This window comes from Endozoicomonas sp., assembly GCF_031844845.1.
Classification (GTDB): domain Bacteria; phylum Pseudomonadota; class Gammaproteobacteria; order Pseudomonadales; family Endozoicomonadaceae; genus Endozoicomonas.
Genome location: NZ_JAVRMB020000227.1, coordinates 1 through 52,085 on the forward strand (window position 1 = coordinate 1; position 52,085 = coordinate 52,085).

Below are 52,085 nucleotides of genomic sequence, written 5' to 3' on the forward strand. Positions count from 1 at the left end.
AAAAGCTGGATTTACCCTCAAGAGTATTGTCTGCATCACTTGGATTCAGGGATGGTTAATACTGATGATGATTGATTTGTCAGTTTTTATAGCCAATCAGGGTTTATTGGATTTTAATATTATGGCTGTCCTATTTCTTTAATTTCTTTATCAGAGTTTATTGGATTTTAATATTATGGCTGTCCTATTTCTTGATTTTAATATTATGGCTGTCCTATTTCTTAGATTTTAATATTATGGCTGTCCTATTTCTTGCTATTTCTTGGATTGCTATTTCTTGATTTTAATATTATGGCTGTCCTATTTCTTTAATTTCTTGATTTTAATATTATGGCTGTCCTATTTCTTACTATTTCTTATTATTGCGTCTGGAAGATCAGCGCGAGAAAGATCAAAGCGCACTCCGCCTCATCGCAGGCATCGTCGGTTAACCGGCACCCAGCCTCTACCACTCGGTAGGGGCTTTTTTTCGTGTGGATGGCTACAGGCAAGTAGTGGTCTCTGTGGTTTACAGGGTTAAAGCCTGTTTTAACGGATGACTAATGGCTGATTATCGCTGACTTTTCACCACCCCAAAATCCGCCAGAATCGCGTAGGCGGCCGGGATTACAAACAACACCATCAGCGTCGAAGCAAATATTCCAAATACGATAGAGATCACCAGCGGCTGAACTACCTGAGCCTGCAGGCTGCGTTCCAGCAACAGTGGCAACAGGCCAACGGCCGTGGTCACTGATGTCAGGAATACCGCTCTGAAACGATCCCGGCTGGCCATAACCACCGACTGATGAATGCTTTCTCCTGCATCAATATGGTGTCGTATATATTGCACCAGCAGGATGGAGTCGTTGACCACAATCCCGGCCAGGGAAACAAAGCCCATGATACTGGGCATGCTCAGAGAATATCCCAGCAGGAAGTGCCCCCAGATCACACCAATCAACGCCAGCGGTATGGCCAGCATCACCACAAACGGTTCAAAGTAGTTGCGGAACTGGAAGCTCAGGATGGCAAAGATGCCAAATAATCCGAGCATAAATCCTTTGGTCATGGAGTTGCTGGTTTTGGCGTTCTCCTTGACCTCGCCCTCAAAACCAAAGCGAATGCCCGGGTACGATGCCTTCAGGGTTGGCAGCAATTCCCGACGCAGTTTGTCGTTTATCTGGCGGGCACTGGCTTTATTCTGATCAACGTCCCCGGTAATGGTCAGGGTGCGCAGGCCATTGATTCGCTGGATACGAACAAAGTTGCGCTGATATTCCAGAATAGCAATGGTGGCCAGTGGCGCCTGGCTGCCATCGGAGAGAATCACCGGTAAATTCGTCAGGTTATCCAGACTGCTGATATCCCGGCTGTCCATTTGCACCTGTATTTTCAGATTTTCCGGGCCCACCTGGATTTCATCGGCGGTCTGGCCAAAATAAGTGCCCCGTAACTGGCTGGCGATCAGCTGGCCATCAACACCGAAACTCTCTGCTCCCGGACGCAGGCTGATCACTACTTCCTCCTTACCCCGGCGCATATCATCCATCAGGTTACTGACGCCATCGAAGGTGCCAAGGAACGACTGAATATCCAGAGAGGCGGCTTTCAGGGTTTCCAGGTTCTGATGCTGAACCCGGACTTCAATGGCTCGTCCGGAAGGGCCAAAGGAACCCTCGGTAAACACCAGGGCGATAAGCTCGGGCAACTCACCCACCTCTTTGCGCCAGGCATTGAGAAAATCGTCCAGTAACGTGTTACGTAATTCGGCGGAGCGAAGATCCACTTTGACGGTGGCGATATGGGGGCCGCTTTCGCTGGCGTCCGGGTTAAAGTTGTATCGCTCGGCTATGTTTTCTATCAGTGGTTGACCATCTTCGTTGTTTGCAGAAAACTGCTGATTCAGCTTTTCTGCGCTGGCCACCACTTTATTGACGACGAATGTTGTTTGATTCAGTGTCGAACCCGGGGGGAGGATAATTCTTACTTCCGCCTGGTCGCCATCCACTTCCGGAAAACCGATAAAATAAACAGCGCCGCTGACAATCAGGGCAATAGAGGCTAATAGCAGTGACAGTACACTGCCAATAAACAGGTAGCGCCATTCAATGACCTTGCTAACGGCGTTAACCAGAGTGCCATTTCTGAACCGCTCGAATCGGTCAAGGAATTGCTGTTTAAAGGCCAGTGGCTGCCGGTCACTGGCCTTTTTTTTATGAAGCGAGTGAGCAAGATGGTGAGGCAGGATCAGAAAGGCTTCCATCAGGCTCAGGGTTAATACCAGAATCAGTACCTGGGGAATAACTTTCAGCACGGCTCCCATCTGGCCTTCCAGAAACAACAGGCTGCCAAAAATGCAGACGGTGGTCAGGTAAGAGGATACGACGCCGGGTAACACTTTTTTCACACCGGCCAGCACGGCATCATCGATTTCCATGCCTCGGTCAATATGGGCGGCGATGGATTCTGAAATAACAATGGCATCATCCATCATAATCCCGATGGCCATCAGCAATGCCACCAGAGAGATAATATTGATGGATATTCCCAGCTGGGACATCAGCATTATGCTACCCAGAAACGCCACCGGCAGACCTGCCGCTACCCAGAAGGAATAGCGGAGGGAGAAAAACAGCCACATAACACCAAATACCAGCAGGATACCCTGTCCGCCATTACGTGCCATCATGGTCAGTCGATCCCAGAGTACCGATGACAAATCACTGGTCATGGTCAGGGTAATGCCATCAGGGGCGCGGGCCTGTTCCTCTTTAACAAAGGTTTCTACCAGGCTTTTAATCCGTAATGCGTCATCTGCCTTGTTTTTACTGATGGTCAGAATTGCTGCCGGTTGTTGATTAAACCGGATTCGGTTCTCATCCAGCTCGAAGCGATCGGTTATGGTGGCAATATCCGCCAGCCGGATCATCCCTCCGGTTGACGACGATGCAATAATAGTTTTGCCCAGGGTTGCCGGCGTCACTTTCCGCTCATCAAAGCGAATCAGCAGGTTTTTATCTTGAGTTTCAATATTACCACTGGGCAGTTTGATGTTCTGGCGAGCCAGTTTGCTGGCGATGTCTGAAACGGTCAGTCCCAGCTGGCGCAGGCTGGATTCCCTGAGTTCGACCCGAAGCTGATGGTCTGAGAAGTTGTTGAGGGAAACCAGGGGTAGCCCGGCATCCACCTTCATCCGTTTCTTCACATCTTCGGCATAGGCTTTCAGGTGGGGCAGACTGGTATTAGCGGTAATGGCGACATCCACTACCCGTTCAGCCCAGTCCAGTTCCTGCACGATCGGCGATTCAATTTCACCGGGGAAGTCATTGATGGCGTTGATCCGGGTCTGGACATCCACCAGCATTTTGCCCATGTCAGCCTGTTTGTCGAGCTTGATGCTCATGGACCCTGAGCCTTCCTGGGCCTGACATTTTGCTTCCTCAATCTGGCCTAAACCATCGATGGCATCTTCCATGCGCAGGCAGAGACTTTCTTCGACTTCTTCGGGGGTAGCGCCGGGGTAAACGACGGTGGCCGATATATAGCGGGGGCTGAACTCAGGGAAGGTTTCCCGTTTGATGTCCGGTAGCGATAGAATGCCGGCAATCAGCAGTGCGGCCATCAACAGGTTGGCTGCCGTGGGGTGTTTCAGAAAGTAGCGGATCACGGGGTAGCCCCCGTTTCTTTTGTGAATGGTTCTGTGACCAGTTTCAGTTGCATACCTTCAATGGCCGGTACCACATCGGTGGTGATCACCATTCTTCCCGGCTGAATGTCGGCATCAATGGCACTCTCAATAACACTCCCAATAACACTCTCAATAACACTCTCAATAACAGCAATGCCATCCCGTCGGAACAGGACGTTAACAGAGGTCGTTTGCAGTTTGTTCTGGTCATCCAGCAAATAAAGGGTATTACCGTGCAGAGCTGCTTCAGGAACCAATAGTTGCGGGTGTGGTAATCCTTCGATGATGGCTTCCACAAACAGACCATTAGCCAGTGGAACCTGATGGCGGTTCAGCATGTTTTTCACATCCTGTTCTATCTCCAGAATCACTCCGACGGTGCCCTGGTTTGGATCGATGGTTTCACTGATTCTGACGACGCGGGCTGCCCGTTCTGCCCGGTAGTTACCACTGCTGAAAATGATATGGGCGTTCAGGTTGAATTGTTCCGGGCTTAGTTGTGAGTAGTCGTTTTGACGGGCGGCAGAAAAAGTGATGCTGTTCAGCAGTGTTTTTATTTCGTGCAGGGGAACCTGGGCTTCAACCTCCATGGTGCTGATGCCATGAAGCATCGCCAGCTGTTGTTGTTGGTTGACGGCTTCACCCACCTCAAAGTCGACACTGGCCACTCGGGCGGTGAAAGGCAAAGTGATGGTGGTTTTACTGAGTAGTCTTTGCGCTTCTGCAACGGTTGACTGATTAACCTTAACCTGAGCTTCACTGGCACTGCGGTTATCCGGAACCAGGTTCAGCTGGTTTTTCAGGTTTAACACCTGGCTTTGCTGGGCAAGAAAACTAAGGCGTTGCTGGTCAATATCGGATTGGGACAGGACGTTTTTATTCAGCAGTTGCTCTTTGCGGGTCAGTTCCTTCTCAACCAGTGTTAATCGTTGCTCTTCTATTTTAAGCGACGCTTGCAGGTTCTTCTCTTCCAGATTGAGTTTTGCCAGTTGCGCTTTGCTGGCATTCAGCTCGGCCCGGGCTCGGGCCAGTTGCAGTTGATAGTCCTGGGGGTCAATGTTGAGCAGGGTTTCTCCGGCCTTGAGAATTCGGCCTTTTTCAAGATCGGGATGGCGATAAATAACCTTGCCACTGGTCTCTGCCACGGCTTTCCATTCTATCTTGGGCTGAACCCGGCCAAAGCCTGAAATCAGTGGGGCAATGGCTTTCCTTTCTAAAGCGGTTGCCCTGACAGGTACCGCTCGATCGGTGGCCGGATTAAGGGGGGGCGATTGCCGGTTAAGTACCGCCAGAACGAAAATCAGTACCCCAGCCCCAAGGGCAAAGAAAAAAAGCCTTTTCTGTGGTGCCTGCACCCTATATTTCCTTTGTGAGTTTGATCGCCGTCCAGGGCTTTTTTATCACAGAATGGCCAGGCAGTGCAGCATACTCTATTTCTTAATTTCCTGAACGTGAGATGGGGGGAGGGAATAAGTCATAGACGGCGACGGCTCCATCTTGTTTTTTCAGAAGGTAAGCCTTTCCATCAGCAGAACAGTCCCATAACGCCTCATCCCAGACCGAAAAGTCCTTTAAATTTTCAGTTCCAGAGGGGGGGGGCAGTGAACCGATAGGTGACAGTGGTAGAGGCTTCTCTGGATTCAGCCTGAACCTGTCAGTGCCATTGCTTAATGGGTTATCCGGTGGTTGCCGATCTGAAAGATCCCAGGTATTAACGGTTCCATTGGTGCTGGTGGTAACAATCAGCTCATTGGATAACTGGCGAAGATCATAAAATCCGCTGGTTCGTTCTTTCAATTCAGCCAGGCAGGGGTATGTCGGGTCTTTCAAATCCCAGATCAACACTTCGTTGTGAGAAAGGCTGGCAAATAAACCATTGGCCAGCTCAATGAGCCTGAAGGCATAGGATGTATGACCACGCAGAATACGCGGTGAATCTGACATGGAACTGCCATTCCACAGGTATATTTTATTATCGCTAATGACTGCTATATGGTCAGTTTCCGACATATTCAAAGCCATCTTAAAGGAGGATTGACGAGTTGGAATAGTATCGTGGTATTTTAGTTCTGCATGATCATTGGTTAAGCCATAGATCTCAAGACAAACGAAAATTAAAGGCATTGAATTATGTTTCGTCAGGTCTGATGTAACGTTATTAATATGTAATGTTTTTATTGTGGCAGCGTCTCCATTGCGCAATGTCAGTATTGTTTTGATAGCGAAATTGTTTTTATTGTTGTTGATGATTTCTATGGCTCCGTTATCGGAGCATTTGAACCATTGTTTTACCAGTGTAATAAGTTCCCGGTCCAGTTTGTTGCCTTGTTGTTCCCAGTTTTCTTTATCAAGAAAAGAGGGGAAAACTTTTGTCTTTGTTTCAGTCAACCGTTCACCTTCGGATCCTTCTTCCAGGTTAAGGCATTGAATAACCCCATCAGTGACGAAAGTTATACGGTTCTGTGAAATTTTAGTGAAGCTGGAATGGTTAGAATCTTTGGTATAGAGAGGGGTGTGTATGGTTTTCAGGAGATGGGGTGAGGATGATTGCATATCCCAGACCCTCACTCTCCTTTCTGAAACAGTGACTAAACGGTGGCCTGATAGTTCTTTAATTTGTTGCACGTCCCCCACAGACGCTTCGTTCCGAATGCCATCATCATAATGTTTAAGGGAGATTGGGGGCGGGTTGTCAGCATTGTTGATATTCCAGATAAGGACTTGCCCCCTGCTATAACCAATGGCTACCCGTTGATCAGATAAACACTTGACGGTTGTTACCCTGCCAATAGTTTCTGAAGGTTTCAGGCTTTCCAAAAAAACAGGGGTTGGTAATATTTTTTCAGGGGCAGGTTGTTCCGGTATTTTTTTATGTTCGGGACTGCTGCTGTCTACCCTGGAAGCGTCTGCCTGTGGATGTATAGTCGTTACAGGCATTGCTAATGCTGCCAGTTGGCAAGTCTGATGTACTGTTAAATTATCACTGTCCGGGCTGGTTACCTGCACTGTGATATGATGGATACCCGATTGATCCGTTATATTTTCTATTGAAATTCTGCTACCAGCCTGACAGGTCACATGCACGGTCGAGGTATGGAAATCTGTTTGGCAGATTACCTGTATGTCCTCTGAAGCAGTGGCACCCAAAGCCTGTTTAATAAGATCTGGAATGCGGTTTATTCCCAGTTTTTCAGCCAGTTTTTCAGCCAGTTTTGTCAGGTTGAGCTGGTGAAAAGTGTTTCTTGATACGTGAGGTAGTTTCTCGATTTTCTGGTGTTTTAGTTCAGTTTTTAAATTTTTTTCAATCGATAGAGCTTGATTCACAAGGCAAGTTTCATGATTGGTTTCAACCCGAACACGCTTGCCCATTAATTTAGTATTTCGTACCAGGTCACCTGATAAAGTCGGTAGTACCCCATTGGCTGATGACTGAAATGAACTATCTGTGCTTCCCGTGGGGATAATGCCATTACCCATACTAATAACCTGAGTTGAATAGAGGGATCTTGGGCTGAATGTCTTTTACATTATTGCCTGTACATAAAGACAATGGCAGGTTGATAAAGTTTCGTAAAGTTAAAAATTACATACAGATTTTGGTCCTTTCCGGAGTGAAATGGCACTGCATCAGTACCATTTCGCCCACTTGAAATTGAAAAGAATCAATTTTCTGCTGTTCTTGCCACGGGCCTTGCCACGGGCGTGATTCTCGAAAAAACTATTGGTAAAGTAACCGTTTACACCTGTCCAAGTATGACCGGTTGTTCATCCTGAAACTGCAATTTATGAAGCCTGGCGTAATGCTCACCTTTTGCCAGTAGTTCTGTATGAGTGCCTCTCTCAATAATTCGACCCTGCTCCATTACCAGAATACAGTCGGCGTTTTCGATGGTCGAGAGACGATGGGCGATAACCAGCGTGGTGCGGTCTTTCATGATGTTATTCAGGGCTGCCTGAATATGGCGTTCGGATTCGGTATCCAGCGCAGAGGTGGCTTCGTCAAGAATAAGGATGGGCGCATCTTTCAGAACCGCCCGGGCAATGGCCAGACGCTGGCGCTGACCACCGGAAAGGAGAACGCCGTCTTCACCGACCATGGTGTGGATACCATTTGACATACCCTTGATAAACTCTGAGGCGTGAGCCGCATCGGCAGCCAGACGGATATCTTCTTCATCTTTGCTATCAGCCAGTGCCCCGTAGGCGATATTTCTGGCAACGGTGTCATTAAACAGCGTGATGTTTTGGCTGACCAGTGCAATATGACTGCGAAGGTTTCTGAGTTCAAAGGTGTCCAGAGGAACGCCGTCGATCAGGATGTCACCTTCTGTGAGATTGTAAAACCGGGGGATCAGAGCTGCCAGGGTACTTTTACCGGAGCCGGAACGTCCTACCAGTGCATAAGTCTGACCCGGCTCTATGGTGAAATTGATGTCAGCCAATGCCGGTGATTGAGAACTCGCATAGGTAAAGCCAACCTGTTTAAATTCCACCAGACCGGTTACCCGGCTGACCTGATGCTGACCATTATTGGTTTCCGGTGTTTCGTCCACCATCGCGAAAATACTTTCTGCAGCGGCGATACCTTTCTGGATATTGGAATTAACCTCACTGAGCTGTCGGATCGGTTTTGGCAGCAGGGCAGCGGCAGTGACATAACCCACCAGGGCAGCGGTAGACGCATCACCTTTGATCCACAGCACCATAAATAGCAGCAGTGCCAGGGCAATAGAGACAATGAACTGCAATACCGGCGTATGAACAGAATCCGCTTTTGCCAGTTTCAGGTTTTGCCGGGTGTTTGCCGCACTGGCTGAGTTGAAGCGATGGCATTCATAGCCTTCACCACCAAAGCTCCTGACCTCCTGATAGCCATTAATGCTTTCGGAGGTGACATGGGTCAGGTCCCCCATGGAATCTTGAATATTTCTGCTGATTCTGCGGAATCGATTGCTGGCGTAAGAGACCACCAGGGCAATAAATGGAAACGCCGCAATAAAAATCAGGGTCATTTTCCAGTTGGTGTAAAACAGGAAACCCAGTAGAAAAATAACAGAAAGACCTTCCCGGGCAGCGACTTTTATAGCGCTGGTGGCGGCGGATGTTACGAGGCTGACGTTGTAGGTAATGCGGGCAATCAGATGGCCGGAGTTGTTGTTGTCGAAGAACGTGTTTGGCAAATTGATCATCCGTTCGAACATCAGGGTTCGAAGGTCGTGAATGACAGAGGTTGCGACTTTGGAAATATAGTAGTTGCCCAGATAGGAACCGATACCACGGACAATGGCGATCAGAATCATTAAACCGGGAATTAGCCATTGTGGTGAAATCTCGAGCTGCGCAAACCAGCTCCAGTTTTGCAGGATGTTAACTTCCTCGCCTTCCAGGGCCTGAACAAAGTATTCAAGCAGCTTTGCGAAGGCGGGCTGAGTCAGGGCGAATACTCCCAGACCCAAAAGGCTCAGGGCAAAATACCCTGAATAGGGTTTTACATAACTCAGCAGCCGAAGATAGATCTGCAGACTGCCAGCACTGCCAGAGCGAGCAGTAGGGCGTATGTGTTCTGACATGATATAGGATCTTTGTCCGGTTTATGGCCGAAGCAGCCATGAGCAGAAAGTGCCGTTTCCTGTAACGCTTCCCGTAACAGTATGTAGTCGTGAGGAAGTCAGTCTTGGTCGGCATTTCCATAAAAAAATAAAAATGAACCGGCGAGGATAGCAGTGAAACCGGCCATGTAAAAAGCCTTTTTACGCAGTGATTTCCAGTTCTTGTCAGGACAGCCTTCACAAAAAATAGCAGCTCTGCTTATCAGGCTGCGGAAACTCAGGGAAAAAAAATGTTCAATTAGTACATTCTGGCGTAGGGGTTTTGGTCGGTATAGGTTAAGATTGCGCCCCTTTTTGATAGAACATAGCAATTAGCCATAGCGTCAATCATCTCCCCGAAACATTGAGCTATAGGCTAGTCTGTTGGAAAATTGCTGAAAAACACGCCACATAAATAGATAGATCCCCCTGGATTTCTGGCAAGGTATTTACAAAAACGGTGTTCGTTTTTGTCGCAGGAGGATGAATTGAGAGAATGATACAGTGATCGAAAAACTGCGGAACATCGCCATTATTGCCCACGTTGACCATGGTAAGACCACTCTGGTGGACAAGCTGTTGCAACAGTCTGGAACTTTAGGCCGGAAAGATCAGGGTGCTGAGCGCATCATGGATTCCAACGATCAGGAAAGAGAGCGCGGGATTACCATCCTGGCCAAGAACACGGCCATCGAGTGGCGCGACTTCCACATTAATATAGTGGATACCCCGGGACACGCTGATTTCGGTGGTGAAGTTGAACGTGTGCTTTCCATGGTTGACTCGGTTCTGCTGCTGGTGGATGCCGTTGACGGTCCTATGCCACAAACCCGTTTTGTTACCCAGAAGGCTTTTGAACAGGGTTTGAACCCGATTCTGGTGATCAACAAGGTGGATCGTCCCGGCGCTCGTCCTGACTGGGTTATGGATCAGGTGTTTGATCTGTTCGATCGTCTGGGTGCTACGGATGAACAGCTGGACTTCCCGGTTATTTATGCGTCAGCCCTTAATGGTGTTGCAGGCCTTGATCCTGATGATCTGGCAGACGATATGACGCCGCTGTTTGAAATGATCACCGAGCGTGTTCCTGCACCCGTGGTTGATGTGGACGGTCCTTTCCAGATGCAGATCAGTGCCCTGGATTACAACAGCTATGTGGGTGTTATCGGTGTTGGTCGTATTTCCCGGGGCAGGCTGAAGCCGGGCCAGCAGATCGTGCTGGTGGATATGCACAACAAACAGCGCAAGACCAAAGTTCAGAAGGTCATGGGCCATCTGGGTCTGGAGCGTATTGAGGTTGAAGAAGCCCGTGCTGGCGACATTGTCTGCATCACCGGTATCGATAAACTGAACATTTCCGACACGCTGTGTGATCCTGAACGTCCTGAAATGCTACCTCCCCTGATGGTGGATGAACCAACGGTGAGCATGACCTTCCAGGTGAATGATTCTCCGTTCGCTGGTCAAGACGGTAAGTTCGTTACTTCCCGTAATATCCGCGAGCGTCTTGAGCGTGAGTTGATCCACAACGTTGCACTGCGTGTTGAGCCCGGTGAAGATGGGGATAAGTTCAAGGTTTCCGGTCGGGGTGAATTGCACCTGTCGGTGCTGATTGAATCCATGCGTCGTGAAGGTTTTGAGCTGGCCGTTTCCCGCCCTCAGGTGGTGGTGAAGGAAATTGATGGCGTTAAGCAGGAGCCCTTCGAACACGTCGTGGTGGATGTTGAAGAACAGCACCAGGGGGCGCTGATGGAAGCACTTGGCCTGCGTCGTGCTGAGCTGCAAAATATGGTGCCGGATGGTAAAGGTCGTGTGCGTCTGGACTTTGTTATGCCTGCCCGTGGCCTTATTGGTTTTCGTTCGCAGTTCCTGACCATGACGTCAGGTGGCGGTATTATGACCTCGATCTTTGATCATTATGGCGAAGTGAAAGGTGGTGACGTCGGCCAACGCAATAATGGCGTTATGATCTCCATGGCCAATGGTAAGGTGCTGGGTTACTCCCTGTTTACTTTGCAGGAGCGTGGCCGGTTGTTTGTCAATCCTAACGTCGATGTTTATGAAGGTCAGGTTATTGGGCTGCACAGCCGTGATAACGATCTGACGGTCAACCCGACCAAGGCCAAGCAGCTGACCAACGTGCGGGCAGCGGGTACCGATGAGAACATCATTCTGACGCCGCCGGTTCGCCACTCTCTGGAGCAGGCTCTGGAGTTCATTGATGATGATGAACTGGTGGAAGTGACGCCGCATAATATCCGTATTCGCAAAAAGTTCCTGAAGGAACACGAGCGTAAGCGTGCCAGCCGTTCCAAGTAATTCTTAGTACTTAGTGTTGAAAATTTGCCCCATCCGGTTTTCGGGTGGGGCATTTTTTTTACAGAAAAGGATTTGCCGGGTAAGGGAAGTAGGCAACGAAAAGAGTGACCGCTATACCAGCGACCGTCCACGCAGCAATAGAGTATCCCGGGGATTTAATCCAGGGCTCAATCCAGGACACGGGCCAGTACGGGGGTTCTGACTTCAAAAATGTTGTGTGATTACCTTTCTTCGATTTGCGGGGTACGTTCCTTTTTGGAGTAGATTTATTAATTTTATTGGCCCTGGTGTTCTTAATGGATGGTGGGGAGCCGATCTTTTGTGAGGTATGTCTGGTTTTTTTTACCAGTGGCGCAATAAAGCCTTTTTCTAATGGTGAGGTCAGTAAAATAACCGGCTTTATCTGAGGGTCATTGAAAACGTCCAGTATTTCTGTGAAATGATGTTCACTGTCTTCCATGGTGGTTGGTGATGGTAAAAATTTATCAGGGCTTATTGGCTGTGGACCGAATATTCTTGAAGAGGTTACCCTGTTTGGACTGATATCAATATCAGCAATGTTCACGTTTACGGCTTGAACTATGCATTGGAGAATGGCTCGCCGTTTTTCTTTTATACCATTAATGTGCTCAAGCATGGATATTTCAGAGCAATTCTGAATACTGCTGGTAACCTCTGTGGTTAATAGCTGGAATAAGTCTGAATAAAATCTTTCATCACGGCCAAGAAGTCTTTTCATTTCCATATAACGATTTAACCAATCGCCCAAATCAATTTCATTCTTTTCTATGATGAATGTTTCGAAGACATGATTCTGGGTTGTATTTAAATCAAATTTTGATTTAAGAAGGTGGGTCAGTTCCGAGTCGCTTAACTGCGATCTAATGATGAGCCGGGCAAGGTAGCGATAAAACTGTTCGGGGCGAGACTCATGCAGGGCTTGTAAGGTGAACAGGGTATCAGGCGGTAAGTCATGAAGGGAAGGCTTCTGGTTAACGGCTGAGTAGGTTGTAAAATCAGCCTGATTTATCCATTGCTGAATAGTGGCTTGATCTTCTGAAGAAAAATATTGGTAAGCAAAAGCCTGTACTGCGATTAAACTGGTGAGTACAAACGATACTGCCTTATTTGCTCTTGTTAAAAAATGATTCATATTGTCTTTGTCTTCATGGTCTTTTTGGTGCTGGGTAGCCGGTGTCAGGGAGCCTCACGGCTTAGGAACCGTCCTTAAATAACTTGGCCATTTCAACGAACGCTGCCCGCCGTCCGAAAAATCCAGAGCCACTTGTGCTTTTGCGGGCAGCGGCCTTAACAAATGGAACTTATTTCGGGACAATTCCTTAGCTGGTTAGCTCATATCGTTCAGGCAGGGATTTCGTCCGATAATGCTGAGACCTGCGGTTTGTGCATTGGTTCCAATGGTGGCTCTCTAAAGTACGGATAAGCACTTTGCTGCAGTAACGGTTTAAGGTTAAGGTAAGGGCATTGTTCTGGTGTTTTCCTGAAAGGATTGTCCATGCGCACTCTGTATCCCGCCATCAAACCCTACCGTTCTCAATTCCTGAAAGTCGATGATGTTCATGAGATTTATGTTGAGGAATGCGGCACGCAGGATGGTATACCTGTCCTGTTTGTGCATGGCGGCCCTGGTGCAGGTTGTACAGAGCGGGACCGTTGTTTCTTTGACCCGGAAAAGTATCGAATTATTCTTTTTGACCAGCGAGGTTGTGGTCGATCCAGGCCTCATGCAGAGCTGGAGCAGAATAATACCGGGCTGCTTGTTGAAGACATTGAGCTGATTCGCAAGACGCTGGGTGTGGATCAATGGCTGGTATTTGGCGGCTCATGGGGCTCAACGCTGTCTCTGCTTTATGCTCAGGCTCATCCAAAACAAGTGTCTGGTCTGGTTGTCAGAGGTATTTTTCTTTCCCGGCAACAAGATCTTGACTGGCTTTATAAAGAGGGCGCCTGCAGGGTGTTTCCCGATCACTGGGCGCACTTTTTAGAGCCGATTGCTGAAGATGAGCGAGGCGATTTGCTGGAAGCTTATTATCAGCAATTGTTTGGTGAGAATGAGCTGGCAAGGATGAATGCTGCCAAGCACTGGTCCCTGTGGGAAGGAAATGTTGCTACCCTCAGGCCAAATCATGAGTTGGTGGATCACTTTGCGGACCCTCACCTGGCATTATCCCTGTCCCGTATAGAGTGTCACTATTTCAGGCATGCATCGTTTATTAAGCCCAATCAGATTATTGAGAAAATGAATCTTATTGCCATGATTCCCGGCGTGATTGTGCATGGACGCTATGACATGATCTGCCCACTGGATAATGCACAGGCTCTGGCGGACCATTGGCCGGAAGCGGATCTGCAGATTATTCGTGATGCCGGACATGCCTCCTGTGAGCCCGGGATTGTGGATGCCCTGGTCAGAGCAACTGATGAATTTGCCCGCCGATTGGCACCATAATTTATTCGAGATATATAGATGAAAGGCCTGATTCAGCGTGTAAAGCATGCCAGCGTTGTGGTGGATGGGGAAACCGTTGGTGAAATTGGCCCGGGCATTCTTTTGCTGCTGGGTGTGGAAAAAAAGGATGATTCAGTCCTGGCGGATAAACTTCTGGATAAAGTGCTGAAATATCGAATTTTCAGTGATGAGCAGGGCAAGATGAATCTTGGGCTGAAAGAGGTGGGTGGTGGATTGTTGGTGGTTTCCCAGTTCACCCTGGTGGCCGATACCCGTAAAGGGCTGCGGCCCGGCTTCAGCTCCGGGGCCTCTCCCGCTCAGGGGGAAAGGCTTTATAACTACTTCGTTGAAAGGGCCCGAGGGTTGCATCAGGAGGTAGCTACAGGCCGGTTTGGAGCGGATATGAAAGTCTCTCTGCTTAATGATGGCCCGGTTACTTTTATGTTGGATGTTTGACAATTATTTCTGGTTATTTCAACTGTCTTAAGTAGGAGGAACTTTGCTTTCGGATAAACTGACTGTACGTACAGTTATGTTTATTTGATTAACCGATTATCTCCAGCTATACCAAGGCGTAGCGACAGGATCGCTGCTATTTAAAAAATGGGTGATTGTTTGCGTTTCAACATTTATTGCTGAAAAACTCGGGAATACCTCGACGGTTGATGTATTGGTTATAAAAGAGTTTGAACTTATTTATTAGCCAATGGTCAAAATATTCAATAGAAAAGGGTCACCTACTTAATTCAATAGAAATGGCAGTATTGTTCAATATAAGTACATAGTTATTTGCTGTTCAGGCAACTGCCAAACCCTGTACGGGCCATAATTGAGAAAATATATGATGTCATTTTAACGTAAGTGCTCAAAAACCACTGGTGAAAATGAAAAACAATAGTACATCATCCTTGATATGACAGAGCCTTAGGGATATTGCACTATAGTTTGCCAGTACTTTTTGAGCAGTTACATTTTAACATTTTGACATTTTGACATGTAGTTAATTGAATCTTTATGAATTCCCTTTGTCTCTTTGTCTAAGAGTTAAATAGAAATCAGAAAATAAGAAAAAACAATTATTTGATTAAATTTTGAATTCAGGGAGTGTTGATTATGTATAGTACAGCTCATGCGGGAGGAAATTCTCCCTGGAAGTTATCACAAGATATAACAATAGGCAAAGTTCTGGGTCAGGGATCAGTTGCTCTTGTTTGTTTTGGAGCCCGGCAGGTGGTTAATAGTCCACCTGAGGAAGTTGCCGTTAAGTTTTACAGAGGCGCTGTGAATGAAAGATTACCTTATGAAGTTCACGCCTTAAAAACACTGGAACACAGGAATATTGTTAGATATATCTTCAGGGGAAGGGTTGATGAACAGTGTCAAAGAAATCTCGATAAAATTGGTATTACTGACTACCTGGTAATGGCTTATTGTAATGGGGGTACCCTTGGACAGAAACTGGAAAAACCTGAAAATTATTTTGGCCTTTCTCAAAGAGACTGTCTGAAAGTTTTTGAGGGGGTTTCCAGTGCGATGATTTATATGCATGAGCAAAATTTTTATCATCGTGATATCAAACCGGCAAATATCCTTATAGATATTAACAATCAGGAAGAGATTTATAAATTAGCTGATTTTGATGCGGCCAAAAAGATTAAATTGACCGATGAAACAAAAGATGTGTGTACCAGTATCAAAGGTACAGAAATCTACTTGTCCCCGGTGTGTTTGGGGCGGATTGATGAATTGAGAGGCTCAAATAAGCCTCTGAACGAATCGACGCTTCAGGTGGAACTGTCTCCTGACAAGTTTGATCTTTACAGTCTTGGGTGTGTGATGTATCAATGTGCGACAGGAAAACTTCGCTTTTATTCAGAAAATAAAAATATCGTTGATGCGGCGCGGTTTGCCACAAACGCACCGGAAGGTGCTTTGTCAGGCTTTGAAACCACATCTGGGGATATTATTTATGATTCTCATTTACCGGCTTCCACTCCCCTTTCCACTCCTTACCGTAAAAATCTGGAAGCTATCCTTCGTGGGATTTTGCATAAGGATAAAACGAAAATGTGGGTGACGGATAAATTTAAACTGGAAGCGGAGAAGTTTAATAATGCTCGTTCCTTCACGTTTCTGCACCTGGGAAGCGCTAAATACCGGACAATTTTATTGTCTGGAGAAAATTCGCGTCAGGATGCGCCCGGAGCTGACGGCAGAGTTTCTGTTTATGTGCCTCTGCAAAATGGACCGACGGTCAGCAATACTGAAAATGCACAGGAAATATCCGTAAAATCCCTTTTAGAATGGAGTGGATTCAACCATGGTAAAACGAAGCTTTATTTTAAAGGGAAGCCGTTAGAGGCAGATCAGGATCTTAGTAAATTACAGAATATATCCCGGGATAATCCGATTATTATTGCAGATTACCAGAGGTTGAGTCCGAATACATTGAAACTGAAGGATGTTCAACCCCGCCCAAAATTTGGCTGTGGAGATGTTCAGGCATTCAAAGATCGAGTGCAGCTGCTCCGTGAACAAATCGACCAGGATTGTGGTATTGCCTGTTTTCTTGTAGGAGAGACTCAAAGTTGTGGTCAGCGCGCTGATTTGATTCATGAGCATTACGAGAAGCGAGTGAGAAAATTAACAGAAAATGTTGATGAGGTTCGTAAACATTTAACGGGTTTTATGTCTTCTGGTAATGACTCAATTAGTAGGGATGTGTCTGAATTAGTCGGGAAGCTTGAAGTCGTTGAAAAGGATTTATCGCTGAAACATACATTCAAATCAGATATTGGCAGGGAGCTTAAGAAGGTTTATGCGGAGATAGCGAGCATTAAACAACGATTTCCTCATGGGTTTATTGATAAGAAGAGAAAATCTTTGAATCTGGAATCGGTGAAGCAAAATCTGGCTGAAAAAAATAATCAGGCACGAAGTCTATATAAAAAATATGAGCAGGCATTCAATGCTTATGTTCAGACAATGAACGGTTTTGGTGAACAGCTTGATCAAAAAACAAAGAGTTTGCGGATGGCTAAAAAATTGAAAGATAAGCTTTATCATGAAATTCAGGGGGAGCATAAAAAGATAAAAAGCCTGATTGATCAAGGCAGTGCTTTGATGGATACAATGGATAATGAGGTTAAGACGCTGCAAAGTATGTTCGCAAAAAAACTGCTTGGTAATTGATCCAGCCCTGTCACTCAGGTGAAAGGGCCGGAGAATTTCCAATATCAAACATCTACATCTGCTCGACGGTTTCTATACCCAACAGGCCCAGACCCAGTTTCAGAGTTCTGGCGGTCAGGGCGCAGATTTGAAGGCGGCTGTTGCGGATTTCTTCAGCAACCCCTTCCTTGTTAACCGGGCAGGCCTCGTAGAACTTCATAAAGGCGCCTGAGATTTCATACAGATAAGCACACAATTGATGTGGCAGGCCTTCTCTGGCAACGGAATCAATGGTCTCGCTGAAGCGACATAGCTGCAAAGCCAGTTCCCGCTCGGCATCATTCTCGATGATGATATCGCCAGTAAGATCAGACTCGCTGATGCCTGCCTTACGGAAGATGCTCATAATCCGTGTGTAGGCATAGAGCAGATAAGGTGCAGTATTGCCTTCAAAGGCCAGCATATTATCCCAGTCAAAGACATAGTCGCTGGTACGGTTCTTGGACAGATCGGCGTATTTTACTGAACCAATGGCGACAGAACGGATTACGTTGACCTTCTGTTCTTCAGAGAGATCGCCGGACTTACTGGCAATAACCGCCGCAGCACGCTCTTCCGCTTCATCCAGCAGATCCGCCAGTTTGATGGTAGTGCCAGCACGGGTTTTAAAGGGCTTGCCATCTTTGCCCAGCATCATCCCGAAAGCGTGGTGTTCCAGAGAGACATGATCAGACGCAAAGCCAGCCTTGCGGGCAATGCTAAATACCTGCTCAAAATGCTGTCCCTGACGGGCATCCACGTAATAGAGAACGCGATCTGCGTTCAGGGTGTGGCAGCGGTGACGAATGGCGGCCAGATCGGTGGTGGTATAAAGGAAGCCGCCGCCGGATTTCTCGACAATGACACCCATCGGGTCGCCATTTTTGTTTTTGAACTCATCCAGAAAGACAACTTTGGCACCGTTGTCTTCGCTCAGGAGCCCTTTCTCATCCAGCCGTTTAATGATGACCGGGAGGCTGTCGTTGTATGCGCTCTCACCCATAACATCCGCTTCAGTCAGGGATACATTCAGGCGACCATAAGTGTCATGGTTGTGTGACAGCGTGATATCTACCAGTTTTTTCCACAGTTTCAGGCAGTATTCATCCCCCGCCTGAAGCCGAACCACATAGCTTCTGGCCCGTGTCGCGAAGTCCGGGTTGTCATCAAAATGTTTTTTGGCTTCCCGGTAGAATGTTTCCAGGTCGGAGAGCTCCATGCTCATGGCTTCCTGGCTCTCTTTTTCCAGCTCTTCCAGGTGGGTGATCAGCATGCCGAACTGGGTGCCCCAGTCGCCAAGGTGGTTCTGGCGAATCACTTTATGTCCAAGAAATTCCAGCGTTCTGGCGGTGGCGTCTCCGATAATCGTTGAACGGAGATGCCCGACGTGCATCTCCTTGGCCACATTAGGAGCGGAGTAATCCACGATAACCGTTTGCTTTTCGAGGGTTTCTGCGACACCGGCACGGGGATCTTTTACCACGGACTGCACAGTGCCAGCCAGCCATTGAGGATCAAGGTAAATATTGATAAAGCCCGGTCCGGCGATCTCTGTCTTGCTGGCAATTCCTGCAAGATCCAGCTGGTCGATCACTTTCTGCGCCAGCTCTCGTGGGTTCATGCCCATTTTTTTCGCAGCAGCCATTACGGCGTTGCACTGATAATCACCAAAATTGGCTCGTGCACCGGGGCGAACCATGGCCGGGGTGCCTTCTGGTGCACCCGCAGCAATAAGCGCTTTGATGACTTTGTCTTCAAGCAGCTTGAGAATATTCATTCATGATTCCTTGGTTTGACACTCGCTGTATTACAGCTCAGAACTCTGGTGAAAGGCCAAGAGGCAGTGTGGATTATTTCAGCTGAGTCCGGGCGGGCACGCTCTTGTTATGAACAGTTGTTATGAACAGTTGTTCTGAGCAATAAAATAAATGGTGGGAATGCTATCGAAAAAGACCTGTGTGCTCAATAGAAGGTCTCTGATATTGGCGGTTATCTGATTTATTTTTGATCGGTTGGGTCGAATGGAGTGAGCCCCAACAATTTTACCGATGATTGCAGATAGCTTGTTGGGGCTCGCATTCGCTCGACCCAACCTACGTCATCTGTCAATTTTTAAGGTTCAGGGCTTTAAAAAAATAAACGCAAGGGTAACCAGGGCCAGGATCATCGGATAAAAGCTATACATTGAAACGGACAATGGCGACACCGATAAGCTGGCACTCAGTAGTAATATTTGCACGCCCCAGGGGATTGTCCCCTGGATAACGCAGGAAAAAATATCCAGTAAACTGGCACTTCGTCTGGCCGGAATGTTGTTTGTTGTGGCAATCCCACGGGCGGCCTGTCCTGACAGGATGATGGCGGTGGTATTGTTGGCGGTGGCGATATTACTCATGATGACCAGTGATGAGATGGATAGCTCGGCTTTTAATCTTTTCGCTTTGGAGTGTGAGCCTTTGATGATACGGGTAAATAGAGTATTGAACTTTTGTCTTATGTACAGCACTCCGCCCTGACTCTCCATGACTGCTCCCAGACCGCCGATTAACAGAGTCAGCACGGTGATGTCTCTCATACCCCAGGCACCCTGTTGAATATTATCTGCCAGTGTTGCCAGGTGGTAGTGGTTCAGGGTGATGACACCAATAGTCCCGGCACTGACTAAACCACAGATCAGGACCACAAAAACATTAACCCCGCAAACGGCTAAAACAAAAATGAGTAAATAGGGCAGGACTTTAATGATCTCCATTTCTGGCGCGATGGTTAACGGGTTATAAGGTGTCAGCCAGTAAAATATCAGGGTGGTGATCAGTGCTGCGGGTAAGGCAATGATCAGGTTTTCCCGAAGCTTATCCCTGGGCCTGCAGTCTTGTGTTCTTGTAGCGGCAATCGTGGTATCGGAAATAATCGACAGGTTGTCACCAAACATGGCGCCGGAAATCACCGCCCCGGCTACCAGGAGGGGGTTGATATTTATTGTGTCAAAAATACCTATGATTATGGGCGATATGGTGGCAATGGTTCCTACCGAGGAGCCCATAGCCGTTGCCACAAGCGCGGCGATAATGAACATTCCGGGTAATAAAAAACCATCCGGGATAAGCTGAAGGCCAATATTGACGGCCGCTTCCACGGCGCCGGTGGATTTTGCCACCAATGAAAAAGCACCGGTCAGTAGAAAAATCAGACACATGGACAGCAGGTTTATATGCAGCATGCCGGAAAAGAATATTTTCACAAATTGATAGATATCTGATTTTGATAGCCAGGCGGCAACGAGGATAGCAGGGAGTGTGGCGTAGGCGGGCGGCAATGAATAGAAACCAAAGTTATCTCCGGATAAATAAAAAGAAAGTCCAGTCCCCAGGTAAGAAATCAGAAAACAAAGTAAAGGTAATAGAGAACGGCCGTTTGATGGAGGAGTCGGTTTGTTCATAAAAGCATGATTCCCAGTTTGCAAATACGGTATAAACGGCTTGGTTAAGAATCTATCCTCCATTTTCAGGGCTACAGATAGAGCCACAGAGAGCACAAAGGAAAAACGCTTCTTCGTGTTATTTGTGGCCTTATGGTTATAAAGAAAATTCCTGCGGCACGTACAAAACAACCAATGTCGCTCAACTGCAAGAGGCTGGCAGAGAGTTCAGCCAGCTCGACCCCCCGGTAACATCAGGGTGATTTATGTTTCTGATAATTGGCATTCAAGTGCCTTTCGTGAACGTCGAGATGAATGGTTTTTATCAATTTTTCCACCTCGTTTTCGGTCATGAAAGCATCAGAAAAACCCTTTACCACAGGGTCAATATGCAGCATTGCAGCGGCGGTGAACTGATTGATCAAATCCCTGGGGTTTTCATCACCCATGGCGATTCGAATGGTGGTCAGGTGAATGTCAGCTTTGGCCTGTGCCTGTTGATCCATTTCAGAATGAGAGGTCAGGGCTGGGCAGAGTACCAGGGTATTGCTTTGACCAAGGCTTACCATATGGCCAAAAACTGGTTCCAGGGCATCAAAAAAGCGGACAAAAGCATCCCTTGGCACATTGGCCTCCTGCATATCGATAGTGAACAGAGGGCTTGGTAGCCCAAGGTATAACAGCTTTTGACACAACTCATGGTTGGGATGATCCTTTAACCCATGGCTGTTGACATGAATCAGTGGGTGGTGATTCAGACAATGGGTGAAAATCAATGTGTTGATGCATTTGGTCAGCATCCGGTTTTCCAGAGTTTTAATGCCCTGGATGACTTCTATGGCCTTATCTGCATCCAGAAAAGCCCCTTTAATGTAATAGACATCCCAGAACAGTGTTTGATCCCAGTTTACCTTTTCGTTTTGAGAGTCATGCTTCGAGCCTTTGGGCAGAAACATCCGGAATGACTCGCCGATAATGCCGCCGGCAGTGGTGGAGCCACCACCGGAGAGATCTTTGGTATAGCTGTGAATAACCCAGTCAGGACGGCAGGTTTTGTCCGGATGGTGCAGTGGGCGGCTCAGAAATGGGGTGGCCAGGGTTGAGTCCAGCATGACCAGATGACCCTGTTGATGAGCAGACCTGCAGATTTCAGGTACATCCACCACATAGCCGTGCGGGTTGCAGGGTGATTCCAGGTAGACAAATAGCCGTCGGCCGTCTTGTAATCGTTGCTGGTGATCTTTGTGAACGGCTTTAAGGCGGGCGTCGAACTCTTCTCCGGTATAGCCGTCAAACCACTCCAGCTGAATATCCAGCCGATCCGGACGAGCATAAAAGTCATGCATTAACTGGAAGGAGCCACCATAGACATTCCGTGATGTCAGCAAAATATCACCATGACGCAGCTGATTGCTGAGCAGGGAGTCAATGGCCGCCATACCACTGTTAAAGTTCCAGGCCATATAGTCAGCGGCATACCTGCCCGCTTCCAGGGAAACGATGGTGTTCGACAGTGAAATAGACGTCGGGTTCAGTAACCGGGAGTAGACAGGATGAGTGCTTTCTTTACCTTGAAAGGCATCTTCCACCCATTCGGTACAAGCGTATAAATATGTTGCTGTGCGGACAATGGCCGGGGTGGCGGAAAACAGAGCGCCTACATTGGCAAATAATGGATAGTCGCCTTTGACCGCCCGGCTGCTGACATCCATATCCAGAGCCTGATAGCTGTTCCTTAACGACGGTTGCAGCATATCTATCAGTTTGGCCAGTTGAAAGCACAGGAATTTTTTGGCGTTGAAGTAACTGATCTGGTCGGTTTTTGGCAAACGCTTCAGGCTGTCATTCAGGATGGCTATCTGGTGCAGTTCATTACCGGTCTGATAGAGGTGGGTGGTTACCTGCAGCAGTGCCTGTCCGTAGACCGATTCCGGGTCAATGCCAAAATGTTGCAGTTGTTCTCTGGCGAGTTCGGGAGCTTCATTGAGTGTGGTTGAGTTTCTGACGGGCGACAGCTGCCGCATGATAGAGGCGTGCTTTGTCATAATGGTCTCGTTTTAGTTTGTCATTGCATTGAATAACTGCCGCTCTTCAGGAGAGTGAATTAAGTTCCAGTCGATTGGTTTTCAAGTGAAGTGAAGAACATTCTGTCAGCGCAACAATAGTAGACAGTGTTGTTTTGTGTGCAGAATATTTTCTGAACGATTGAGGGTTATTCCTGTTCAGATTTCATTGTTAAAAAAAGTCGAAGATTGCGTATTCATGGATAAACTTATGGGCGTCCTGAAAATGTCCTGAGAAGGAGTCTAATCATGACTAAGCGTATTCTCGTCGTTGGTGGCGGGATTGGTGGAACCATGACAGCCAACAGTCTGGTCTCCAAGTTTTATCCGGAAATACTCGATGGTGAGGTAGAAATAGCGATGCTCACCAATTCACCCTGGCATGAGTATAAGCCGGCCAATATGTACGTCGCTTTTAACCTGTATCACTCGCACGAGCTAAGGCGTAAGCAGCGTTCACTGTTGCGTCCTGAAATTGATTTTCGCGTCGACGAAGTAGAGGCTTTTGAGTTCAGCCAGAATCGTGTGCTTTGCAAGAGTGGCAAGCGTTACGACTATGAATATCTGGTTATCTCCACGGGTTGTGTCCCTTCTCCCGAACGTGTTGAGGGATTAAAAGAAGCCGGTGATCATTTCTATCAGACTGAACCGGCGATGAAGTTAGCCAGGAAACTGCGCACCATTGAGGAAGGGCGTATTTTTGTGACCGTTAACTTCCCCAAGACACCGAATGTGCCGCACCAGTGTGGTATTGCTCCGGTAGAAACGACGTTGATGCTGGATGATTACTTGCGTAAGCGTGGCGTACGCGATCGTGTGGAAATTATTTACAGTTACCCAACGGTGTCACAAATGCTGCGTAACTGCCTGTTTCTGCAAAAACCGACCTGTGATGTGCTGCCGACAATATTTGAGAGCCGTGATATCAAATATCAGCGCAGCTTCACCCTGGATAAGGTTGATCCGGAAGCCAAGGTAGCCTATTCCGAGGAGGGGGCATCCCAGGAGTTTGATATTTTAATGGGCACCCCGCCGATTCGTGCGGTGGATGCCGTACTTAACTCTGGCATGTCCGAGGCGCCCAATAACGAAGGCTGGCTGCCTACCGATCATGAAACCATGAAAATGTATGGCATGGACAATGTTTACCTGTTGGGCGACACCGTCGACCTGCCGGTGAGCAAGGCTGGTGGCAGCTGTCACAACCAGTCGCCGGTGGTGGTTGAAAATATTGCTTCTGAAATACGTCGTGGCTACACCTCCGCCATCTATGATGGCAAGGTGCAGGCAGTTGCCCAGATGGGGCTCGAAGAGGGGATGCCGCTTTGGTATGACTATCGCAGTGATGTGCAGGTTTCGCCGCCCACCAAGCTGGGGGGGTTAATGCGTAAAACCTTTAATCGGGGTATCTACTGGGCTGTTGCGCGTGGCCTGGTTTGACTGACTGACCTGGGAGGATTACTTATGTCCACCAAAGAGCTATCTGAAGATGTCGCCGGCATCGTCACTGAGCAACCGGCTGCCGATCCAGCGTTGTTCGACCCGGCTGCTTTCTCCGGATTGAAGGCACTGGCTGATAAAGTCACGCCCCTTGTGCAGGGGGGGCGTTTCGATAATATCGTGGATCTGCTGGCGGTGATTTCCGATAACATTGAGTTTCTTGATGAAGCCATGTTAGAAAAACTTGCCGGAGCCGGTGAAGATTTGCTGTCCATGGGCTGGACCACCGGCAATGCCATGCGCATGGCCTCTGCCCAGACTGAGAAACTGGAAAAGTTACCGGGACTGTTTCAGTTATTGCGGTCGATGAATGATCCGGATGTACGGCGCTCGTTGCATTTCTTTATCGGGTTTATGCGTACTATCGGGGGGCAATTGAAGCCAGACTGATGTAAGTGAACGCTGCCCGCGGCCCGCAAAAGCACAAGCGACCCTGGCTTTTTCGGGTAGCGGTCCGCAGTCTTTTACCGTTGATTGTTATAAGCCGCTGGTAGTAAATAGCTCATCACCGTTTGTTTTCCGGAGACGATATTGATATCCACCGTCATGCCCTGCATTAATGGTTTGTCCGGGCCAAAGCCATTGCTGTCAGAGGTAATGGTTACTTTATAATAATTTTCCCGGGTGTGGTCATCGGGGTAGGTGTCTGCGCTGATCTTCCTGATGGTGCCGGTCAGGGTTCCGTGGATGCTGTAATCATAGGCAGATACCCGGATGTTGACTTTCTGTTCAGCCCAGATTCTGGCCCGGTCCCGGGGGTGGATTTGGGCTTCGATGTGCAGGGGCTCATTATCCGGCACGATTTCGGCCATGACTGTACCCGGAGATACCACTTCCCCGGGGGTCGAGGTGGCTAAACGATGTAAGGTGCCATTGACCGGAGAGCGTACTTCGCTGCGGAGTTTCCGTTGCCCGGAGGCTTTTATTTGCGCTTCAAGCAGGGCGATGGCGATGGTTTCCTGATTGTATTCCGCCTGCACCTGTTCTTTGAAGCTGACATCCAGCTGTTTTTTTTCCAGGCTGAGGGCTTGCAGTTCTGTTTCTATTACCTGCAGCTTGCTGTGCGACTGGTTAATCCGGGTCTGGATTTTCAGGGTGTCCATGCGTTTTTCCAGCAGGTTGACTTTGGAGCCTGCCCGTCCGCTGATCAGGGTTTCAAGAATGTCATTTTGCTCCCGGGCGATGGACCGTTCGTTGTTGAGGTCGGCAATGGTTTGCAGAACTTCCCGGGAGCGGGCCTGTGTGCGGGTGATTTTCTGGTCAAACAGGGCCTTTTGTTCGGTCAGGCTTGCCTGGCGGCGTTGATAGAGATGCCATTCATTGCGTAAGTAGTTCTGCGGCCCGGCATCAACAGTAAGGTCCGGGGCTTTCATTTCAGCGCCTTCCATTTCTGCGTAGAGCCGTTTTATCCGAGCCTTTTTTTCCAGCAACTCTTCCTTGAGCAGTTCGGTTATTTCCAGCAGTTTCGGATTTTCCACGGTGAACAGCAGTGAGCCTTCTTTTATTTTCTGGCCTTCGCTGACGTGGAGTTTGCGTAAAATGCCGCCTTCCAGGTGTTCAACAATTTTATGGTCACTGGCGGAGGTGACTTTTCCGGTTCCCTGAACAAAGGTATCAATCCGGGTTGTCCGGGCCCACAGTCCGAAGGCCAGTAGTGAGCACAAGACCAGGGAGGTGATGCCATGGCGGGAGAACAGGCGCTGGCAAAACAGATAGACGGCGTTTGATGGTTTTTTATTCAGTCTTGTATTCATAGCGCTCTAATTCAGGATTTGAATCAGGATGTGATTGTCATCAGCCATTACCTTATCGCTGATACGGATGGTAATCCGGGCTGTGGGTATCCCCTGTTTGACCAGCTCATCGCGAATCAGCATTAAACGGCTGAATGATACGAAGGATGAAGTAGACCGGGATAAACCCTTTTGTCCGAGAAAGGCGCTGACCTGAATGTTGCTGGTTAACAGTAATGCTTTATGTTGTTTGATCCAGTTGCCGATATTTTTCCGGTTTTCTTCGGTTAGTATCGCATCAAGGTTGCTGTAGATGAGGGTGAATTGAAATTCCTCGCCCAGGGTTTTCGGCAGTGATTTCTGGTTGGAGGTTTCTGATGCTGTCGCCGGCTGGTTGGCGATGGTTTCCAGTTTTCCGGTGACTTTCTGATCGATTTTTAAACTGATGCCCGCCATGACAATCAGCTGGATAATCACCAGAAAAACAAACACCAGCAGAGTTGAAGACATAACGTCCACAAAGCCTGGCCATGGGTTTTCCTGATCGTCATTAAACATAATGCAGTGTCATTGATGAAGTTTCTGGCATTAGTTAGCTATCGGCGCTGGCCCCGAGCTTTTGATCTTCCCGGTGTTTTCATTTTTATCCGGGGCAGTCGATAAAGTCAGAATTGATATCGCTCTGTTTAATGGCCAAGTACACCCTCACTATGAAGCTGAAAGGTTGTTTTTTGCTGGTTTTTTTCATCAAAACATCGACGGTTTTTGCGGTGACACTGGGAGAGTCGGTTGATCTGGCAATACAGTCAAATCCCATTGTTAATATTCTTCAGTCCGATGTGAATACCAGTGCTGCCCGGCTGAAACAGGCCCGGAGCAGCTTCTATCCCAGGATGACCCTGACCATTGAAAACGGTGCTTCAGAGGTTTCCGGTGGAAAGTGGCAGAGTCTGACCCGTTCCCGGGTGCAGATACAGCAGTTGCTCTATGATTTTCGCAAAACATCCTTTCAGGTTAACTCTGCCGAGCAGCTGCACAAAAACAAAGAGCTGCAATTGCTGGCGGGTCGTCAGCGGCTGGCTCTGCTGGTCAGCAGGGCTTATCTGGAGTTATTGAAGCTGGACACCATTTTATTGCTGGTGGATCAGAACATTGAAGCCTATGAAGAATTCCTGGCCATTATGCGCAAACGGGAAGTGGCTGGTGTCTCTACCTTTTCTGATGTGCAGCGGGTGAAGGGGTTATTACAGGGCGCCAAAAAAGACCAGATCACTTATTTGTCCGATAAGAAATTTGCCGAGCAAGCCTTTACCCTGATTGTCGGTCAGGCGCCGGTCAATCGGGTGGTTCCCGATCTTGACAAACTGTTGTTGCCCTGGGGTGAAGCCGAGCTGCTGGGACAGGTGAAAAACCATTATTATGGGGTGAAGGCCAAGGTCTACGAGGTTGATTCCGCACGTTCTCTGCTGCGTAGCAGCCGTCGGGCGCTTTATCCGGAGGTGAGTTTACAGGCCAGCATAAGCAATGAGCAGTCCATTGGCACCGACAATGAATGGGAAGCGGAAAACCAGCTGAAAGTCGTGGTCAGTTATGATTTGCTCGATGGTTTTCTGGCCCGCAATAAAGTGAATGAGCGACAGTCTTTATTTATGCGGTCTCAATATCAGCTGGATGATTACCTGAGAACTCTGGAAAAAGAGGTGCGTGAAGCCTTCAGCACCTGGCAGAGAATGGCACAGGAAAAAACAGCCAACAGTGAGTTATTGGCCGTGAATCGTGAAATTGTTGTGTTGTACCGGCAAGAGTTTGAGCTGGGGCAGAAAAGCCTGTTGGATGTTACTACGGTCCAGCGTGACTATTATCAGGCGGCGGTGGATGGCACCTATTATCACTTTGAATATTACATCAGCCTGTTAGGGGTGTTGTTCTATCTAAACAAAGTGACGGACCAGGTTCGGCAGTTATAGCCAGTGCATCAAGTTGATTTTCAGGGGGCAAGGGACATGACCGCAGCGATGCCGTCGAACCGGGTGTACGGACCCGAGCTTATCAAGGTCTATTATTTACGCGTGCTGGTTGTCCTGGCGGCGGCGGCGGCTTCTCTGGTGGTGGCACAGGATGTGTTTTTTTCAGTTATCACCACCAACTGGGCATTAAACGGCATTATTATTTCGGTTTTTCTGGCGGGAATTTTTATTTGTTTCAAATACTTGTATTTCCTGCAATGCGATCTGGCGGCTTTGTCCGACATTGACTATCTGCTGTTTGATGATCAGGACGTGGAAAAATTATTAGGCTACAACCGACGAGCCTATATTATTAAGGATTTAATTCAGAGCCTGAAAAACAGTGCAGAACAAGCAGGCCAGACCAGTCAACTTCGACCATCCATTGTCCGCAGTCTGTTTAATATGGCCAACACGGACCTGGCAGGCCGTCGTTCCAGAATGAGTTATTTCGTTAACTTGCTGATTCATCTGGGTCTGTTGGGAACGTTTATTGGTCTTGCGGCCACGGTGGGTTCCATCTCTGGTCTGATCAGTAATATTGCCGCTGGCCTGTCAGGTGAGCAGGACCTGACGGATATGCTGGTGATCATGATACAACGGCTGGAAGACCCACTTGCCGGTATGGGAATGGCATTTGGCACCTCGCTGATGGGGTTGTCCTGTTCAGTGGTGCTGGGTGCTGTGGCCACCAGTGTGAATAAGGCGGATATGCTGTTTAGCAATGCCTTTTCCCACTGGTTGTTTGAGTTTGCCATGGAGTCAGATGGCTTCAGGTCTGGCAGTTCAGACGATTCAGACGATTCCCGTTCCGATAGTTCAGATGGTTATGGTTCGAAGGCAGCGGGCACTCAAGGGAATTCGGGGTTATTGCAGCAGCATCAGGCCATGCTGAAAACGATGGATGCGCATCTACAAAAGCAATCAGCGTATTTTGACCAGCAGTTGCAGGTTATGCACCGTCTGGATGCGCATTTGCAGGCGCTGACCGCAAGCCAGGGCCGGCAGCAATCCACATTGGCCGCTATGTCTGATCAGCAGCAGGGACAAACTGAGGTATTGCAGGCTATTCAGCAAGGATTGCAGCCGCTGGATATGAGCCGCCATCTCGAAGCATTGAACGGCCGGGGAGCGCAATTGATGGCTGCCGCAGAGGCGATGGCCAGTGAGCTGACCGGGTTGCAAATACTGCAGAAAGAACAGATGGCCCAGCGGGAATCCCATGGGGAACAGGCATTTTTGCAGCGGGATCAGCTGATCAAAGGGCAGGAAAGCAGCCATGACCAGCTTGACCGGATTGACCAGTCTCTTGAGCGGATTAATAAAACGGCAGGCAATATACCGGGAAAAATTACGGGGGTGACCGAAGAACAAATTACCCTGGCGGTCAATCGGCTGGATGCCTCTCTGGTGCAGCAACTGAAAGAGAGTCTGAAAAAACAGTTGGTTTCCCTTCGGCAGTTCATTGGCATTGATCAAAAGCAACAGGTTGAGACGTTGCAGGAATCTATCCTTGCCGCCCAGCGCGAACAGGGTGACCGGGTGGTCAATACCATAGAAGTGGAACAGAAAAAGTTCAGCGCGTTGTTGAGGAAATTCTTTCGGTCAAGCCACCGGTTGTACCGTTTGCTGTTTCGCCATCGGGATTGATGATTTGAGTTGGCCGGGTTATCGCTTTCTATGGGCGCTGCGCCTGGTCAGACACCTGATGGTTTTGTTGTTTTACCCCGTTCATTCTGGCGAGTACTTCCTCTCTCGGGCCATCCGCAACAATGGCTCCTTCCGCAAGGACAATAATCCGGTCCACCAGTGCTAACAGGCTGGCACGATGGGTAATCAACAGCAGCGTTTGTTGTGTGTTGATAAATTCCGGAAAGCGCTGGCAAAACAGCGATTCACTGAGATTATCAAAGGCGCTGGTGGGTTCATCCAGCATCAGGACCTGACCACCGTGCAGCAGGGTGCGGGCCAGACACAGGGCCTGTTGCTGGCCACCGGACAGATTCATGCCCCGGTCATTGACCGGATGGTCATAGCCTTCGCGGCAACTGCGAATAAAACGGTCCAGCCCGACGATATGACATACCCGGTCTAATTCGATCCGGGTGGCGGCTTCATTGCCCATCAGCAAGTTACTGCGCAGGGTGCCGGAAAAAACCATGGGGCGTTGTTGGGCGATGGTCAGGTAGTGTCGGTAATCATTCCGGTTTATGCCGGCAAGGTCCTGGTTATCAACAAAGATATGGCCAGCGGAGGGTGACAGGTTGCCCTGCAGCAGTTCCAGTAATGTGGTTTTGCCGGAGCCGGAGGCACCCATTACGGCCAACCGTTCACCGGGTTTCAGCTGGAAGTTCAGGGTGTTGAGGATAAAGTCACGGTGATTCGGGAAGCGAAAACTGAGGTTTTCAACGGATAGGTTGCCGGTGAAATCAGTGAGTCTGTGTCCATGGGCGACGTTGTTATTGGCGACGCTGTTATTGTTTAATAGCTGTTTGATTTGTTGCAGGGATTTTTGCGACTGACTGAAACGATTAAATACCATGGTCAAATTTGCCAGCGGCGCAATGGCCCGGCTACCGAGAATAATACAGGCGAACAGATGACCCGGAGGCAGGGACGCATCCTGAATCAGCAATACACCCATAATCAGCATTAACAGCACCGCGATCTGGCTGGCACTGGCGACCAGGGCATTCAGCAGGGTTCCGGCCTGTTTGATATTAATGTCATGGCGGCCAGCATTGGTCACCAGCAGCCGCCAGCGGCTGAGAATTCGGGCGCTGGCGCCCATGGCCCTGATCACATCAAGGCCGTGGCTGACTTCATGGAGAAAGCGGTTTTTTTCCTGCAGACTGTGCGACTGGGGCCCGGTTCTGCGGTTGATCAGGCGGTAGCTGAACCACGACATGGGCAGCAGCAGGGCGGCGATGGCCAGGGGCACCATCACCAGGGGGCCGCCAATCAGCCAGATGACCAGGGTAAACAGCAGGAAAAAGGGGATGTCCAGCACCGCCAGCAGGACTGAGCTGGAAATGCTCTCTTTGACCCTGGCAAAGTCCTGTACGGTCTGTGCCGTCAGGGTTGATGACGCCGGTAACTGGTTTTTTTCCAATTGGATTATTTTTTTCAGCAGGGTGAACTCGGTGTGCCGGCTAATAATACGACAGGCATCGTCCACATAATAACTGCGTAACCAGCGCAGGATAAAATCCACCATCAGTATTGCCGCCATGCCCAGGCTGATGGTGATGAGGGTATCGGTGGCGTAGCCGGGCAGCACCTTGTCAAAGACGAAATGGGTGAAGATGGGGACCGCCAGGGTCAACAGATTAATCAGCAGGGTGGCCAGTATGACCTGGTAGTAGCGGGGGGCTACGGTTTTCCAGTGTTTGATAAAGCCGCGTTTTTCAAATAAGTGATCGGTTTTTTCATGGTCGGATTGATTGTCCATGGTAGTCGGGGTTAGCTGGTGGATCACTCCGGAATACAGCGGTTGCAATTGTTCCTGATCCAGCCAGACTTCCTGTCCCTGCGGGTCCAGGAGCAGAATCTGGCTGTCCTGTTTGTCGATGGCCACATAAAAGCGCTTTTTCTGCAACTGGAGCAGGCAGGGCAGGGAATCCTCGCCGATCTGGTCCAGGGTGGTGATCTGACGTTGATGGGTTAAGCGGCAGTAATCGGCAATGGCGGGAAGGTCCCGGAGATCCATGGTGCCTTTTGTAGCGCCTTTCATTGCGCCCTTCTTTAGCTGATCCACATAATCAGCGGCAATATCGGTACCCATCTGCCGGGCCAGCGTCAGGAAGGCGCTTTGCAGGGAGTTTGGGGGTGGTGCGTTATTATTATCAGGTTGCATAAGTCGTCCAGTGACTTGTTTTTTAATGCTTATTAACACCTGTTGCTATTTTGCGCCGGTGCTTCCGTACTGGCGCGATATTTCTGGTTGCTGTAACAGGTTTCTGCCTGGATACGACTTAAATTACAGGGTTTTAAACATAAGATACGGTTATTGAGTTGCCATTATCGTCTGAATATACGTTTTCAATTGGTGTGGTAGCACCGATTACTGTAATGCTGTCACCGGTATCCAGCTTGATCGCAAGGGCGTTGCCCCCGGTCAGTTCGTCAACGTCGTCCAGTGAGACAGTGATGGAATCAGAACTAATTCCGTTATCAGAAAAATCAATGGTTTCCACATTGTCGATCAGATCTTTGAGGGCGGTCAGGCTGATATCGGCGTCAGCGCTGTTGTTGATTTTAAGGGTGTCGTTATCTGCCCCACCATCCAGTTTTTCTGTTTTGTCGGTGTTACTGAGAGCCGCAAAATCAATGGTCAGGCTATCATGGCCACCCGCGCCGTTCAGATGTTTTCCGGAGGCGCCGGTCAGGGTGTCGCTGTATTGTGAGCCGATAATTCCTTCAATATCATAAAGCCGTTCTGTGGCACCTTCGCCATTGTTGCGGATCTGATAAGAAGAGAGTTCGTAAGTAAAATCTACCTCTATGCCAATGCTGTCGTCCGAAACATGGTCGGCAAAACTGACGGTGTCGAAACCTTCGTCATCCTCATTATCGCTGTAGGCTATTGTGCCGCCGACAAACGTGTCAACGCCGCTGCCTCCGATAAGGATGTCGTCCCCATCACCGCCCTGTATGTGGTCATATCCCTGATTGCCGTGCAGCGTATCGTCGCCCTTGCCACCGAAAAGTTCGTCGTTACCGGAGTTAGCGATCAGTATGTCATCACCATCCAGACCGAACAGATCATTGCTGTCGGTATTGGCGGTCAGGATGTCGTTATAATTACTGCCGGACAGGTGTTGAATATTTAATAATTCATCCTCGCCATCGCCACCGCTGGCTGACCCCGTCCGGTCATTTTTAATGATGGCAGTGACGCCGGCTGTGGCGAATTCATAACTGGCGGTGTCATAGCCGCTGCCGCCATCAATGATGTCATTACCCGCCCGGCCATTGAGTACATCGTTGCCGTCACTGCCATACAGCTCATTGATGCCATCATCGCCGGTAAGTTGATCCGGATTAATCGTGCCTGTTAGTACTTCAATATTGCGAATTTCATCCGTGCTGTAGATGCCAGCAATCGTATATGAGGCATTACCATTATGGATGTTGGCGATGACGCCGTTGGTGATGTTGATGCGACTGAAATCGATGGTGTCCTTGCCATCGCCGCCATCCAGAATGTTGTCGCTGGCATTGCCGCTCAGTGTGTCATCGCCGCTGGAGCCGATAATGCCTTCGATGCTGGTCCATGTGTCCAGTGAGCCTGACTCATCGGTAAACGTCATGTCGCTGATCAGGGTGATATCAATAGCGACAGATTGTGCTGAGTAGTCAGCAATGTCGGTACCATCACCACCTTGCAGCTGATCAGCACCAGCACCACCGGCAAGAATATCGTTCCCCTGTCCCCCGATGAGTTCATCATCACCGGCCTCACCGGAGAGAATGTCATTACCGGCATTACCTGTCAGCGTGTTGTTCTGATCATTACCGGTCAGGGTGTCGTTGAATTGAGTACCGACAATATTCTCGATATATCGCAGGGTGTCATCATCAGCAGCATTGCCATTGGTGGCTGTCCCAGTGTCCGTCCCGGAGTTAAGGCTGGCGGTGATAGCCAGCGCCTGAGTGCTGTAATCCACGGTATCAATGCCATCGCCACCATCCAGCGAGTCGATACCTGCGCCAGCGAATAGCCAGTCATTTCCCTGGCCACCATTGAGGGTATCGTCACCGCTTTCCCCATAGAGGGTATCGTTATCAGCATCGCCGTTCAGGGTGTCATTCCCTGTACCACCGTAGAGGGTGTCGTCCTGATTGCCACCATTGAGGGTATCGTTATCCTGCTCACCATAAAGGACGTCTACACCATCGCCACCCTGAAGGCTGTCATCCCCGTTGCGGCCATAGAGGGTGTCGTCGGATGCTTCTCCGGAAAGGGTGTTGGCATTGCCATCGCCCATCAGGGTATCGGCATGGGCTGTCCCTTTCAGGCTTTCGATCCCGCTGAAGGTGTCGCTATGTTCGGTGCCGTCAAAGTTATAGGTAACCTGGTTGTCGGAGACGCTGAGGGTAATGCCGGACTGGATTTCGGTGCGGTTGAAGTCCAGGGTGTCGTTGCCATTGCCGCCATCAAAATGGTTGCTGTTGGCGTCACCGCTGAAAATGTCATCGCCGCTGGAGCCAATAATGTTTTCGATATTGCTCAGGGTGTCGGTTGCGCTGGATTGGTCCACAACAGAGGCCATGCCGCTGGTGAGTTCAACATGGACACCTGTGGTCTGGCCGGAGTAGTCAGCCGTATCAATTCCATCGTTGCCGTTCAGGGTGTCTGAGCCATCACCGCCGATCAACCGGTCGCTGCCAGAGCCTCCAAGCAGCGTATCGTCACCGTCGCCGCCGGATAGCGTATCGTTGCCGTCGCCAGCTGAAAATGTGTTTGCCAGGGCATTACCGGTTAAGGTATCACTCTCTCGGGTGGCGATGATTTGTTCAATATTTTGCAGCGTATCATCATCGGCACTGTTGCCATTGGTGACTGAGCCATTCGTCAGATTAACCGTGATTGCTGAAGTCTCAGCACTGTAGTCTGCTGTATCAAAACCATCGCCACCATCCAGAGTGTCTTGACCGGCATCACTGAGCAGTGTGTCATCACCGTCACCACCATTGACGATATCATTGCCATCACCGGCGGAAATAGTGTTGTTGTTCTGGTCACCGGTCAGCTGGTCGGCAAACTGTGAACCCAGGATGTTTTCAAAGTTTGCCAGGGTATCGGTATCGCCGTAGCCATCCGTGGCCGTGCCCGTGACCAGGCTGACTGTGACGCCGGCGGTTATCGCGGCATTGACGCTGCCGCGGTAGTCGATGGTGTCAATGCCTGTGCCGCCATCAAGGTGGTCGGAACCGGGGCCTCCTTTCACCTGGTCATCACCCCCTCCTGAGTTGACGATGTCATCGGCCACGCCGGCATCAACCACGTCGTTGCCCGCACCAAGCCGGATGTCATCGCTGTTGTGCTGCTGGTTAAAAACCAGTGCTGTTTCACCATTAACCTCAAGATCCAGGTCCCCTTCATTCAGGACGGATTCGGCAAACACCGGGAGGCTGAATACTTCCGTGGTGATGCCGCTCTCTTCTTTGAAATCAACTTCAAATAGCAGGCTGAAACCGGAAGTTTCGCTCTCTCCTACCGGGTGTTTAACAATAAATCTATGGTCTTCAATCACCCATTTTTCTCTTGAATCGTCGGTGGCTTCCACCAGAATACCCCCGTCAATGGACCAGCCAGAGGGCAGGCCATAGACCGCAACCTGTTGTATGACATTGGTATCCGGCCCACTGATGGTTAACAGTTTGCTGGACAGCTCGTCCGTGAAATAGTTGGGGTTGTCGGCCTGAATAGTGATGCCATCTGCCCCATCAATGTTTCCGGAGTCCGGATAATAAATTTGCTCACTGTTCAGCTGCGCGCTGTGTACTGGGTTAGTGGTTGATTCCAGCGAACCACCACCTCCTAAATAGGTGGCTGAACTCTCATAGGCGGCGACATTGGTGAGGCTGATGGCATAGCCTTCGGTCACTGCGGTGCCAGTGCCAGTGCCTTCGGTAATTACCGTGGCGGCCGTGGTGATGGGGGGGAGGTCCGGATTGTCGGTGCTCCCGGAGCCAGTGCTGCTATCTGACGGGGATGACAGCGCAGGGGTGTCAGTACTGGTGGAGGTGTCACTGGAAATCTCTTCCAGTTGTCTGCTTTCTCTGGTCATCGCCTGCTGAAACGTTGACAGGTTTTGCTGGCTGGACTTGCCGGAAGTTTCCTGTTTGAGCTGGCTCACCTCTTCAGCAAAGCTCTTGCTAAAACCGGATTCAGTGTTTACGGTGCTGGACTGATTGGTCGGCGCTGTTGAGTCTGTCTCCGGAGGGGCTTGCTGTTCATCGGAAGGTTGATCGCTGATGGTCGGTTCATTGGCGGGGGCGGATAACGGCCCAAGATTTTGGACATCGACAGCCTGCTGGTAGGCGGCCCGGGCGATAAACTGATCTCCCGTGAGCGTCGAACCATCGGCAAATTTAACCTGCAGTGGCTGGCCGGTGGCGGTCATGATGCCCGCCATCAGGATAACCTGTTCAGAACCATCGGGAAAAAGGAAGACAAAGTCCGGGCCTCGCACTTCCATCTGAATATCAGTGGCGGTGCTATTGATGATATATTCACCCCGGGTTGAGGACGTTTCGATCTGAACAGGGCGCTGGTTTGGTTCGGAGGGGTTGGCGATAGCAGTGCTGAAAGTCGATGAGCCTGTGTCTGTGCCCGCTACTTCAGATAATGAATCCACTGGTGGTTGTACATCTTCCATGATGAAACGTCCTGACAAAAATGAGCTATCATTGCCCGGAAAATTGACGGGCTTCTGAAATCGATCATGTTTTTTGAGTATAGACATGCCCGGGCAATACTTTTGGGGAGGATTTACCGGCAGTTTGTTTTCAATACAGCCGGTAGCGCTTGACCGGATACAGGTATTGCCGGTGATAATTAAACCCTATTCCTTAATTTTGAAATTTGAGACAGATGACAGCCAGATCAAACAGTACAAAGCGTGGAGCCAGCAAGTCGAAAAGCACCGGCAAAAGGTCGTCAGCGGGTATGCCTGGCTGGGTCTGGTTGCTGGCAGGGCTGGCGATAGGGGTGTTTGTGGCTTTTCTGGCCGGGTTAACGCCTTCGGCCAAAGATGTCAGGACCGTGGCTGAGCAGGTTGCTTCAGGTGCTGTGGATGAGCAGAAAAGAGCTGATCTGAAAAAAGATAGCCAGCCGGTTTTTGATTTTTATACCCTGCTTCCCGAGTCGGAAGTGACGGTTTCCATCGCTGATCCTGCCCCTGCGAAAACCCAACCCCAAAAAGCAGATAAGACAACGGCAGTGCCTGCAGCAAGCGCTAAACCAAAGAAGTACCTGCTGCAGGCTGGTTCATTCCGGAGTTTCAAGGATGCCGAACGGCTCAGAGTTCAATTGCTGCTTGAAGGGTTGATGCCAAAAGTTGAGAAAGTGAGTGTAGGGGGAGGGGAAACCTGGCATCGAGTGCAGCTGGGACCATTCACTGACCGCCCATCACTCCAGAATGCCCAGAAAGTGCTGGCAGGTAAGAATATTGATAGTCTTCTCTTGCAACTCAAATAATCCCGCTGTCCGTAGTCCGTAGTCCGAAAAAGCCCGTCTTATCTTTTTCGGGCGGTGGTAAGCGGGAAGCGGATAACGAGCTACGTTCAGAAATGAGTTTCTACCCGAACCCTCTTGATAATTGATTTTGTCCCCCCCATATAATGACCCGTTATCCGTATTATTATTAAGGAGCGAGCCTTGGAACAGTATCGTGGCACAACTATTTTGTCGGTACGTCGTGGCGACCGTGTCGTGATCGGTGGCGATGGTCAGGTTTCGCTGGGTGATGCCGTCATTAAAGGCAATGCCCACAAAGTACGTCGCTTATTCCACGGAAAAGTGATTGCTGGTTTTGCGGGTGGTACCGCTGATGCATTTACGCTGTTTGAGCGCTTTGAAGCTCAGTTGGAAAAGCATCAGGGGCGGCTGGTCAAGTCGGCCGTTGAACTGGCTAAAGAGTGGCGTATGGAGCGAGCCCTGCAAAGGCTGGAGGCAATGTTGATCGTTGCGGATGCCAGCGCCTCCCTGATTATTACCGGAAATGGTGATGTGATGGAAACAGAGGACGGTATTCTCTCCATAGGCTCCGGTGGATTTTATGCTCAGGCAGCCGCCAAGGCGCTGTTTCAGAACACTGAGATAGGCGCCAGGGATATTGTCGAAAAGAGTCTCGGTATTGCGGCAGATATTTGCGTTTACACCAATTCGAATCAAGTCATTGAAGAGCTTCCAATTGCCTGAAGGCACTGCTATTTATAACGAGTTTCAATTATGTCAGATATGACACCCCGCGAAATTGTCCATGAGCTGGACAAACATATTATTGGTCAGGATGATGCCAAGCGCGCTGTAGCAATAGCGCTGCGGAACCGCTGGCGCAGAATGCAGTTGAGTGAAGAGCTGCGTAATGAAATCAGTCCCAAAAATATTCTGATGATTGGCCCTACCGGTGTCGGTAAAACCGAAATTGCCCGGCGTCTTGCCCGGCTGGCCAATGCTCCATTCATCAAGATTGAAGCCACCAAATTTACTGAAGTTGGCTACGTTGGCCGTGATGTTGAGTCCATTGTCCGTGACCTGATGGATGCGGCGATCAAAATGCTTCGGGAAAAGGAAATAGAGCGAGTGCGACATCGTGCGCTGGATGCGGCTGAAGAGCGCATTCTGGATGCTTTGCTGCCACCGGCGCGTACCTTCAGTGAAGAGTCACAGCCACAGGATAACCCTACCCGGCAGGTGTTCCGCAAGAAGCTCCGTGAAGGTGACCTGGACGACAAAGAGATTGAAATTGATGTGCGTGAAGCGGCCATGGGCGTTGAGATCATGGCACCTCCGGGCATGGAAGAGATGACCAGTCAGCTGCAGAGCATGTTCTCCAGCATGAATACCGGCAAGTCCAAAAGCCGCAAGCTGAAAGTCAAAGACGCCATGCGCATGGTTCAGGAAGAAGAAGCCGCCAAGCTGGTCAACGAAGATGAGCTGAAGGCCATGGCCGTGGATGCCGTTGAACAGAATGGCATTGTCTTTCTTGATGAAATTGACAAAGTGGCCAAGCGTTCCGGTTCTTCCAATGCGGATGTGTCCCGGGAAGGGGTTCAGCGTGACCTGTTGCCATTGATTGAAGGTTGCACCGTTTCCACCAAGTACGGCATGGTGAAAACCGATCATATTCTGTTTATCGCCTCTGGTGCTTTCCATCAGGTCAAGCCTTCAGATCTGATTCCGGAATTACAGGGTCGTCTGCCAATCCGCGTTGAGTTGAAGGCGCTCACGTCTGATGACTTTATGCGCATTCTGACTGAGCCGGACGCCTCCCTGACCGAGCAGTATCAGGCGTTGCTGGCAACGGAATCACTCAATATTGAGTTTACTGAGGATGCCATCCGTCGTATCGCTGAGGTCTCCTGGCAGGTTAACGAGCGTACTGAGAATATTGGTGCCCGTCGTCTCCACACCGTGCTGGAGCGTTTGCTGGAAGAAGTCTCTTTCAGTGCGGTAGACCTCGCCTCCTCTCAGGATGGCGCACCCCTGAAAATTGATGCCGCTTATGTGGATCAACATCTGGGCGAACTGGTTCAGGATGAAGATCTGAGCCGTTATATTCTCTAACTCTCTGATTCATAAACGGGCCTCTCTTTGAAGTGAGGCCTCTTTTTTCAGGTGAGGCCTCTTTTTTCAGGTGAGGCCTCTTTTTTCAGGTGAGGCCTCTTTTTTCAGGTGAGGCCTCTTTTTTCAGGTGAGGCCTCTTTTTTCAGGTGAGGCCTCTTTTTTCAGGTGAGGCCTCTCTCATCTTTCTAATCCCGGTATTCTACCTGTGACAACACAGATTCCATCTGCCATTAAACTCCACAAACTCTCCAGGTTGCTGGAAGTGCAGTTCGGAAATGAAAGCTTTCAGTTGGAGGCCGAATTTCTCCGGGTGTTGAGTCCTTCTGCCGAGGTACGAGGGCATGGCAACCCTGTTTTACAAACGGGTAAGATGAATGTGGCCATTACCGGTGTGGAGATGGTTGGCCAGTATGCCATCAAGCTGATATTTGATGATGGTCATGATAGCGGTATTTATGACTGGAATTATCTGTATGAGCTTTGCCATAACAGGCAGCAGCTTTGGGATGAATACTTGCAAGCTATAAGAGATGCAGGGGCCAGTCGTGATCCGGAAGTTTCAATAGTTCGCCTTTTTCAATAAGCATGATAAGCAAGGATGCTCTCAGGTTGTTCTTATTCGTTTTAAGTATTTTTAATCGATTCCTTATCAATTAAGTTTTTAAAACAGATGTTTATTTACGATAACAGCTCTCCTATCTATAAATCAGAGTGTCAACATTCTGGTACAACCTTAAACCTCGCGTTAATTGCCTTGAAAATTCACAGCCATTAGCTGCTTAGGGATTGTCCTTTAATAAATTCCACATTTGGGAAAACAGTCATTATTACCGACCAACTCCCGCTGTCATCCTGTACAATCCCTGTACAGGATGACAGCGGAGAACGCAGCCGGAATTGTTTAAGTACTGCTCCCCAGGTGCCTCAATCTACTGGCAAATGGATAATTTATTTCGGGACAATTCCTTAAGGACTTGCCAGTTTACTGTCCTATACTTTCAGGAAATGATATAGACAGCTAAGGATGGCTTCTCATGGAAGGTGGAAAAATACCAGGAGTTGGAAATCCAACATCTCGCAATATAACTCAGCCTCCGGGCTCTGAAAATGAAAATTCTGCTGAACAGAAGCCAGTGAAGACTGGTAAGGGGCAGAAAGTTTCCAAACTATCAAAACTGAAAAACTTTTTCTCAAAAAGAAATAATAAGTCTGAAGGTAAGGAAAAAGCAGAACAGACGCTGCTTGCCAAAAGAGATACCAGATTATCTGAATCTGCTAACTCAGTCACAAGCGACGCTGTTGAAGATAAAAGTGGAATTGCTGGTTTTGGAGCTTCAGATGAGGATTTAACCACACAAGCGGGGCAAGTTAGCCTGCTTGAGCAAGATTCCACTAATGACGTAAACAGCGCCGTCAAAGGCCGTCGAGATAAGACAAGCAATGATCATGGGTCTTCCATTGCTTTTGGTGAAGGTTATGTGGAGGCTTTTGCGGGTACAGAGGGCATGGTGCTTTATGGCGCTATGAAATTTGCAGAGGACATAAGCGCAGTCAGGGACTCAGGGCTTTCAATAGAAAACGTTTTAGAAAGCTCTGGAATGGAAAACTCTGGAATGGAAAACTCTGCCCTTGAAGAGGGTGAGCGTCTTTTGCAAATTCTGAAGGATTCGGCGGAAGCGGGGATCGTAAGGGATGATATTGAGGCACTTGTGGATGCCTCGCAAACCGGTCTCAATCAAGCGGTTGATTTGAAAGAATCCATTGGTGTTCAAAAAGATAGCGTAACAGAAGCCCTGGGGGAAAAGGAGGGGCTTTTGGCTACTGCTGAAGAGTCGCAGATGCAACTCTCTCAGCAGGTGGCTGATGGAACATCTCAGGTTAACCAATTGCAAGCGGATGTGGATGGCCTTCAGGGCTCAATTGCTGATACAAATCAAGCCATTACTGAACAGCAGGATCTTATTACTGAGTTGCAGGATCAACTTGCTGAGGGGCAGCGTCTATTAGACCTTGCCAATGAAGGGGTTAGGGACACATTTAATGATGCGGCAAATCCGGCTTTTAACGAGTTGACAACACTGGTTGAAGAGCATCAGGCAATACTTGCAAGTCAGCAGGCTGAATTGACCTCTTTAGAAAGTGTGCTGGCGGTTAAAAGTACAGAGCTGGCTTCTGCAGAAAGTGAATTGGCTGAGTTGCAGGAGCCGTTAGCTGAGGCCGGGAATGCAGTGACAACCCTGACTGAAGAGACTACCGCACTGCAAGGTCAGCTTGATGATCTGGAGCAGGATTATGCTCAGGCCAGCGAGCAGGTTTCAGAGGCAGAAGATCAGCTTACTGAGCTGAATAGCATTGACGATCTCGCCAATGACGCTGTTGAAGCTGGTGACCTGGAGGAGGTTCAGGAGCTTTTAGCTGAGGCGGAAGTGGTTGCGGGGGAGGCCGAGGCCGAGGCTGTTGATGTCAGTGAGGTGGTAGTTAGTGAGACAGCGGGTAGTGCAGACATTTCTGATTTATTCGATCCAGTTAGTGTGGGTGTTGATGTGGGTTCGGGAATCCTTGCCCACAGTCTTACGCTTGGTCGCAAGGCTTATAAGCTTTCTAAGCTTAAGAACCGGCAGGAGGCCTTTAGCAAGTGTGGTGATGTTATTGGTCGGTGGGATTCCGATGCTAAAGGAGGGAAGGACTCGGCTTCGGTTCAGGATTTAAAAGACTACGCACTGGTTGCGAAGCTGTCTGATGTTGGCTCTGTTGAGAAAACCAATTCTTTACGAACAGTTCTCAGTGAAAGCAAATGCCATTTCAGTGATGATAACAAAATGGCTAAACTGGCTGACAGTTTGATTGACATTGCAGGGGGAATAACGGGAGCTAAGGACTCTGTATTAGGCAAAGAATTTGGGGGGAAGACCATAGCTGAACAGCTAAAACAGTGGAAAACAGACTTTGAGAAGAAGGGTAAAGATTATAAAGCTGGAAAGGACGCGGACAAAACAAGAAGTGAAGATGGGAAAAAGCGATTAAAACCCGGACACCAGTCAAAAAGGCTGATGCAGCAGTTCAATGCCATTGTGAAGCCTCTTGGTGTTGAAATGAAATATAAGACGCCTGTATTGAAAAAAATTGGTGAGTCAGCATTAGCAACTGATCACCGGTTTGTTATTAATGATAAGAAGTTGCATGCTCATTTAAGTAAAACTGTACAGCTTCCCACCCAGAACGATGTCAAAAGTCAAGTGCTTGATTATAAGGATGATGCTCCGGCATTGAAATCTTTTGCTAACTATGAACAGAGAAAGATTGATCATCAGGTACGTCAGATGAAATGGACAGGAGCAGCACTGGCTACTGCGATGATACCTGTGTTGAAAGTCGATTACGGTGTCCGTGCACTCAGGGAGTTAGAAGACGGCAACTATAGATCAGAGAGTAATTTGATTCTCGACTCGAAACTGAAGAATATTGGTGATTTTGCCCAGAGTAGATTTGATATGCTCAACGGCAACCCATCTTTAAAAAATGCGTTGGAATTAGCTGCTGATGTAATTGATGCAAAAAAAGATCGTACGAGTGTTAAACAAGCCAGCTCGGATGCACAGGCAGCTATTGATGTGGTGGGGGCTTCTGCTGGCACAGTGGCATCTATAGCGGCGCCCGGCCTCGGGAGCCTTGCTACCAACGCTACGGTTGGGGTTGCCAAGCTTGCTGCTGCTGGAGTTTCTATTGCTGCGAGGGTTAGAGCTGATAGGAAGAATAAGCAGTTTGGCCGAATTGAAACAAAAGTCTACTCATCATTGAAAGAAACTTTTAACAACTCTAAATCAGACGATGAGAGAGGAGATGTCCTAAGTCTCACCGCAGATCTGTTCGATATCTCCAATGAGCAGGCAAGGATGCTGTTCAATCAGAGTGGCGAAAAGGATCTTGTCTCTGCGAAAGGTATGATCCGGCTGAGGTTTACTAACACTGTTGTTGGGAAGTCAGCTGATAATTCAGGAAAGGCTGCGAAAGCTGCTCAATCTGACCCAATGGCTGAGCCCATTTATGAGGAAATTGGTGGGCCTTCAGTGAAGGGTGAGGCAGTCGGTCAGGGCAACTCTACCTATGACAGCTCGAATGGGAGTATTTCTACGAGTTGGGTATGGGGAAACGAAGACGGAGAAGACGGAGAGCAAGAAACACGTTTATAAACTTGATTTTGCTATAATCGGGCTGTTCCACTGACAGCCCGGTTTGTTATTTGTTGAAACCGCGTTAAATAACCAGCTTATGCTCTCATCCTCGGATTGCCGTGTTTTTCTCCATTATCATCCCCGGTTTACATCTCTGACTCTCAACCCTAATCTACTGACACCGATCCCCGTTTGCCTTTACAATAGCCAGCCATAAGATTGATCGGATGAATGCCGGGAAGGGTCATGACAGACAGTGGCAAGCATAAAGGTGACGGCACAACCCATTTTGGTTATCGCGATGTGCCGGAAAATGAAAAAGAAGGAATGGTTGCCGGGGTCTTTCATTCCGTAGCCAGTAGCTACGATGTGATGAATGACCTGATGTCCATGGGGGTTCATCGTCTCTGGAAGCGCTTTACCATTGAGCTTTCTGCTGTCCGGCCTGGTCAGGCTGTGCTCGATATCGCTGGTGGTACTGGCGATCTGGCGAAACAGTTTTCCCGTATGGTTGGGGGCAAAGGACGCGTTGTTCTGGCGGATATTAACGAATCCATGCTCCGTGTGGGCAGGGATCGACTGATTGACCAGGGTGTTGTGGGCAATATGGAGTTTGTTCAGGCCAATGCGGAGTGTCTGCCGTTTCCGGATAATACCTTTGACTGCGTCACCATCTCCTTTGGCCTGCGCAATGTTACCGATAAGGAGGCAGCGCTTCGTTCCATGTGCCGGGTTCTGAAGCCCGGTGGCCGGCTACTGATTCTGGAATTCTCCAAAACCAATAACCCACTGTTGACCAGGGCCTATGATGCCTATTCGTTCAGTCTGTTGCCAATGATAGGCAAGCTGGTGGCTGGCGATTCTGAAAGCTATAAATACCTGGCGGAAAGTATTCGCATGCACCCGGATCAGGAAACCCTTGAAGGCATGATGAAGGATGCGGGTTTTGTGAATACCACTTATCACAATATGACCGGCGGCATTGTGGCTCTGCATAAGGGAGTCAAGCCCTGATGGTGGATCCTGTTGTCAAAACCGGTTTGCTGGCAGCTATTGAGCATCAGGTGAATGCGCTGCTGGCACTGGATCCGGTGACCATAAAAAAACTGTCGCAATGGTTTGGTAAGGTCGTTTCTTTTCAATGCACTTCACCTCGGTGGGCATGTTTTGTTCATTTTGAGCAGGACCGGATTCGTTTGGCCAGCGTCTTTGAGGGGGAGGTTGATGCAATTTTTGAAGGTTCCAGCGCTGCATTTGCCGTACTGGTAGCCCGGAGGGATCTGCCATTTTTTGAAATTCCCGGTTTAACCATTTCCGGCGATGAGGCGCTGATTAAGGATTTGCAGCACATTCACCAGCAACTGGAAATTGATTGGGAAAGACCGCTTTGCCAAACCTTTGGCGATATTCCCGGGCATATGATGGCCCGAGGGGTTCGCTTTATTGGTGATCATGCCCACAGAGGGCAGAAGCTGGTTATGGATAATCTTGGGGAATATCTTCAGGAAGAGCTTCGCCTGATTCCTTCAAGAGTAGAAGTGGAAGGCTTTATTGCAGAGGTTGGTCAGCTGGCTGAGTCTATGGACAGACTGGAACTCCAGTGGCAAGACACGCTTAAATCTAAAACCACATCAGATGCAAAATCATAAGCCGGGGGCTTGCCGTTGATTCGCTTATTGAAAATTGTGGCAGCTATCGCCCGTAACCGGCTGGACAACCTGATTGATCTGGATCGATCACCGTTCTGGTTGCGCTGCGTTCTGAGGTTACTGCCATGGCGATATGTTATCCGGAATAATGCGCCCCGCGGGGAGCGGATACGACTGTCGCTGGAAGCACTGGGTCCCATCTTTATCAAGTTTGGCCAGATTCTCTCAACTCGAAGAGATCTTCTGCCCGACGATATCAGTGATGAATTATCCCGCCTTCAGGATGATGTACCGCCATTTCCGGCAGAGGATGCCGTTGCCATCATTGAGTCTGCTTTTGCCTGTGGTGTCGATACTCAGTTTGCCCGTTTTGATCGTGAACCCCTGGCCTCTGCTTCTGTTGCCCAGGTGCATACGGCAAGGTTGCACACGGGGGAGGAAGTGGTGGTAAAAGTGATTCGCCCGGGTATTGAGCGGGTGATTCGCAAAGACATCGGGTTGATGTATCTGTTTGCCCGTCTGCTTATCACGCTCTCAAAAGACGCCCGTCGTCTTCGTCCGGTTGAAGTGGTGGCGGATTATGAACGTACTATTTTTGATGAGCTTGACCTGCTCCGGGAAGCGGCCAACTGTTCTCAGTTGCGGCGTAACTTCCTGGCTTCACCGTTATTATACGTGCCTCAGGTTTATTGGGATCACTGTCGTACAAAAGTGATGGTAATGGAGCGCATTTATGGAGTTCCGGTTTCTGATATCGCCACGTTACAGGCAAAGAACGTGGATATGAAAAAACTGGCGGAGCGAGGCGTTGAAATCTTTTTCACCCAGGTGTTCCGGGATCGTTTTTTTCATGCGGATATGCATCCGGGCAATATTTTTATTGATGCCAGTAATCCTCAGGAGCCCCGTTACATCGGGATAGACTTTGGCATTGTTGGAACCCTGGAACCGGAAGATCAGCATTATCTGGCCAGTAATCTTCTGGCTTTTTTCCGTCGTGATTATCGCAAAGTTGCCCAGTTGCACGTGGATTCAGGCTGGGTGCCGAGGGATACACCGGTGGGTGAGTTGGAAGCGGGCATTCGTACGGTTTGCGAGCCGATCTTTGAAAAGCCATTGAAAGATATCTCCTTTGGGCAGCTGCTGGTTCGGTTATTTCAGGTTGCCCGTCGTTTTAATATGGAAGTGCAGCCTCAGCTGGTGTTGCTGGAAAAGACCTTGCTGAATGTGGAAGGGCTTGGCCGGCAGCTATACCCTGATCTGGACCTCTGGGTAACGGCTCAGCCATATCTGGAAAAGTGGATGAGAGACCAGGTAAGCCCAATGGGTATTGCCTGCAATATTAAGGAGCAGAGTGCTGACTGGCTGTTGAGCGCTCCGGTCATGGCTCAGAAAGTGATATCAACGGTTCGGACTCTGGTTGATCAGCAGCAGTCTTTCCATCAGCAGCAGGTTCTGGCAGAAAAACGCAGGGTAAGGCAGCGGCGTGCCGGGTTTGTGTTGTTGGTTGCCGGAATTGCAGTCTTGGCTTGGTCAGGCTCCTTTGTCATCAATGAGTCGATGTCTGGCCTGATGATTGCGGTGTTGGGTGGCTGGTTGATACTTCGATAATGGATAAAAAAGATGATAACAAATCAGTGGCTGGATGAAGTGCAATGGAATGATGATGGTCTGGTAACGGCCATTGCCCAGGATCATGACACCGGCGAGGTTTTGATGCTGGCCTGGATGAACCGGGAGTCCCTTGAGCTGACCCTGAATGAACAGATTGCCGTTTACTGGTCTCGTTCAAGGAGAAAGCTGTGGCGTAAGGGTGAAAGCTCCGGCTATACGCAAAGGTTGGTAGAGTGCCGCCTTGACTGTGATGGTGATGCGATTCTGCTTAAGGTTGAGCAGGTGGGTGGTATTGCCTGCCATACCGGGCGTAAATCCTGTTTTTATCGTCGCCTTGTGGATGAAGGCGGAAATGCTTTGTGGAATACCGAAGATCCGGTGCTTCAGGATCCTGAAACTATTTATGGAGAGCAGTAAGGGAAATGGCATTGTAGAAAGCACCAGCCCTCCGTCATTCCCGCGCCAACCGTCATCCCCGCACAGGCGGCGATCCACTGCTCGAGACAAACTCCCACTCTCGAGATGGATTCCCGCCTTCGCGGGAAAGACGGAGGGGGTAGAAATCGGCATTTTCAACCTTTTGCGACAGGCTCCTTCGCAGCAAAGACGATAGAGATATAAATGAACATTTACATCCGATCTCGACAACCTCTTAACAACCTCTTAACAACGTCATGGCATAGCACTGTGCTTTGCCATTTCTATAAACAACTCAATCAGTTATTAAAAAACATAGTGAATATCATCAACATCAACCCTGGGAGGCTTATCCGCCGGATTATCCACTTCACCTTTGATAATGACCGGAGATTTCAACGTAAGACCATTATCAGATAACATCGCATCCTCAATAACCACCTTGATTTCGCCGGTCTCTCCACGAAACAAATAAATTTTACCTTTAATTTTTCGGATAAGTTCTCCGGAGATCTTAACAAGCTCTTCATCTTCAGAGGTACTTAAGATCTCTTCCACACTGTATTTATGATACCTTGGTTGTTCAAACATCAGGCTCTCCCTATTAGATGAAGATTGCTCTTGAGAACAGGCTGATGCAATAAATCCCGATAGGATTAAAATTAATAAACGTCCTTTTTTCATAGTACTTATCTCTATTTGGTCCATTACCTGATTATTCGGCGATACCGGATTATGATCTAATTCCTTTTTGACTCTTTGAAAATAAGCACATTAGCGATTCTTAGTACTTTTCAAAAAGCTCACTATATAAAAATAACAGATTCAGGATAGCAAATACTTCCAACTCCTGTTTAAAGAGAATAATCACCTGTCGATATTTTTTATAATTATCATAACGTTAGTTAATTAAAATGCTACTCTCAGAATATCTGCCGACAATGAAATCAAAGAAAAACTCTAACCATTAACATTAAAAAGGCCTTTCCATGTCAGGATTTAAAGCAATATCATTAATTAAATCCTTATTAGTTTTAATGACGGCTTTTTTATTTATCCAAAACAGTTCCGCTTCACAAGAAGCCTGTTCCAACCTTTATGAATATCCTCAATATTCTGGCCAGTTAGTTACACTTTGCCCAGATAATATCGACAGTCAGGAGTTTCATGATATTCAGGGCTTTGCCGGGGGTACCACAGCCTCGTTCCAGCTGGCTCCCGGACATGCGCTGGAAGCCTGCGAAGCCCCGGATGGAAACGGGGTTTGCCGAACCTATTACCACTCCACAGCCAATGTGGGAGAAGAACTGAACGATACATTCTCTTACGCTCGCCTGATTCCGTTCAACTACAACGACTTTCACATGGCATTTATGTCCGATCCGCAATACCCATGGTCCTGTGACAATCAATATCGTAATTGTAATGACAAGGATAAAGCCTGGAAGGAAAATGTAAATCAGATTCAAAGCCTGAATGCATTGATGAATAACCTGGGTAAAGATCAACTCGCCGGTGTGGTTATTAATGGTGACCTGACCGCCTTTGGCCATGACTGGCAGTTCGATGCGTACCAGGAGCTTTACCATAAACAGTTAAAAATGAATGTATATCCGGGCCTGGGAAATCATGATATTGCCAATAACGTTGATGACTGTTTTGCTAATAATTGTGCATCCAGAATGGCACTCTATCTCCGGGATCAGGTTCGAACACTGAATGTTAAACGTTTTGATTATCATGAGTCCGGTGTTCATTACCAGTTTCCCTCACTGAAAAAAGAGTACAGTAAAAGCCTTGCCTACTCTTGGGATATTGGCGACATACACTTTGTTCAGCTCAATAATTACCCAACCTATACCGCTAAATGGAATGGCTGGAACTTCGGTAAGGCAAGGCGTGATTATTTCAATATTCAGTCTGCCAGAGACTGGCTGATTAATGACCTGGAGCAAGCCAGCAAAGAAGGAAAACATATCATCCTTAACTACCATATTTCCAGTTTTACCCATGAAATAAAGGATATTCTTCGCCGATTTAAGGTTTCAGCGATCTTTGCAGGTCACCTGCATCCTTATATTGGCCTGGTCAATTTTCACACGCTCTGGAATTTCTATGGCCCCGGCCAACATCTCCCGGTCTTTCTGGGGAGTGCCGTGGTTTATCAGAAGTATCTGCTGGTTCGCTTTAAGGATGATCAATTTGAGGTCAGTATTGTAAAGAGTGATAAGGGCGCTGATTATCAGCTGGTAAAAGAAGGTGTTTATCCCTTGTATTAACGTTTTATCCTATGGCGGTATTGTTATCCGTGACGCAGGCAATACCCTGTACATCGTTAATGCCTCAGGTTGGATGGTTGAAACGCACCAATAATTAAACGACACCTGCTTTTAAGGTGACGGGTTCATTTTATTTTTTATTTCCAGCGCCAGATTAAGGGTATTGGATGGCATCTGCCAATGCCTGTCATGCTCCAGTTTTCCCTTACCCAGAGCGTTCTCACTACCTGCCAGCACCAGCTTTTTAATAATGGAGGAACAGTTCCGGGTAAGCACATTAAACGACTTATTTTTTACGCTTCCTCGCCACTTTTTCAATATGGCCTGATTATCCATACCTTCCAGCTTAACCATATTTTTTTCCGCCATCATATCCTGAAAGCCATAAATGTCATGCTCTAGCTCCTGACTCCCCCCTCCTCTTTCTTTATAACTTTTCTCAGCACCAAAAGAGAGGTAAACAGACTTCTTCAGAACGTCATCATAAACCAGTATGGCGCTATGACGACCGCCTCTGAATGTCAGTACAATGGCATCACCTGGTTTATTGCAGCGATCCATCAGGTTCTGTACACGCTCAGTTCTTGCTTCTGCACTCTCAAGCCCTGTCATTTCAGCATGTTTATCTTTAGCCCCTTTAGCCCAGTTCACCAGTCCCGCTAAAGGCAGTTTTCGCGGTTGTTTGCTTTTAACATCCAGCTGATCAAGCTGACCTTCAGAAGAGGCACTTTTTGTTAATTTGGCAGGCTTGGGTGGAAGCTGAGGAGGGAAATCGGCCAGGGTTTCGTAAAGATCTTCCCCCAGACTTTCATCCTTAACTTGATCCATCCCTGTATCCAGCGACGTACTTTTCACCAGCTTCGGAGATGAGAATAACTGATTTTCTTCCATACCAGGAAGTGTTTCATAGAGAGGCTCTTCGTCACCGGGGAGCCGCTGATAACCATCCTCTTCAATATCTGGATGTTCATCTGAAGCATTAGCAACCTGTGTATCCCGGCCACTTTCATCAAGACTGGCATAGTCAGGATCATCGAACCATGCCTGGGGAGCTTCCTTATTGAGTTGATGCTTGTTTACTGTCGCGTAAATGGGCTCATTTTGATTGCTATCTGTGACCTCCGGTTCTTCCAGAACCTTCGAGTCATCGGGAATCACCGAATAAGGATCTTCTTCCTCTACCCGCAGAGCCCCATTTTCGTCTCTGATACTATCCGTTAAACCGGCATTTCCTGGTGTATCATCAATACGGGCATAACCACTGTCTCCTTCTTCTGTCCAGGTGATCCGTGGTGGGATGCCCGGGACATCATCAATTGATGCATAACCTGGATCATTATGACCTCCCCCGGTGGACACAGAACTATTGGTGCTTGCCTGCTCCTCATGAAACGGTTGAACACTATCAAATGTATTCAGCTTCTCCGACTGCCGATTTTTATTCACTTTGGCATAAAGGGGCTGTTTATTGACTTTGGCGTAAACAGGATCTGCTTTCTCCTCCTTGCCTGCCATGTAGTTTTTGCCTGATTTATCACTGGCATGAGAAACCGCATAATCGGAGAGTGCTTTTGTTGTCGGCGTTTTCGACGACAATGACTTCTTAATAGAAAGCACTGCTGCTTTCAGCGGCGTGATAAGATACTGCCAGCGACTTCCTTTTTTCTGCGAAACATTATGTTCATTGCCGTGCTGTGTATTCACCGGCTGAACAGAAGGGGAATTTATGTCTTTTCTCATCACAAGGCCTGTTGTCAAAAAACCAGCTATCAGGTTATCGACCCCGAATAAACAGCCTTGAGAGACGTACCTGGCCATGATGAACTTACCGCCACCCTGACGAGAACTTCCGGCATAAGCCTGAAGGCACAAATTGAAAAGTCACTGGCTGAAGCCCTTGGCCCGTGAGAAGCCCTTGGCCTGTGAATAAGTTCAGATCATAATCCCTCACTACACCAACAATAAGAACAGTGAAACCATGTCAAAAACGATCAATCTCACATTCTGGGCCCTGGCCCTCATCTATCTCCTGTTTATGAATCAACTGCCCGTTGCATTGGCGGTTGTGTCAAAAGCAGCCCCTGTTCTTCTGCTACTGATTCCTGTCTGGACACTGCTTGCCGGTAAGTTACGGGCAGGTATGGTGGTCGCGATTCTGTTTTCCGCCGGTGGCGATATCCTGCTGGCTCTGGATGGAACGGTGGGGAACTTCTTTGTGCCCGGTTTAGCCAGCTTTTTGATCGCCCAGGTAACTTATGCAGTTCTGTTCTGGCAGCGCTTTCTATTTAATAGACAACGGCAATGGCTGGCTACCGGTTATATACCCATAGCCCTGATACTGGGGTGGTTTATTTTACCCGCCAGTGGCGAGCTTATGATTCCAGTGATCGCTTATTTACTGGCCATCAGCGCTATGGTGCTTGGTGCGGCTTTTTGCAATCGCCCATGGCAATGGCTATTTGTTGGTGCCTGCACCTTCGCACTCTCTGACAGCCTGATTGCCATCAATAAATTCATACAACCACTGCCTTATGCAGGCGTTGCAATTATGCTGACCTACTATCTGGCGCAGTATATGATCGTAACCGGGATTATTCAGCCCGAAGATAGGAAGCAATGAGAACTATTGGATTACTGGGCGGCATGAGCTGGGAATCAACAGCCTATTACTATCGACT

The 52,085-nt window shown here is 48.6% G+C and carries 33 protein-coding genes; 19 read left to right on the forward strand and 14 right to left on the reverse strand.

Annotation, left to right across the window (positions count from 1 at the left end):
* Positions 1–550: 550 nt before the first annotated feature.
* From RM811_RS11885 to msbA, 4 genes are all read right to left on the reverse strand, one after another.
* Positions 551–3,649, reverse strand: coding sequence for an efflux RND transporter permease subunit (locus RM811_RS11885; protein ID WP_402524419.1), 3,099 nt, complete (start codon positions 3,647–3,649; stop codon positions 551–553).
* Positions 3,646–5,025, reverse strand: coding sequence for an efflux RND transporter periplasmic adaptor subunit (locus RM811_RS11890; RefSeq protein ID WP_402524422.1), 1,380 nt, complete (start codon positions 5,023–5,025; stop codon positions 3,646–3,648). Before RM811_RS11890 ends, RM811_RS11885 begins: the two co-directional genes overlap by 4 nt.
* A gap of 82 nt (positions 5,026–5,107) precedes the next feature.
* Positions 5,108–7,147 (reverse strand): hypothetical protein, encoded by a 2,040-nt coding sequence (locus RM811_RS11895; protein WP_402524424.1) that lies wholly within the window; start codon positions 7,145–7,147, stop codon positions 5,108–5,110.
* Positions 7,148–7,407: 260 nt separating this feature from the next.
* Positions 7,408–9,240: a lipid A export permease/ATP-binding protein MsbA gene (gene msbA / locus RM811_RS11900; RefSeq protein ID WP_402524427.1), complete on the reverse strand. Its 1,833-nt coding sequence runs from the start codon at positions 9,238–9,240 to the stop codon at positions 7,408–7,410.
* 522 nt (positions 9,241–9,762) lie between these two features.
* Here msbA and typA point away from each other — a divergent pair.
* The gene (gene typA / locus RM811_RS11905) at positions 9,763–11,577 is read left to right on the forward strand and encodes a translational GTPase TypA (RefSeq protein WP_402524429.1); all 1,815 of its coding nucleotides are present in this window, start codon (positions 9,763–9,765) and stop codon (positions 11,575–11,577) included.
* A gap of 58 nt (positions 11,578–11,635) precedes the next feature.
* On the opposite strand, the gene RM811_RS11910 is transcribed toward typA, so the two are convergent.
* Entirely contained in the window at positions 11,636–12,730 is a 1,095-nt protein-coding gene (locus RM811_RS11910) for a hypothetical protein (protein WP_402524432.1), read from the reverse strand.
* Positions 12,731–13,093: 363 nt separating this feature from the next.
* Here RM811_RS11910 and pip point away from each other — a divergent pair, with 363 nt between their 5' ends.
* The 3 genes from pip (at position 13,094) to RM811_RS11925 (ending at position 17,239) form a co-directional block, all read left to right on the forward strand.
* On the forward strand, positions 13,094–14,047 hold the full coding sequence (gene pip / locus RM811_RS11915; RefSeq protein ID WP_402524434.1) for a prolyl aminopeptidase: 954 nt from the start codon (positions 13,094–13,096) through the stop codon (positions 14,045–14,047).
* A gap of 18 nt (positions 14,048–14,065) precedes the next feature.
* Complete coding sequence (dtd, locus tag RM811_RS11920; protein ID WP_402524437.1) at positions 14,066–14,503, forward strand: D-aminoacyl-tRNA deacylase; 438 nt, start codon at positions 14,066–14,068, stop codon at positions 14,501–14,503.
* A 657-nt stretch (positions 14,504–15,160) separates the two neighbouring features.
* Entirely contained in the window at positions 15,161–17,239 is a 2,079-nt protein-coding gene (locus RM811_RS11925) for a protein kinase domain-containing protein (protein ID WP_402524439.1), read from the forward strand.
* A 52-nt stretch (positions 17,240–17,291) separates the two neighbouring features.
* Here RM811_RS11925 and argS read toward each other — a convergent pair whose 3' ends face one another.
* The 3 genes from argS to RM811_RS11940 form a co-directional block, all read right to left on the reverse strand.
* Complete coding sequence (argS, locus tag RM811_RS11930; protein WP_402524441.1) at positions 17,292–19,034, reverse strand: arginine--tRNA ligase; 1,743 nt, start codon at positions 19,032–19,034, stop codon at positions 17,292–17,294.
* A 342-nt stretch (positions 19,035–19,376) separates the two neighbouring features.
* On the reverse strand, positions 19,377–20,696 hold the full coding sequence (locus RM811_RS11935; RefSeq protein WP_402524443.1) for a Na+/H+ antiporter NhaC family protein: 1,320 nt from the start codon (positions 20,694–20,696) through the stop codon (positions 19,377–19,379).
* 233 nt (positions 20,697–20,929) lie between these two features.
* The gene (locus tag RM811_RS11940) at positions 20,930–22,720 is read right to left on the reverse strand and encodes a trans-sulfuration enzyme family protein (RefSeq protein ID WP_402524445.1); all 1,791 of its coding nucleotides are present in this window, start codon (positions 22,718–22,720) and stop codon (positions 20,930–20,932) included.
* Between the two features lie 267 nt (positions 22,721–22,987).
* Between RM811_RS11940 and RM811_RS11945 the strand changes: the two genes are divergently transcribed.
* Complete coding sequence (locus RM811_RS11945; RefSeq protein WP_402524448.1) at positions 22,988–24,178, forward strand: FAD/NAD(P)-binding oxidoreductase; 1,191 nt, start codon at positions 22,988–22,990, stop codon at positions 24,176–24,178.
* Between the two features lie 24 nt (positions 24,179–24,202).
* Positions 24,203–24,628 (forward strand): DUF1641 domain-containing protein, encoded by a 426-nt coding sequence (locus RM811_RS11950; protein WP_402524451.1) that lies wholly within the window; start codon positions 24,203–24,205, stop codon positions 24,626–24,628.
* A 74-nt stretch (positions 24,629–24,702) separates the two neighbouring features.
* Here the strand turns inward: RM811_RS11950 and RM811_RS11955 are convergent, their stop codons facing one another.
* On the reverse strand, positions 24,703–25,992 hold the full coding sequence (locus RM811_RS11955) for an HlyD family type I secretion periplasmic adaptor subunit (RefSeq protein ID WP_402524453.1): 1,290 nt from the start codon (positions 25,990–25,992) through the stop codon (positions 24,703–24,705).
* Positions 25,993–25,998: 6 nt separating this feature from the next.
* Complete coding sequence (locus tag RM811_RS11960) at positions 25,999–26,529, reverse strand: hypothetical protein (protein WP_402524456.1); 531 nt, start codon at positions 26,527–26,529, stop codon at positions 25,999–26,001.
* Positions 26,530–26,681: 152 nt separating this feature from the next.
* On the opposite strand from RM811_RS11960, the gene RM811_RS11965 reads away from it, so the two are divergent.
* Both RM811_RS11965 and RM811_RS11970 read left to right on the forward strand, forming a co-directional pair.
* Positions 26,682–27,938 (forward strand): TolC family protein, encoded by a 1,257-nt coding sequence (locus tag RM811_RS11965; protein WP_402524459.1) that lies wholly within the window; start codon positions 26,682–26,684, stop codon positions 27,936–27,938.
* Positions 27,939–27,974: 36 nt separating this feature from the next.
* The gene (locus RM811_RS11970) at positions 27,975–29,627 is read left to right on the forward strand and encodes a hypothetical protein (protein ID WP_402524461.1); all 1,653 of its coding nucleotides are present in this window, start codon (positions 27,975–27,977) and stop codon (positions 29,625–29,627) included.
* A gap of 28 nt (positions 29,628–29,655) precedes the next feature.
* Here the strand turns inward: RM811_RS11970 and RM811_RS11975 are convergent, their stop codons facing one another.
* Both RM811_RS11975 and RM811_RS11980 read right to left on the reverse strand, forming a co-directional pair.
* Positions 29,656–31,833 carry a peptidase domain-containing ABC transporter gene (locus RM811_RS11975; RefSeq protein WP_402524463.1) on the reverse strand — a complete coding sequence of 726 codons (2,178 nt, stop codon included), beginning with the start codon at positions 31,831–31,833 and terminating at the stop codon, positions 29,656–29,658.
* 133 nt (positions 31,834–31,966) lie between these two features.
* Positions 31,967–36,364 (reverse strand): hypothetical protein, encoded by a 4,398-nt coding sequence (locus RM811_RS11980; RefSeq protein ID WP_402524465.1) that lies wholly within the window; start codon positions 36,362–36,364, stop codon positions 31,967–31,969.
* A 215-nt stretch (positions 36,365–36,579) separates the two neighbouring features.
* Between RM811_RS11980 and RM811_RS11985 the strand changes: the two genes are divergently transcribed.
* The 9 genes from RM811_RS11985 (at position 36,580) to hisI (ending at position 47,128) form a co-directional block, all read left to right on the forward strand.
* Positions 36,580–37,185 (forward strand): SPOR domain-containing protein, encoded by a 606-nt coding sequence (locus RM811_RS11985; protein WP_402524467.1) that lies wholly within the window; start codon positions 36,580–36,582, stop codon positions 37,183–37,185.
* Between the two features lie 180 nt (positions 37,186–37,365).
* Entirely contained in the window at positions 37,366–37,908 is a 543-nt protein-coding gene (gene hslV / locus RM811_RS11990; protein WP_402524469.1) for an ATP-dependent protease subunit HslV, read from the forward strand.
* A 30-nt stretch (positions 37,909–37,938) separates the two neighbouring features.
* Positions 37,939–39,276 carry an ATP-dependent protease ATPase subunit HslU gene (gene hslU, locus RM811_RS11995; protein ID WP_402524472.1) on the forward strand — a complete coding sequence of 446 codons (1,338 nt, stop codon included), beginning with the start codon at positions 37,939–37,941 and terminating at the stop codon, positions 39,274–39,276.
* A gap of 205 nt (positions 39,277–39,481) precedes the next feature.
* Positions 39,482–39,859, forward strand: coding sequence for a gamma-butyrobetaine hydroxylase-like domain-containing protein (locus RM811_RS12000; RefSeq protein WP_402524474.1), 378 nt, complete (start codon positions 39,482–39,484; stop codon positions 39,857–39,859).
* 451 nt (positions 39,860–40,310) lie between these two features.
* Complete coding sequence (locus RM811_RS12005) at positions 40,311–43,466, forward strand: hypothetical protein (protein WP_402524476.1); 3,156 nt, start codon at positions 40,311–40,313, stop codon at positions 43,464–43,466.
* A gap of 228 nt (positions 43,467–43,694) precedes the next feature.
* Positions 43,695–44,462, forward strand: a complete 768-nt coding sequence (gene ubiE, locus RM811_RS12010) for a bifunctional demethylmenaquinone methyltransferase/2-methoxy-6-polyprenyl-1,4-benzoquinol methylase UbiE (RefSeq protein ID WP_402524478.1) — start codon at positions 43,695–43,697, stop codon at positions 44,460–44,462.
* Positions 44,462–45,097 carry an SCP2 domain-containing protein gene (locus RM811_RS12015; RefSeq protein ID WP_402524480.1) on the forward strand — a complete coding sequence of 212 codons (636 nt, stop codon included), beginning with the start codon at positions 44,462–44,464 and terminating at the stop codon, positions 45,095–45,097. The genes ubiE and RM811_RS12015 overlap by 1 nt, the downstream gene beginning before the upstream one ends.
* A 9-nt stretch (positions 45,098–45,106) precedes the next feature.
* Positions 45,107–46,708: a ubiquinone biosynthesis regulatory protein kinase UbiB gene (ubiB, locus tag RM811_RS12020; protein ID WP_402524481.1), complete on the forward strand. Its 1,602-nt coding sequence runs from the start codon at positions 45,107–45,109 to the stop codon at positions 46,706–46,708.
* Between the two features lie 12 nt (positions 46,709–46,720).
* Positions 46,721–47,128: a phosphoribosyl-AMP cyclohydrolase gene (gene hisI, locus RM811_RS12025; protein WP_402524483.1), complete on the forward strand. Its 408-nt coding sequence runs from the start codon at positions 46,721–46,723 to the stop codon at positions 47,126–47,128.
* 306 nt (positions 47,129–47,434) lie between these two features.
* Here the strand turns inward: hisI and RM811_RS12030 are convergent, their stop codons facing one another.
* On the reverse strand, positions 47,435–47,812 hold the full coding sequence (locus RM811_RS12030; protein ID WP_402524485.1) for a NirD/YgiW/YdeI family stress tolerance protein: 378 nt from the start codon (positions 47,810–47,812) through the stop codon (positions 47,435–47,437).
* Between the two features lie 305 nt (positions 47,813–48,117).
* Between RM811_RS12030 and RM811_RS12035 the strand changes: the two genes are divergently transcribed.
* A complete protein-coding gene (locus tag RM811_RS12035; RefSeq protein ID WP_402524488.1) occupies positions 48,118–49,407 on the forward strand; it encodes a metallophosphoesterase in 1,290 nt (429 codons plus the stop codon).
* 111 nt (positions 49,408–49,518) lie between these two features.
* Here RM811_RS12035 and RM811_RS12040 read toward each other — a convergent pair whose 3' ends face one another.
* Positions 49,519–51,147, reverse strand: a complete 1,629-nt coding sequence (locus tag RM811_RS12040; RefSeq protein WP_402524490.1) for a hypothetical protein — start codon at positions 51,145–51,147, stop codon at positions 49,519–49,521.
* A 238-nt stretch (positions 51,148–51,385) separates the two neighbouring features.
* Here RM811_RS12040 and RM811_RS12045 point away from each other — a divergent pair, with 238 nt between their 5' ends.
* Entirely contained in the window at positions 51,386–52,027 is a 642-nt protein-coding gene (locus RM811_RS12045; protein ID WP_402524493.1) for a lysoplasmalogenase, read from the forward strand.
* Positions 52,028–52,085: the final 58 nt, after the last annotated feature.

Bases quoted from the DNA above. Each gene is read 5' to 3' on its own strand.
- RM811_RS11895 (WP_402524424.1), bottom strand. From the start codon at position 7,147: ATGGGTAATGGCATTATCCCCACGGGAAGCACAGATAGTTCATTTCAG.
- msbA (WP_402524427.1), bottom strand. From the start codon at position 9,240: ATGTCAGAACACATACGCCCTACTGCTCGCTCTGGCAGTGCTGGCAGT.
- RM811_RS11910 (WP_402524432.1), bottom strand. From the start codon at position 12,730: ATGAATCATTTTTTAACAAGAGCAAATAAGGCAGTATCGTTTGTACTC.
- pip (WP_402524434.1), top strand. From the start codon at position 13,094: ATGCGCACTCTGTATCCCGCCATCAAACCCTACCGTTCTCAATTCCTG.
- dtd (WP_402524437.1), top strand. From the start codon at position 14,066: ATGAAAGGCCTGATTCAGCGTGTAAAGCATGCCAGCGTTGTGGTGGAT.
- RM811_RS11925 (WP_402524439.1), top strand. From the start codon at position 15,161: ATGTATAGTACAGCTCATGCGGGAGGAAATTCTCCCTGGAAGTTATCA.
- argS (WP_402524441.1), bottom strand. From the start codon at position 19,034: ATGAATATTCTCAAGCTGCTTGAAGACAAAGTCATCAAAGCGCTTATT.
- RM811_RS11935 (WP_402524443.1), bottom strand. From the start codon at position 20,696: ATGAACAAACCGACTCCTCCATCAAACGGCCGTTCTCTATTACCTTTA.
- RM811_RS11940 (WP_402524445.1), bottom strand. From the start codon at position 22,720: ATGACAAAGCACGCCTCTATCATGCGGCAGCTGTCGCCCGTCAGAAAC.
- RM811_RS11945 (WP_402524448.1), top strand. From the start codon at position 22,988: ATGACTAAGCGTATTCTCGTCGTTGGTGGCGGGATTGGTGGAACCATG.
- RM811_RS11950 (WP_402524451.1), top strand. From the start codon at position 24,203: ATGTCCACCAAAGAGCTATCTGAAGATGTCGCCGGCATCGTCACTGAG.
- RM811_RS11955 (WP_402524453.1), bottom strand. From the start codon at position 25,992: ATGAATACAAGACTGAATAAAAAACCATCAAACGCCGTCTATCTGTTT.
- RM811_RS11960 (WP_402524456.1), bottom strand. From the start codon at position 26,529: ATGTTTAATGACGATCAGGAAAACCCATGGCCAGGCTTTGTGGACGTT.
- RM811_RS11965 (WP_402524459.1), top strand. From the start codon at position 26,682: ATGAAGCTGAAAGGTTGTTTTTTGCTGGTTTTTTTCATCAAAACATCG.
- RM811_RS11970 (WP_402524461.1), top strand. From the start codon at position 27,975: ATGACCGCAGCGATGCCGTCGAACCGGGTGTACGGACCCGAGCTTATC.
- RM811_RS11975 (WP_402524463.1), bottom strand. From the start codon at position 31,833: ATGCAACCTGATAATAATAACGCACCACCCCCAAACTCCCTGCAAAGC.
- RM811_RS11980 (WP_402524465.1), bottom strand. From the start codon at position 36,364: ATGGAAGATGTACAACCACCAGTGGATTCATTATCTGAAGTAGCGGGC.
- RM811_RS11985 (WP_402524467.1), top strand. From the start codon at position 36,580: ATGACAGCCAGATCAAACAGTACAAAGCGTGGAGCCAGCAAGTCGAAA.
- hslU (WP_402524472.1), top strand. From the start codon at position 37,939: ATGTCAGATATGACACCCCGCGAAATTGTCCATGAGCTGGACAAACAT.
- RM811_RS12005 (WP_402524476.1), top strand. From the start codon at position 40,311: ATGGAAGGTGGAAAAATACCAGGAGTTGGAAATCCAACATCTCGCAAT.
- ubiE (WP_402524478.1), top strand. From the start codon at position 43,695: ATGACAGACAGTGGCAAGCATAAAGGTGACGGCACAACCCATTTTGGT.
- RM811_RS12015 (WP_402524480.1), top strand. From the start codon at position 44,462: ATGGTGGATCCTGTTGTCAAAACCGGTTTGCTGGCAGCTATTGAGCAT.
- hisI (WP_402524483.1), top strand. From the start codon at position 46,721: ATGATAACAAATCAGTGGCTGGATGAAGTGCAATGGAATGATGATGGT.
- RM811_RS12030 (WP_402524485.1), bottom strand. From the start codon at position 47,812: ATGAAAAAAGGACGTTTATTAATTTTAATCCTATCGGGATTTATTGCA.
- RM811_RS12035 (WP_402524488.1), top strand. From the start codon at position 48,118: ATGTCAGGATTTAAAGCAATATCATTAATTAAATCCTTATTAGTTTTA.
- RM811_RS12040 (WP_402524490.1), bottom strand. From the start codon at position 51,147: ATGAGAAAAGACATAAATTCCCCTTCTGTTCAGCCGGTGAATACACAG.
- RM811_RS12045 (WP_402524493.1), top strand. From the start codon at position 51,386: ATGTCAAAAACGATCAATCTCACATTCTGGGCCCTGGCCCTCATCTAT.